The following is a 57,671-nucleotide window of genomic DNA, read 5'->3' as shown; positions in this document are numbered from 1 at the left end:
TTTTCGGCACCATTGTTTTTCAATATGATATAGGAATGTAATATCTGCTATTAAACGAGCAAACATAAAGTTTGTTCGTTCCGAATTAACTCTTACTTGTTCTTCAAATAAAAATAAATATTCATATACATTACGATCGTATAAATGATCATATGATAACAACTTTAATAATACAGCCGTCATTTTTCCAACTGGATGCTGAATTGATTCATTATAAAAATCTTGTTTCCCAAGCTTAAAGTCTGTATCACTCTTCATAACTTGAGGAAACACTGAAAAAGCAAATCGTTTTACAACACGTATACTATTCTCTTCTAACTCTTCTAGTCGATTACTAATTTCATATAGAAAACTACTAATTAACCAATGAAAAGCAGTATTTCTAACAAATTTCTGCAATAGCGGAATAATTTTTTGGATTTGCTCATTCGTCAATCCTCGATTATTTCGCCATTCTCTAATACAAACAAACCATACTTCATTACTTATTTCTTGCACTCCTACTAATTGGTATGCAAATGAAATACTCCACTCTGTGTTTAATTTACATGCTTTTGATAACATCTCTAAAAAATGGCGTTGTTCAAAAACACCATCTTGCGAAAATTGCTGAACTTGCTTCATAATTTCAACATCTTTCAGCTGCAATAATCCGTCAGCAGTTACATTACAAGTAATGCTTTCTGCTGTATCCTCTTTCTTTTGTACACTGTATCGTTCAGAATGAAAATGAGGATGCTTTTGCTTCATTAACTCATACCCATTTGCCGTAGATGGGCTATTCGAATCACACTTGAATAATAAGTCTAATACGAGACATGCATCAAATACCCTCTCTTCTGTAAGATGCTTTATTACAGTTCGAGTGACTTCTTCTTTTGTTTTTTCTAAACAATGTGCATAATGCCTTTTTAAAAGTTGAAAAACTTCGTGTTTATAAGTGAAATCTAAAAGAAGTCCTTCATGTAACAACCATTTCATTTTGTCATCTACACGAACAAAAATATTTTTATTCATCGCATCAATTGCAATTCGCTTTTGAAGTACACTATTTGCTTCTATCATTTCTGTAATATAATAATCCGCTTTTTTCTCATTGTTTTCGCATAAATAAGTTAGACACTCTTTTACAATTCGTATTAAAAATGCAAGGTCATTTTGATGAAACTCTTTCTCTACATTTTCCTTATTTCTTTTTTTCAGTGCCGTTTGTCTTAACGACAACATTCTCAATTTTTCTAATCCAATCATCATAATTGGAACAGCATAATAAGCGATATATGGCCTCATCTTTTCGTTCCAAATTTGCTCCACATGAGAAAATGTAGATACTGGTAAGCGACTCGATTCCTCGAGTTCTATTGATTCTTGCGTATCATTTCCCCATTTTCTTACACGTTTCAACTTCAGTTTTCCGTCTAAAATAAAAGTTAGTAACAATAAGGCAATTTCTTTATGCTCAGGAAAAGAACATTTTTGCAGTAACTTAGAAATCTTTTCTATAGAGCTACTATCTTTTTCAGCTGTTTCTAATAAAAGGAGTGTCCACCTTGCAAACAACAACGGGTCCATCTTACTCTTCGTTTCGTTTAAGTAGTTACAAATTGTTCTCCATAATAACGGTGATATTTTAGAATAGTTTTTATAAATTAATTGAAATAATTCTTTCTGATGACTAAAAAGAAATTGTTCCACTAACCATTCTGCAAGTAATTCATCTACTTCATTATAGTTTGGCGTAAGCATAAACAAATTTTGTAATTTACCTTCTGCTTCTAACCATTCGACCCATTCATAATCATGAGCAAATTCCACAAAGTAACGTACTGTTTCAATTTTTTTAATCGATTGCTTTATGTATGATAATTGTTCCTGTTCTACTGACGGGGGAACCGTTACAATATCCCGAATACGCATTCTTTTCGTAATATAATTATCACCCATTAATTCAGCCCAGCGTTTTACCGCTTTTACAAGGGATTGATGATTATTCACCTTATTCGGATACACAATTGGTCTTATCCCTAAATGTTCCCAGTGGTATGTATTTTCTCCTTGTGCGACAAAAGCAAATCGTCTTGTACTTGGTGGTAAACCAGTTGCTAAATATTTCATTACTGGGTCATTATGACTATATCCAACGAATAAAACGGTGTAATTTGAGAATAGATCAACTAAAAACCTTCTCGCCCACCCTTCCGTTAAGTAAGCCCTTCCAAAATCACCATCTGTTAAAATTAAAGCCTCTTTCTCCTGTTCTACATTACCATGTATGTAAGCAAGACCTTTAAAAGCTCTCCCAGTCGGTAAAGCTGGAGCGTAATAAACATTGATATCTCTATTTATTTCTTTAATTGCAGTTGTAAAATGTTGATCAAAATTTGTTGTTACAATGCGGATATCTGTATCTAAAGGAAATAACCTTGGAATTGCATAATGCAATGGATTCGGTTTTGATTTCTCTATATGAACGAGATCTCTTGCGACTTGATGTACATCTTTTGTTTTCGCAATTTTGCCAAGATAATAATCATGTGGCTCTGTTATTTCACGTTTTTCGACATATAACGTTTTTGCAATTTCATCAACTAAATCATCAAAATTCGGTAAGTTTGATTTCCCTTTCATAGAAACTCCCGCTCCAACAAATAACACTAACTTTCCTTGCTCAAGGTGATCAATTAACTCATCTGGAATTTCTACTTCTGAAGTAATCCACATCTTGGATTCCCCCTTACCTAAAAATGTCATACACTCTCATTTTACTATAACATTTTTTCATTGTTTTTATAATATTTAGACTAAATTCCGAACATGAAAAAGTTTTATGTAAATAAATCCGTTACAATGTATGAACTCCAGAATTTATTGAAAAACTATGTATAAATCGGAGGTGTAAATTTTGAATGATTTCACAGTAGTGCTTATCAAGTTTATATCGTGCATTATCGCATTTAGCATTGGGCTTGCTTTATTTTTCCCTGCAACGTTTGTTCAAATTATTTCATTCAGTCTCTTTGTTACAATCGTATCCTACATGTTCGTTGATAAAATTATTTTAAATCGAATTGGCAATACTGGTGCCATTATGTCGGATTTCTTATTAACATATTTAAGCGTATGGATTTTCGGTAATATTTTATTAGACAACTATATGCAAATTGCATGGGGCAGTATCCTTTCTGCCATCGTCTTCACTTTATCTGAAGTAATCGTTCATCGCTTCTCTAACTCTCATACAAGGCACAACAATGATAACATTCGTATTAATCGCCGCTTTGCATATGGTACAGAGTTTGCTGAAGAACAAAATATATTGGATAAAGATAAGAAAAAGTAACGTTTTAATGCAGGAGCGCCCTTTTTAATTATGTGGTGCTCCTTTTTTGTATTTTTTCATTATGGTACGTGAAATTATATAAGTGATTATTTCAAAATACCGAATTACTAACAATATTTGACGCTATTTTTTCTAATAAAAAACTGCCTCTTATTTAGAGGCAGCCACTTTTAAGTCTTTTACTGCAACAACATCCGCAAACGCTCCCAATACTGCGTTATGATGTTTCACAATATCTTCAGCACGTAACACTTCTGTATTAAATGTACTATGCGCATCACTCACTAACGTTACTTTATACCCTTCACTACATGCTCTGCGCGTTGTCGTATCTACACAATACTCTGTTTGCATTCCCGAAAGAATAACGTGTTCAATTCCTTTCTCTTGTAACACTTCGCTTAAGTTTGTATTATGGAATGAATCTGGAGTCGTCTTTTCAACTATATTATCTCCTTCTTGCGGAGCGATGGCCGCATGGATTCGCCATCCATCCGTACCTTTTTCTAACGGATGGTCTTTAGGACCGTTATGTTGGATATAAATAACTGGAATATCATTTGAACGACATTCCCTAATAAGCTCTTGCAATGTTTGTAAAAACTTTCCCCCATTATGTACTGGCATTCCAGCTGTATACATACCCGCTTGCACATCAATTACGATTAATGCTTTTTTCATTTCACACATCCCCCTTTATTTGTATAAGCCATTATTATTGTTTATATTCCATCATCCAACAATCTTCTAATTTCCCCTCATGCAACTCATGTTCCTTTAAAATCTTTACTTTTTTAAATCCACTTTTTTCATAACACTTTATTGCTCGTTCATTATTTACTTTCGGATCCATTGCAATTGCTTCTGCTCCCATTTCACCCATAATATATGTAATTGCTGCCTGAACGAGTTTTGTTCCAATTCCCTTTCCCCAATAGGCTGGTTCACCGATAAATTGGTCCATACCCCATACATTTTGTGATTCTTTATAACCATATAACGCTTTCCACTCTGAATCCACTGGGTACATTTGTATGTAACCAATCGGAATGGTATCAAATTCTATTAAACATCTTTTTTCATTACTGTTTGGACTATGTATAAAATGATCAAGCACCTTTTCTACAGATTGCGGATTATCTCGTCCTTCGTAATACCGCAGGACTGATGGGTCCGTTAACCATTTAGAAATGATAGATGCATCATCTTCCATTACGTATCTAATCAATAAACCTTCTTTTTGAAAAAGCATATTATACCTCTATTATTTCTTTATATTTTTTCTTGCTGTTACATCTTTCATTGCACCTACTAATGCATATGGTAGTAATGTAATCGCAAAAAATGCTGTAAATACGTTAAGTTGCGGGATTGTATAGAGTGTGAACCATTCAGTGAAAAATTGAGAATTTAATATTCTATTAAAAAACTCTCCGCCTGGCCTAAAGTTTGGCGCCCACGCAGTGATTTCACACAAAATAAACAGTAACTGAACAATAAAAAATGCCCCTAGATAACGAAACCAAGTCCGTTTCCATATAGGTTGTGCATTTTTTAATATATCTCCCATCTTACCCCCTCCTTAAATATCCATCATATTAATTATACACTTTCCTCACTTTATTTGTTAAAATTTTCTATATAATTAATGCTGTTGGGGGGAAATACATTATGTCTAATCCTATACTTACATCCACTTTAATCATTCTTAGAGGAAACTCCTCAAGTGGTAAAACAACGATTGCAAAACAACTACAAGAACATTTCGGACAAGGAACACTTTTAGTATCACAGGATGTTGTACGTAGAGATATGCTTAGAGTACACGACACAATGGGTAATTTATCACATGATTTACTATTTGAAATTACGAAGTACGGAAAAGGAAAATGTGAATTTGTTATTTTAGAAGGTATATTGAACAGTCATAGGTATGGTGAGATGTTAAAAGAATTAATTCGTTATTTTGATGAAAATGCATTTGCATATTACTTTGATTTATCATTAGAGGAAACTATTAGACGACATAACACAAGAGACAAACGACATGAATTTGGTGAGGATTCCCTACAAAAATGGTATAATCCGCACGATACTATTAAGGTTGCCACAGAAACTATTTTTACAGATAACTTTACGCAAAAAGATATATTTGATGCAATTCTTAATGATGTTGCGATCGAAAAACAAGCCTAACATAATATGTTAGACTTGTTATATATTTTGTATTTCAGTTTTTATAATTAAACAATCTATACATAAATAATAGTATATATTCATTTCCCCAAACTGGAAATCAACTACTGAAATAAGTCCACGTTCCTCAATATCTTGAGTAATTGTAGCAACATATTTCATCTCTTTCGCACAAGTTGGACACGCCAAATCCTTTGGAAGATCATCATATAATGGTACGCCTAATAATCTACATACATATTCAGAACCGAACAAGTCAAAAGCTTCCCAGTAACTATCTTCATCTGTAGGTATATCTTCATTTTTCATATTTATAAGCTTTACCGTTGTTTTTGGTAATGAAGCTGGTAACTTAATTACAGATTTAGTAATAAGCCCTTTAAAAATCCTATTATCCTTCTACTAACAAAATAAAAGCCAGCCTCAATAAAGAGAACTGACTTCTATTTGGATAATTATTGTTATTATAAAATTTTCACTTTAACAGTTTGTCTTCCCCAATTCATAGCTTTACTTTTTGAACCCATTAAAACATCAATACGATTACCTTTAATTGCACTTCCAGTATCACCAGCGATCGCTTCTCCATAGCCTTCTACCCATACTTTAGATCCTAATGGGATTACTTTCGGGTCAACTGCGATAATTCTCATATTCGGATTTGCCGTTAAATCATGCCCCATCGCAGTTAAAACGCGTCCACCATATGTACCATTTTCACTTGGATCAGCAGTATACGCTGTCGCTACTACCGTTAATTCACGTTTAGCAGACTGTATGTTGTTTTTAGATGCTTCTTTCGCTCTCTCTTCTTCTTTAGCCTTTGCTATTTCTCTTGCTTTCTCTTCTTCTTTAGCTTTTGCTATTTCTCTTGCTTTCTCTTCTTCTTTAGCTTTTGCTATTTCTCTTGCTTTCTCTTCTTCTTTAGCTTTTGCTATTTCTCTTGCTTTCTCTTCTTCTTTAGCTTTTGCTATTTCTCTTGCTTTCTCTTCTCTTCTTCTTTAGCTTTTGCTATTTCTCTTGCTTTCTCTTCTTCTTTAGCTTTTGCTATTTCTCTTGCTTTCTCTTCTTCTTTAGCTTTTGCTATTTCTCTTGCTTTCTCTTCTTCTTTAGCTTTTACTATTTCTCTTGCTTTCTCTTCTTCTTTAGCTTTTGCTATTTCTTGCGCTTTTTCTTCTTCTTTAGCCTTTGCTATTTCTTGCACTTTCTCTTCTTCTTTAACTTTTACTTCTTCTTTGATTTTTGCCTCTTCTTTAGGCTTTACTATTTCTTGCGCTTTTTCTTCTTCTTTAACTTTTACTTCTTCTTTGACTTTTGCCTCTTCTTTAGGTTTTACTATTTCTTGCGCTTTCCCTTCTTCTTTAGGTTTTACTATTTCTTGCGCTTTCCCTTCTTCTTTAACTTTTACTACTTTTGCCTCTTCTTTAGGCTTTACTATTTCTTGTGCTTTCGTTGTTTCTTTCGCTTTTGCTACTTTCTGCGTCTTTACTTCTTTCTTTTCTTTAACTGATTTTTGTACTTTCGCTACTTGCTTCGTTTTCTCTTCAGTTTTCTTTTCAGTTGGTGCTGTACTTGATAGGAAAGAAACGTTTGCATAAGCAGTTTTTCCTTTATACTCAAATTGCAACCATCCGTCTTTTACTTGATGCGTTGATTCAATTACATCATCTTTTTTTAGTCTGCCAAGAATTTCTGAATCTGTGTTTGCTTCAGTACGTACATTTAACAAATTCGCCGTTACATGATATACATCTTTTGTAAACTCCGAACTTACAAACACTTCTTTACCATTCAACTCAATTTTTGACCAGCCATCTTCGGTATTTATGACTTTTAATTCTTGCCCATTCTTTACTTTTTCGACCACTTTTGATTCTGTAGTCGGTTTTTCACGTACGTTAAGTACATCTGCTGTTACGATTGTTTCTGCGGTAGCAGTTGTGGTAAACGCTCCCAATCCAAAAACAGTTGCTGTTGCTGCGCCAATTACTTTTTTCATATTAGCCTCCATTAAATTTTTTTGAATTTTATCAAATGCCTCCGTAAAATTGTATAATTTTACATAATATCAAAACATTTGCAACAGTATATTAATATTGTTTAATATACTGTTATTAAAACTCCTTACTCCAATACTATCAAATTCTCATTTCTAATTCTATATATTAGAAATCTCCTTATCTTTTATAAAAGCTCCATGCCCTTCTTCACACTAAATAGTTGTGGCAATTCCCGCCAAAAATAAACTTACGATTGCTAAAATTTGAGTAGCGACAATAGCCCCTCTTAAATGAAACTTATAATCTTTATATCCTTTCATACCTTCCGTACTAGGAATCACAACAAACCTTGGAGTAATCCAGCAAAAAATTAGCCAATCAATTATAAGTAAATCTACTAAATTGAAAATCATTAAAATACCAAAAGTGTGTAAATAGGCATCCATATACATTAACTTTTCATGCTTATGTAGTATATATGTAGAAAGGAAAGGAGTACCGAAAAGAATAGTATTATATACAATATTAAAATAAATGGTTTGCTTTTTTTCATGAATCGATTTTGGAAAAACTACTTTTTGAATATCTTTCGGATAATCAGTTAACGAAAGTCGAGGATTATAATATAAGGACCCTAAAATCATTACGGATAGTACAATAGACATGATGACACCAACGTACATCATTTGCTCAAATTGATTCATATGCTTCATTCACCCTTTTCTGTAATTACTATGATGGTCATTCACTTAATTACATATTGTATGTACGTACATAATCAAAAATTAACAACTAGCTTTAATAGCGAAGCAAAATTGTTGCAATGCAAATGCAAATTTAATACAGTGGAAGCCTAATTGATACAGATAGGATTGGTGAAACCTATGAAAATTGAACATATTGCAATTTGGGTAAATGACTTAGAATGTATGCGTGATTTTTATATGAAATACTTTAATGGTAAAGCAAACTCTTTATATCATAATAAAACGAAACAATTTGAATCTTATTTTATTACGTTCGAATCTGGAGCAAGACTTGAACTTATGCGTAAAAAAGGGATTGAAAATAAGCCTAATTTAAACATAACTGGCTATGCTCATATGGCTTTTTCTGTCGGTAGTGAAGAACGTGTGAATGAACTGACAAAGGTGATAAAAGATGCTGGTTATCCTTTATTGAATGGACCACGTTTTACTGGAGATGGCTATTATGAAAGTGTAATAGGCGATCCGGAAGGTAATCAAATAGAAATTACGATTTAACTTACCCTTTTCCACCACCTCCGTATTTTTCCACCGATTAGGCGGTGCTGTTGCCGAGGTGCCAAATGAGGCGACTGCTTATTTTTACCGAAAAGCACTATCAAACATGTCAATATTTGCTACTTGGGGGCAATCAGAAGGTGCTGGTGGAAGTATTCGATGGGTTGAAGATTTCCGCTTGGCAATGCTCCCCTTTACAAAGGGTGTCTACGTTAATACACCTGACCTTTCCATTAAAAATTGGCCAGATGCATACTTCAGTTGCAGCTTTGACCGATTAATGAAAGTAAAAGCGAAATACGATCCGAAAAATGTTTTTAACTTTCCGCAAAGTATTCCGCTTTTTTAAACTATATATTCCACCTAATATATCAAAATATAAAACATCCATTTTTTTATGGGTGTTTTACAAAAAGAGTTTACATAATATAATTATTAGTTGCTTCTTTTACTAAATATCTATTCAACAATCGAAAGTAACACTTTCTCAAGGTCTTTTTTAGATAACATACTTTCGTTTATATAGCCATTCTTTTAATTGTACTTCATCCAAAGCTCCGTTCCCCTCTCATAATCCTTCACACTATATTCGCTCGTTTTTCACAAAAGGTTCATTTTACATGAAAATTTATTTATTACAATAAAAATATAAGGTATATTTTTATGAAAAGGAGGAATTCAATAATGAATACAGAGGATAAAATTCACGCTGAAAAAGTGTTAAAAAATCTATTCATCGGATCACAAGTTGATGGATTACAATTTGGTATTTCTCCAGGCGCTATAAAGATTCATTTCACAAACTTTCACGACTCAGTTGATTATGACGGACAATTATATATCAATATCGAATCCAAATGGTGTTTATTTAATAAACCTCAAAAAAGCTACCCATTAAATGAAGATGAATTTGAAGTTTATTCTGAGAAAGAAGAATATGAAAAAATATGTAAGATAAGAAGACAAAAAGTTACCGATATACAACTTGGCTTAGAAAGCCCTCATTTAATTATTACATTAGAGAGTGGACAAATTATTTTTTTAAATGGTTTTCATGATTATTATGAATGTTGGCAAGCTGGTGTCCTATGTGAGCAATGGCTTGTAGTCGCTGCACCTGGGAATGAAATCGCCACTTGGGCTCCCGATGAGTTTACCGATAAGTAAACTGTCTTCACGAAGAAGAAACGAAGATATTTTATGAAGTACTATACTAATGAACTACATAATCATTTCTATTACACGTAAACAAAATGACGATTTTACTTTAATAGAACTCACTTTATTAAAGTTGAAAGGATGATAATGATGGCATGTGTCCATGATTTTGGAATAATTGACGATTTTACTTCTCAAAAAAATTACGAAGATTATACACCAGAGAAATATCATTGTATATCTGTTGATGATGATATTATCAGTAGTTTAAATCAAAATTTATCAATTATGAAAACCTACTTCCATACAGTCAAAAATCAGAAATACGGTTTAGCTTATTGTGGTATTACAATTATCCCGCCTGAATCATTAGCAATTTTCTATGAAACAGTTACATCCTCAAAGTTCTTCAGAAAATCTGATGAGCTGAATGAGTTAGCTTCAAAAATTGTACAAGCTGCAGCAGAACAGAAGTACATGATCCATTATGGGGTTTAAATGTAATTCAAAAAATGCTTAGGATTTCTCCGAAGCATTTTTTGTATGTTACTAATACATTTATTCCTTAACCATTTAGTCAATGCTTGATCCTATGGCCCCATCTTTTACAAGTGAGGGCGCCCCTATTAATCTAAATAAGCGTCTCATTTCCAATCTTCCAGCTAAACCATCTCCCATGCCCTTCTGTTTCTCCAACTGTTTCACGATATTCGTTTCCGTTAATATAATAATCAATATGAAGGTCACGATCCCACATGTTGTTATACAGGTGGAATACATCACGTTTTGCTCCAATTTCTTGTATTTGTTTTTCTAACTTATGTTTTACTTGTTCTGGTATTTGATTTGCAACATGTGTATGGAAAATACAAATAACAGCTTCTTCACTTATTTGTTCAATAATAGATGATAATAGCTCTACACCGTCTCCTTCTATTAATTGGACAGATTCATTTTTCACTAAAGATGCAGCTTGATCAAACATCTCAAGCCTTTCTTTATGTTCTGGCCAAATTAAAGCACGTAACCATAAATAATCTTCCTCATTATGTAAATCATTCACATGTAAGTCCAGTCCGATTCTTTCTACGACAGATGGGCTTTCTTTTAGAAAATGCGGCACATTTTCCCCTCTTATTTCAGAAGTTACATGCACATTTGAATTTATATTCCCGTACATTTCATCCGTTCCGTACGAATAACGATATTGGTCCCAGAACAATTGCAACCCAGAACTTGTCCCAATTTCAATTAACGCTAACGGCTTCTTCACTTTCTTAAATATGTAGCAGAAACTTGGGTATAAGTATGCGCACCGTCTTACTTCATTCGTTTGAACAAATTTTGTTTGTAACAAAGTAATGATTTCTTCTCGGTACTCTTTACAGAAATCTTTAAAATGATTAAAAGCTTTATCTAAATTTGTATCAGCATCTTCAACTAAACTACTATAATACGTTTTTAAATGATGTTCTTTCCCTGCTAGCAATAAATAATGTACTGCACCTAATAGTAAGTTTGGGACTGGTTGACCTACCTGAGCATAGGACGATAGTGTAAGTACTTCCTCATCTTCAGCAATTTTCATTGATAAATATTCATATAAATCACTTGACCCTTTACATTCCTTTATTGAAAAGTTTCGAAATAAGTTTGAAATTTGTTCTTTTGTACACATTAGAGTCCCTCCTTTTTATTTTTCAGAATAATCTTACCATTACAGAAAGAATAATCCCATAAAAAGGTACTCGATTTAGTCACTTAAGGATACGTAAGCTTTTTCGAGATAATTTCAAACTGTAATTTTTTTCTATTTATCACCTTAAAAGAGCTTGTTAAATAAGATTTTTAGCGAATAAAACGTTAAATAGTTTAAAATTATCAGATAACACTAGATATTTTAGTCTATTAATTATTATAATAGAGTATGAGATGGTTATATAATTGAGACAAAAAAGGTATACACCTAGGTGGGGCCTAGGCGGTGTTTCTCTTTTACGGCTTAGACATAGAAAACACCTACACTTTTTTGCCAATATAGGGGATGGAGAGATTATCATGAGCAACATGCAGCAAAAAACAGACGTTATCTTAATTGGTGCAGGAATTATGAGTGCAACGTTAGGCTCATTACTAAAAGAATTAGCACCAGAATGGGAAATTAAAGTTTTTGAAAAACTCGCAAGTGCCGGGGAAGAAAGCTCTAACGAATGGAATAATGCAGGTACTGGGCATTCTGCGCTATGCGAACTGAACTATACTTCCGAAAAAGCTGACGGATCTATAGATATTAGTAAGGCTGTAAAAGTGAATGAGCAATTCCAGCTTTCAAGACAATTTTGGGCATATCTTGTAAAGAGCAAATTAATTCGTAATCCACAAGATTTTATTATGCCACTACCTCATATGAGTTTAGTACAAGGGGAAAAAAATGTTGAGTTTCTAAAAAACCGTTTTGAAGCGCTTTCAAAAAATCCACTGTTTCAAGGAATGGAATTTTCCGATGCTCCTGAAACATTAAAAAAATGGCTTCCACTCATTATGGAAGGTCGCACATCTAATGAACCGATGGCGGCAACGAAGATTGACTCTGGAACAGATGTTAACTTCGGTGCATTAACACGTATGTTGTTTGATTACTTAAAAACAAAAAATGTCGAACTAAACTACAAGCATAGTGTCGAAAATATTAAGCGCACGAAAAATGGTTTGTGGGAAGTAAAAGTACACGATATGAATAGTGGTAAAATTGAGCATCATACTGCTAAATTCGTCTTTATTGGCGGCGGTGGCGGTAGCCTACCTCTACTTCAAAAGACTGGTATCCCTGAATCAAAACATATCGGTGGCTTCCCAGTAAGTGGACTATTTATGGTATGTAAAAACCAAAAAGTTGTAGAGCAGCATCATGCGAAAGTGTACGGTAAAGCTAAAGTTGGCGCTCCGCCAATGTCTGTACCTCATCTAGATACGAGATATATAGACAATAAAAAAGCTTTACTGTTTGGACCATTCGCAGGCTTCTCACCTAAATTCTTAAAAACAGGTTCAAATCTTGACTTAATCGGTTCTGTAAAACCGAATAACGTCTTAACGATGTTAGCCGCTGGTGTAAAAGAAATGGGACTTACAAAATACTTAATTCAGCAAGTTATGTTATCACATGAAAAACGTATGGAAGAATTACGCGAATTCATTCCGAACGCGAAAAGTGAAGATTGGGATATTGTAGTTGCTGGACAACGTGTACAAGTAATTAAAGATACTGATGCTGGCGGTAAAGGGACACTTCAATTTGGTACAGAAGTAGTAAGTGCAGCTGACGGCTCAATCGCCGCATTACTAGGCGCATCACCAGGTGCTTCTACTGCTGTTCACGTCATGCTTGAAGTATTAGAAAAATGTTTCCCAAGCCGCATGGTAGAATGGGAAGAAAAAATAAAAGAAATGATTCCTTCATATGGCATTTCACTAACTGAAAATCCAAGATTGTTCCAAGATCTTCACACTTCTACTGGTCGTACACTTGGATTAAACGAAAAAGAAACTGTTCATAATTAATGAAGAAATAAAAAAACGTCCGATATATTCGGACGTTTTTTTGTCTACTAAAAATTATACTTATCAATATTATCTTTCGTAAATACAACTCGTTCTGGTAATACGATAATTCCATTCCCTTCTGCCTCATAATCATATCCTTGAATGGAGTTTGGCTCTACCTTCACTTTTCCAATTCCTTTTACTTCGAAGCTATCCCCTACTTTTAACTTCTTCCCTTTTACAACAATTTCATTTGCTACATACGTTGCGAGAGCACCTTGTTGTTTTACATCCCATAAACCAAATTGTGCTACTGTTCCTCGTTTTACGTAATCACGCATAACGTTTGGTGTAGAGAAGCCAGTTACGACAACCTTTTTATCCATTTTTAAATTTTCAGCTGCTTGTGCCATTGCCGGAAGTGCCGTTGCATCTGGACAAATGACTGCGTTAATATCAGGATACGTTTTTAAAATATTCTCTCCTACTGACAAAGACTTTTGCGCATTATTTTCACCGTACTGCGTCGTTACAATTTCCCAGTTCGGATATTTCTTTTTAATAATTGCTTTCGCTTTCGTTACCCATTGGTTTTGATCCGTTACTGTCGGGCTAGAATAAAAGAAGGCTACTTTTCCTTTATCTCCAATTTGCTTTGAAGTCATTTCTATTAATAAATTAGCAAGTTGGTCTGGTGTTCCTTGGCTTATATAAAAAGAACGATCTTTCGGATTCACATCAGAATCCCATGTTAACACCGTCATCCCTTTTTTCTTAGCACGTTGCAGTGATTGCGATAACCCATCCACTGACGTAGATGAAACCATAATCGCATCATAGTTTTGATTAATGAAATTGTTTATATATTTAACTTGCCCTGAAACACTCGCTTCAGACGGTCCATCATACTTCACTTGCACGCCTAACTTATCTCCCATCTCTTTTGCCCCTTCACCACCCGATGTGAAGAAACCAACCCCTGTTAATTTCGGAATAAATGCAAATTTCACATCATCAACCTTTTTCTTATCTGCCGTTTGACTAGAACACGCAATTAAACCGATTAAACAAATACATACAATCAATACAATCCCCAGTTTTCTCTTCATGACATTTCCCCCTTATGCAAATTCTTTCTTTTCTCCGCTAAGAATTGATGTAATTTGAAATGTCTCATAATAACTGAAAGAATAAGGATAATACCTATTACTACATTGGATTGTTCATTTGTTAAACCCGTCATTTGCAAGCCATACTGCATGAGCCCAATGAAAATACTCGCCAGTACAGTACCAATAATGCTTCCTTTTCCGCCTGTAATAAGTGTACCGCCTAAGACGACTGCTGTAATGATTGGTAAAATTGTTTCACTTCCCATATCAGCACGTGCGGAACCGAAGTAGGCAGTTAAGAAAGCGCCTCCTAATCCACCTCCTAACCCTGAAAGTATGTAAGCAATAATGACTACTTTTTTCGTTTTAATCCCAGTGTATTTTGCTGCATTTTCGTTCGCACCTGTTAATTTTACATGGCGCCCGTATATAGTTCGATGAAATAACACAGTACATAAAACTGTTAATACGATCAGTAGCCATAATAAATTCGGTATTCCTATAAAACTACCATTTGCCAGTTGTACAAATACGTCTGGTAAACCGCTTATTCCTTCATACCCAGAAGCACCTGCCCCTCCTGAAATGACGAGGGCAATTCCCCCGTATAAAAACATCGTTCCGAGTGTAACGACGAGTGGTTCTACATCCGTCATTTTTATAATAAGTCCGTTTAAAGCGCCTGCTAAACAACTAATTATTAGGGCGATTATAACAGCAAACAAAATAGGTATTCCGTTCATCCAAAGTACACCGATTAAGATCGAAGTGAGCCCCATTATTGAGCCGATCGATACATCAATTCCTCCTGTTACTATAACAAAAGTCATTGGTATCGCCGCAATTGCGATAAATAAGAAATCATTTGTACTAAAAAGGAGATTACTAATATTTAAGAAATCACTATTTATTAAACTAAAAAGGATGAATTCTACAAGAAGTAATACAATTAGAACCCCTTCCCATCTATATACATACTTCATAGATTCATCCTCCTTTCTGCCTTCCACTTTTTCATAACACTATCTAATATGATGATAAGTAATAATAAAAAACCTGAAATAGCATTATTCCAAAATGCTGGTATTTTTAAAAAGACGAGTGAGCTACTTATTGTTTCTAAAAATAACGCTCCTAATGCAGCTCCAAATAAAGATCCTGTTCCTCCTTTTAAATGAATTCCTCCTAGTACAGCGGCTGCGATTACTTGTAATTCTAATCCTGTACCTGTTTGATTTGGCACGAAACCGATATTCATAACAAATATGCAACCAGCGATCGCAGCGCTTATGCCTGAAATCATAAACGCATATATCTTCACTTTATTAACAGGTATACCAATAAGCCTCGCGCCATCTTCATTATCACCTACCGCATAAAAGTATCTTCCCAATGGCACTTTTCTTAAAAAGAAGTATAGTAGTAGTAAAATAATAAGAACGAACCATACAGTTATAGGTAAACCAAGAATGATGATAGATGGCAGCTGCTTAAAATCGTTTGGAATATCTTCAATCCACTTCCCGCCTGTGAAAATTAACATTGTACCTCTAATAATTCCTAACATGCCTAATGTCATAATAATGGCTGGTACCCGAAACTTCGCAACTCCAATACCATTTACGAAACCGATAATGGCCCCAAGTATAATAGCTACAAATATCGACAAGAATGCACTATACCCATTCGTTAACATCATTCCGCAAACTGCTGCACTTAACCCCATGCTTGAACCAACTGATACATCTATATTTTTCGTAAATAAGACGAACGATTGACCGATTGCTAGCACGACTAAAATAACGCTTGATTTCATCAGTAAAGATAACGAGTTAAATTGAATAAAACTAGGGTTTATCATTCCTACAATAGCTATATAAATTAGTAGTAACAGTATGATAGACGTTTCATGCATTTTTAACATACGTTTCATTCCGCTACACCTCCGTATGCAAGGCGTGTAACTTCATTCACACTCAGTTGTTCTTTTTCCATATGAGAAACAAATCGCCCATTTCTCATTACATATACACGGTTTACTAATTGGACAATTTCTTCAACATCTGAAGAGATTAATAAAATTGCGAGTCCTTCCCTTTTCATTTTTTTTATCGTCTCATACACTTCAAGCCTTGCTTTCGCATCAATTCCGCGAGTCGGCTCATCAAGAATAATAATTTTAGGATTACATGCAAGATACTTCGCAAGCACGACCTTCTGCTGATTACCTCCTGATAAAGATGCCAGTTCTTTATTCATATTCTGTACAACAATTCGGAACTGTTCTATAAACGAATTAACTAAAGCGCTTTCTTTTTCTTGATTTATAAAAAAGCGATTATTTTGATATAAACTTGCTGCTGCAATATTTTCTTTAACAGAAGCAATTGAGAAAATTCCATTCCTCGCTCTATCCTCTGGCACATAAACTAGTCCTTCGTCTAGCCTTTTATGCAAAGAACACGTATCAATTGATTTTCCACCCAATAAGATAGACCCTGATTTTATAGTTTTCAATCCAAATATCGCTTCTGCTAATTCCGTTCTGCCAGATCCTATAATGCCAGCAACACCTACAACCTCACCGGCATGTACAGTGAATGATATATTTTCGAATGCGTGACCATTTATATCAACCACTTCTAATATTTTTTTCGTCTTTACTGTCTCTTGAACTACTTCTATTTTCTCTTTCTGTTTATATCCTTTTGGCAATAGTCCCTCCATCAGCATGTCATATGTATAGTCACATACATCACCTTGGCTTACAACCATTCCATCACGTAGTATTGCTACTTTGTTGGCAATTTCAAAGATTTCTGGAAAACGATGCGTAATATAAATCATCCCAATTCCTTTTTCTTGTAAACTTTTCATCAACACAAAAAGACTCTTAATTTCGTGTGTTGTTAATGTCGATGTTGGCTCATCTAGAATAAGAATCTCAGCTTCTCTTATTAATCCTCTAACGATTTCTACTAACTGTTGTTGCGCAATCGATAATGTTCCTCCTAGTTTATTAAGGTCAATATCCCATCCTAAGCTGCTAATCAATTGCTGAATCTGTACTTTTAGTTTCTTTTTCTTTTTCTTTTCTTTTAACCCGATACATATATTTTCTTCAATAGTCATATGCGGAAAAATGAGTGGTTCTTGCGGTATTAAATAAATACCTTTTCGGTGTGCTTCTGATGGATTTGAAAACTGTTGCTTCATTCCTTTTACATACATCTCTCCATCATCATACGAATATAACCCCGTTAATATTTTCATTAATGTTGATTTCCCGGCGCCATTTCCCCCCACTAAAGCGTATATATCTCCGCGCTCTACTTGTAAGTTCACTTCTTTTAATACAAGTTGATTTAAAAACGCCTTACTCATTTTCTTTACTTGTAATAAAGGTACGTTCTCCACATGATGTCACCTGCCTTTATCCAGAACATTTTTTGAGAAAATGATTATTTGTTCTACTTGTTTTGTAGCATTGTATATTCCTTTTTTTATATCTAGAACACTTTTTTCTACGTACTATTAATCGTTTCAACTGGAATAAACAAAATATATGGTACATATGTTTAAGCTGTGGTCAATTGTTGAAAGGGATGAAGAGTATGACTCAGCTAAACTTTGAAGAAAATTTATTAACTAAAGTAGCTTGGTACTATTATAAAGACCAATTAACACAACAGGAGATCGCGTCACTTCTTCATATTTCAAGAAATAAAGTCGTCCGGTTATTAGATAAAGCGCGGAGTGAAGGTATCGTTACATTTCACGTAAAAGGGACTGGTTTGCACTGTTTAAGTATTGAGCGTGACCTAATGAAAAAATTCCACTTAAAAGATGCTTTTATTATCCCTACCCCAGTAAACAATTATCACGCTTCTCTCGGAAAAGCTGCTGCACAATATTTAGAAACTCATCTCCAGCAAGGCGATTTACTCGGTATTGGCTGGGGAGAAACAATTAGCAAAATGCTAGAAAACATTCATTTTGAAAGTTCTATCAACCTTTCAATCGTAACGCTCACAGGCGGGGTAAATCACTATCTCCCGAGAAAACAAAACTATTTACACTACATGCAAGGCGAGCTTCACATTATCCCTACGCCGTTTCTAGCGTCTACAACCGAAATGGCACAAAGTATTCTATCAGAACCGAGTGTAAAAGATATGCTTCAAGTCGCTTCACTTGCTCATACGGCTGTTGTCGGTATTGGGGGATTATCTCAAGACGCTACGATTGTAAAAGAAGAAAAATTAACACTACGTGAGATGACATATATTCGTAGTCAAAACGGTGCTGGCGATATTTTAGGACAGTTTTATAATACAAATGGCGATTTATTAGAGCTCTCGCATCACAATCGTCTAATTGGCACGCCCCTCTCTATTTTGCGCAATATGAAGCATGTCGTCGGTGTTGCTGGAGGTACTGAAAAGATAGATGCAATTTATGGTGCCTTAAAAGGAAAGTTTATTCATTCATTAATTACCGATGAGGAAACTGCCCTCTCCTTATTACGAAAGGATGGTGATTGTTAATGTCCCATTTATTAGCTTTCGATGCTGGTACAGGGAGCATTCGAGCAGTTCTTTTTGATTTACATGGTAATCAAATTGCAGTAAGTCAAAAAGAATGGATTCACAAATCTGACCTTCGTTATCCAGGCTCTATGAACTTTGATGTAGTAGAAAATTGGAAGCTAGTACAAGAATGTACGAAAGAGGTGCTTCAAAAAAGCAACACTCCTGCCTCTTCTATTCTTGCTATTAGCGCTACAAGTATGCGAGAAGGATTTGTTTTATATGATCAAGATGGGCAAGAAATATGGGCGTGTGCAAATGTTGATGGGCGCGCATCCGTCGAAGTTAGTGAATTAAAAGAAATTCGGTCACATCTTGAAAAAGATTTATATACAAAGTCTGGTCAAACTTTTTCATTAGGTGCTTTACCACGCCTACTCTGGATAAAAAAACATGAACCCGACGTCTATAATAATATTCACTCTTTTACAATGTTAAACGATTGGATTTTATATAAACTAAGCGGCGTGCTACAAATCGATCCCTCAAACGGATGCACGTCAGGTATTTTTGACTTACAAAATAGAGTGTGGGATAACGATGTCGCTAAGGAGTGCGGCCTATCTTTGCCATTTTCACCAACAGTAAATGAAGCTGGTACAGTAATTGGCAACGTTACAAAAGAGTGTGCAGCATTAACTGGATTACGTGAAGGGATTCCTGTCGTCGCCGGGGGTGGAGATGCTCAAATGGCATCGCTCGGAACAGGAATCGTGAAACCGAATCAAACGTTAATATGCGGGGGTAGCTTTTGGCAACAAGAAGTGAATGTTACTGAGCCAATAACAGATCCACATGCTGCGATTCGAGTAAATTGTCACGTTGTTCCGAACCTATGGCAATATGAAACAATCGCCTTTTTCCCAGGTCTCGTTATGCGCTGGTTTCGAGACGCTTTTTGCCAAGAAGAAAAGAAACTTGCTGATAAACTCGGTGTAGACGCTTATGAATTACTAGAAGAACAAGCGAAAGACGTACCTGTCGGTTCACATGGCATTATCCCTACTTTTTCAAACGTTATGAACTACATTTCTTGGCGTCATGCCGCACCTTCTTTTTTAAATTTAAGTTTAGACGCTGACAAATGCGGAAAAAAAGAACTGTTTCGTGCTATTGAAGAAAATGCAGCCTTCATTACACTTGGAAACTTAAAATTAATAAAAAATCTAACTGGCACATTCCCTTCTGAAGTTATTTTTGCTGGCGGTGCCGCTAAAGGAAAACTATGGCCACAAATTCTATCAGACGTACTCGGTATTCCTGTAAAAGTACCTGTTGTGAAAGAAGCAGCTGCTTTAGGAACTGCGATTGCTGCTGGAGTTGGTGCTGGCATATATTCATCTATGGAAGAAACTGCCGAAGAGTTTGTACAGTGGGAGCAAACATTCGAACCAGTTACTGAAAATCACGAACTATATAAAGAGTTCTATGAAACATGGAAAACTGTATATGACAGTCAGCTCGCTTTAGCTGATAAAGGGCTCACCTCACATATGTGGATTGCGCCTGGTGCACTGTAACACATTACATAAAGGAGTGAACTGTATGTTAAAAGCGAATGAAAATGACTTCTCCTATCGCTTCGGTGATAACGGGCCGAAATATTTAATACAAGGTCCAAATATTGATCTTGGCCTTGTTGTCATTCAACCGGGCCAGGAGTTTCAAAACCATTATCATACGACGTGCGAAGAGGTCTTTTATGCATTAGAAGGTGAAATAGATTTCTATGTGAATAATGAAAGAGTTCCAATTAAACAAGGTGATGTCCTGCAAGTTCGTCCTCATGAATCTCACTATCTTATTAACCATTCTGACAAACCTTTTAAAGCTGTTTTTATTAAGTCACCACATTTACCAAATAAAGATACTGTACAAACGGAAAATCCAACATTAACGAAGGAGTGATTTGGAATGACTTGGGGATTTAAAAATCGATTAAATACAATTTTACCTGATGGTAGAGCGGTTATGTTAGCAATAGATCACGGTTATTTCTTAGGACCAATTCACGGACTAGAACAACCACTTGAAACAGTAAAAAACTTACTTCCTTATACAGACTCCCTCTTTTTAACGCGCGGTGTACTTAGCTCCTGTATTCCTGAAAACTGCAGCACACCGATGGTTATGCGTGTATCTGGCGGCGCTACTGTCGTCGGTAAAGATTTAGCGAATGAAACAATTGTTACACCTGTAAAAGAAGCAGTGAAGCAAAACGCAATTGGCGTTGGCGTTTCTGTTTTTGTCGGATCAGACTATGAAACACAAACTGTTTCGAATCTCGCAAATGTAGTCTCTGAAGCTCACGATTACGGCCTACCCGTACTCGGCATTACCGCAGTCGCAAAAGAATTACAAAAACGTGAAGCTCGCTTTCTAGCACTTGCTTCCCGCGTATGTGTTGAAATGGGTGCTGATATTATTAAAACGTATTACTGCGAAGGATTCGAAAAAATAACGAGCACATGCCCTGCCCCAGTCGTCATCGCAGGTGGCCCAAAACTAGATTCAATTGAAGACGCATTAAACATTACGTACAATGCGCTGCAAGAAGGCGCAATTGGAGTAGACATGGGCCGAAACATATGGCAATCCGAGCACCCAGCTGCGATGATTCAAGCGATACATGGCATTGTGAAGAATGGATTGAATGTGAAAGAGGCGCTTGAACTTTATGATGATGTGAAGAATTAATGTGAAAAGACAGACTATTTATTAGTCTGTCTTTTTTACTTTACAGTGAAACTTTCTTAATCCGTCTTCTAATATGATACATACTTAAATTCTATACACCTTCAAATGATTACTCTTGATGATTACTATTAAGCTTTGAAACTTTCTTACCTTCTCTATAATCAAGACAAGACACTTCAATTAATAAGCCATTAAATACTGTAAAATAAAAACCATAACTACTACCTCGCATCGAATAAGGTTCCTTATCTATTTCAATGCCGCCTGCTACTAAACGATTATACGCTTGATCAACTTCATTTGAAGTATCCACTAAAAAACCAATATGAAAAGCTTCAGGATACATAACTTCCTTATTTCCCTTAAATGCTTTTGGATCGCTCAGCACAAGTATAAATCCACTTTCATCACTCATCACTACTAGTGCCTTTCCCTTTTGCTCCAAAAATTGAAAATCAAAAAATGTTTCAAAGAAATGTCTCGCTTCTGATAAATCATCAACACATAAATTCAAATGATTTAACTTCATTCACTCATCTCCTTTTAAGCAGAGGGTATGTAGACTCATTTTCATAACACTTAAATATGCAAGGTAAGATATTCAAGCGTTCCGTCTAAGACTATGCTTTATAAGTCTAATACTTTTCTCCATAGCCTAGAACGTTTTTTATGACTGCAATTATATAAACCGTTCGACGTGAAATATTAATGTACCTATATAAAATAGTCTCATTATTTATTTTCCAGATTGTGTAGAACCCACTCAACCAGGAAAATTGCTGAAGGGATGCGCTCTGTTGTATCACCTAAAAATAGCTTATTAAGTAACTCATCTAAATGAATTGGCTTATTCGGCAACGTTTGAATATACCTTAAAGCAGATCCCGCTGGCGGTACTGGCTTATTATTAATAGCCCATATCCCTTCTAACAATGTCCAAGTTGACGTATGAACTAAGTATGAAGCTTTTAACTCATCATTTGCTTTTAAAGCAGATTGAATTTTAATAAGCGAACTATGCAACCAATGAGAAATGCCCTTCATTTTGTCACTTGAAACACGATAGTTTTCAAATTCATATGTAGCTATTTCCTTTAACTTTTTTAACTCACCGCTTTTATCAAACAAAATTTTCCCTTCTAGAAATGAGTATAGTTCCATCGGATTGTTTTTAAAGTTTACTTGAATTTGATTAAAATCTGCACCCTTATATTCAACTAAAATATCTTCTCTCATTTCAGAATGAAATTTCTTCTTTTGTCCGTCTTCTAAAAGAATATAGAAGTCTAAATCAGATTCAGGATATGCATCGCCTCTTGCAACAGATCCAATTAGCATGAATCCATTTACCTTTTCCATAGATAAGACTTCCGCTACTATTGTTTGCACTAATTTTTTATGTTGTTCATATGTAATGAATGCAAGTTTTTCTATCATTCCCATCCCCCCAGTAATAAAAAAGAGGATACATGATTGCTTCTACAACATGTATCCTCTGCTTGTATATTACGACTGCTGATAAGCCGCTTTTGATGATTTCACATAATAAACTGCGTGATCCACATTAATGATATGATCTGGTTTTGGTTTACCACGGCCCGCTCTATGTCCAGCTAAGTGTTCTTCACTTGTTTCCCAGTTTTTCCATGCTTCTTCAGATTCCCAGCGAATCATAACGACTACTTCTTCGTCGCCGCGTCTTACTTTTTTCACAAGAACACTTAAGTCAATAAAGCCTTCAAATTTTTCAATAATACCTTCTCCAGTAAAACGTTCTACAACTATATTTGATGTACCTTCTTTTACTGTAAATGTTTTCGTTTCGATAAACATATATCCCACTCCTTCATTGTAATACGAATACTACTATTATAGTTGATTATGATAATTATTTTCAATTATAAAGTTTAAATTTTTCGAATTATGCTGTTTTCTCTTCTATCGCCTCATCTAAAAATTTGAAATATGGGAGTAAGATTCCGATTAAAGAAGTGACACATATAATTGAACCGATAATAAAGTATAGTGCTCTTACTCCCCACATTTCACTCAATATGCCCCCTACTAACACACCTAACGGCATAGCGGATCGTATGAAAAATAATCGCACCGAAAATATTTGTCCTATCATATTGTTCGGAACTGATTGTTGGCATATCGTTGTGTTATAAACATTGAAAAATGCAATACAAACACCTGCAACTATTTCAATTATTACCGCCATTACAATACTGTGGTTAAAACCTAGCGAAATGTATGTGAGTCCCCCGATAAACAATCCTCCAAGCATAAGTATACGCCTGCTTTTATATGTTACTTTTCCGACTAGTATAGATCCAACTACATAGCCAAGTGGGAATCCGGCCATAAAATAACCAAATTCCGCATATCCCGCTGACAGCTCGTCTTTTATATAAGGAAGATTTGTAACCATCGTTACCCCAACTCCAAATTGCACGAAAGTAAGAAATATACCGAGCCAAACGATGATTGGTTTTGTAAAAAAATATGTAAAACCGTGAAGAAACTGTCCAAGCCACGTTTTCCGAATAGGTTGCGACGTTCTATTTTCTTTTATATAAAGTAAGAAAGCACCACTAACAAATAAACAAATGCATACGAAAGATAATGTAAGTTCTGTTCCAATGAAATGAATGACTACTCCGCCTAATACTGGCGCAAGAAACATCATAAGGCGAGTCATTCCATCAATGTACGCATTTGCATCTTGAAGTTGTTCTTTCCCTACAATGCTCGGTGTAATTGCTTGACTTGCAGGTGTATAAAGTGGTGTAATAAGTCCCACTACAATTTGAACAACATAAATGTGCCAAACTTCTATACTACCCGAAACTAGCATCACCAAAGGTAATAAAAATACGGACGCTCGTATCCATTGTGAAAAAATCATAATCCACTTCCGGCTCCATTTATCAATAAATGGGCCGCTGATTAATTGCAGTATGAGTGATGGGATGAAATATAATAACCACATACTACTTAAAGCCATTTCTGATCCTGTTAACTCATATACTAGAATTGAATTACATAACGTTCCGAAAGCCCCTCCTAATTCAGAGATTGCACTACCAATCCACATAAAAAAGAACGAACGATTTTTCAATATATTTTTCAATTTCACACACCAACTTTTCTTTTATATTCCTCCCTTTATGTACATTCTCGTTGTTAATTATCTATTCAAAAACATATCTAATTCTTTCGCTAAAGACTGTACTGCTTTCTTTCTTAATACATATTTTCCGTCATGTATATCAACTAACTTCGCTGCACGTAACAATTTCAAATGATGGTGTACAGTCGATTTACCGAGTTGCAATCTTTCCGTTATTTCCTGTAATGTACGTTCTTTTTCAAACAACATTTTTACAATTCGCAATCTCGCTTCATCTCCAAGAGCCTTATGTTTTTGAACTAAAAAATAATTCGGTTCATACGGATCTTCAGGATGAATACTTTCATTCGCAACTGGATAATGAAATACTTTCGTATCATCAATATCTGCTTCAATATTCCACGGTCTGTACGTCATTTGCGGAATAAGAAGTACGTGATGAACACTTGGCTCTGGCATATAGTTCACTCCGCCAGTCGCCCACTCGACAAACTCTTCCGGCTTCATCTTTTTATTCATTTCATTTTTTGCTTCATAATCTCGTTTTAATATAGAAAGTATTTCTTCTTCCTCACTCTTAATTACACTCTCATACCACCCTGTCATTACAGCGATTAAATGAGATTTCAGCACTTGTACATCTACATCACATATAAAGCGAATGTACGTAGAGAAAAAATGATGATCATGTGTTAATTCCTTTAGCTCATGTATTGCAGTTCCATCTCTACTTGCGGCTAAACGTCTTTTTTTCTCATATTTCTCCCCTAAAAACGGTAAGCATGTATACTTCAAATCTTCTTCTGAAAGTGAATCGATTTTAGCATGAAACTGCGATACACCCTGTATGTCTTCTTCATACAACAACTGAAGCAATGCTTTCCACGTATTATTTTCTTCGACAAATTGTAAGTGCTCTCTCATTTCTTCTGTTAATGATTTCTTAATTTCTTCCCATTCATTTTGACTCTTTTCAAGTGTATCAATTAACCTCTTATGAGTAATTGCTGCAATGCCAAGCGCACATTCGAAAAGTATCGAATATTTCACTTGAACGTTATAAGTTTCCCTCTTTCTACTCGTTATGTGATAGACCTCCATTTTTATCCCCTCCTTGTTTGCTATATATTAAATTCTATTTTTATCGAATTTAACCTTCTATATTTTTAGAATTATTTTGCGACTTCAAAAAAACTCTAATCAATGAGCAAATAGAGAAAGGTTTATACTCTTTTTCATTCTGACTTAATTAAAGCCTTGATTATTAAGTATCATATTAAAAAGAAGTTTTTTAATGGCTCTGTTATAAGTTGTCTTTCACCCTCTTGTGCAACTATAGAAAAGGTTTATTGAAGAGAAAAGAGAATTGGTTTTATGAAGAAAAATGAACAGGAGGCTATACGAATGGGAAGAAAAGAAATGTTGCAAAATGGAGTCCAACAAGTTTTTTACGAAGAAGAATGGTACCCACCAATATCAGAAGCGTTAAAGAATCTTACGGTTGAACAAGCATGTTGGCAACCAGAAGGTGCTGCCAGTAATACGATTTGGGAAAATGTGAACCATTTATTAATCTTTAAAGAACGCCTACTTTCCCGCTTACATGAAGACGACACATTTGTTGCTCCACAAAATAATGATGAGACGTTTATCCAAGGTGGACCTAATGATGATGCCGCTTGGCAGCAAACCGTAAAGCGAACGCTTCAAGTACATGATGCCTTACAATCTTCATTAACCGCCCTTCAAGAAGCAGAACTAGATCAACTAAGTCCTTCTCTACCAGTTTGGCAACAATATATGAATATCCTTTTGCATGATGCTTATCATACAGGACAAATTATACAGCTTCGGAAACTTCAAGGTTCATGGCCAACTCACCGTTCTTATTTATAAAGTGAAATTTTAATCAGCTCTTACCAATCGGGATTTTGCGGGCAGCCCATCCCCACCTCACTTCTTTGCTTTCCTTGAATTTTGAGGTAAAAATCTTACTGCTCGTTAATCCGGAATAAACGATGTTTAAAATCGCATACGTTTAATATCCAACAAAACAATTGAAAACAGCTAATTGTTCGATAATTACTACGATTGCTCAAAATAAAGCAAATTAAAATACATTGATTCCTAACATAACTTACATGCTTCATAACTTCTAATCATAATCCAAATTTGGAAGAATAGATGCTTTTTTATATACAAATAATAACTCTCAAGGAGTTGTTGACATGTATTTCATATTGAATATGTTAGGGATTTTCGTTGTCATATTAATCATTTTCTTATGTTCGCCTAATAAAAAACATATAAAATGGAGACCAATTGTAATTCTCATCCTATTGGAGCTTTTTATTACGTGGTTTATGTTAGGCACAAAGCTCGGCAGTATTATCATTAATAAAATTGCGTCATTTTTCAGTTGGCTACTAGCATGTGCGAATGAAGGTATTCGATTTGCATTTCCTTCAGCTATGGAAAGTCAGCACATTGATTTCTTCTTTAGTGCGTTACTTCCTATCATTTTTGTTATTACTTTTTTCGATATTCTTTCTTATTTCGGAATCTTAACTTGGATTATTGATAAAGTAGGTGCAGTTATTTCAAAGATTTCTCGTTTACCAAAGTTAGAAAGTTTCTTTTCGATTCAAATGATGTTTTTAGGAAACACCGAAGCACTTGCGGTTGTTCGGGATCAATTATCTGTTTTAAAAGAAAATCGATTATTAACTTTTGGAATTATGAGTATGAGTAGCGTTAGCGGATCCATTCTTGGTGCTTATTTATCAATGGTTCCAGCAACATATATTTTCAGCGCAATCCCATTAAACTGTATTAACGCATTAATTTTAGCCAATGTATTAAATCCTGTGGAAGTTTCGAAAGAAGAAGACGTTGTTTACACACCTTCAAAACATGAAAAAAAGGATTTCTTTTCTACTATTTCAAACAGTATGTTAGTTGGGATGAATATGGTTATCGTTATTTTAGCTATGGTAATTGGTTATGTAGCTTTAACAGCATGTTTAAATGGGATTTTAGGATTTTTTGTAACGGGGTTAACAATCCAAAAAATCTTCTCCATTATCTTTAGTCCTTTTGCATTTTTACTCGGTTTATCAGGCAGTGATGCTATGTATGTAGCTGAATTAATGGGGATCAAAATAACGACGAATGAATTTGTTGCAATGATGGATTTAAAATCAAACTTAAAGTCGCTACAACCGCATACGGTTGCGGTTGCAACGACATTTCTAGCTTCTTTTGCTAACTTTAGTACAGTAGGTATGATTTACGGAACTTACAATTCATTATTTGGCGGAGAAAAATCATCAGTCATCGGTAAAAATGTTTGGAAGCTTCTTGTTAGCGGGATGGCTGTTTCTTTATTAAGTGCTATGCTCGTTGGGCTATTTGTATGGTAATTAATTTTTATAATAAAAGACACCCAAGCCAATTGAGTGTCTTTTATTATTATTTTCGAATTTGCCCATTTCCACGAATCACATATTTTGTAGAAGTTAATGCTGGAAGCCCCATTGGTCCTCTTACGTGTAACTTTTGTGTACTGATACCAATTTCCGCTCCGAATCCAAATTCGGATCCATCTGTAAAACGAGTCGATGCATTATGATAAAGTGCCGCGGCATCTACAGAAGTAAAAAACTTGCTGACGTTTTCCTCGTTTTCAGTAATAATTGCTTCAGAATGCATAGATCCATACGTATTTATATGATGAATCGCTTCTTCAACAGTGGAAACCACTTTCACTGCTAGTGTGAGAGATAAAAACTCAGTTTCCCAGTCTTCTTCTGTCGCAAGTAAGATAGAAGAATCAATCGCCACTGCTTTATTATCACCACGTAGCTCCACTCCTCTTTCCTTCAAGGAAGAAAACAACTCGCTACCATATTGCTCTGCCCAATTCTCATGAAGTACAATCGTCTCAATTGCATTACATACAGATGGACGCTGTGTTTTTGCATTTATAATAATATTAAACGCCATTTGTTTATCTGTTGTTTCATCAATGAATATATGACAATTTCCCGCACCTGTTTCAAGTACTGGAACAGACGCTTCTCTCACAACAGTATCGATTAATTGTTTGCCACCTCTTGGAATAAGAACGTCTAGATAATCCTTCATTGTAAACAACTGCTTCGCGCTATTTCGCGTTGTATCTTCTATAAGCTGTACGCTTTCTTGAGGTAAGCTTGTTAGTTTGAGCGCTCTGTGAATAACGGCAACGATGGCCTTATTAGAATGAATAGCAGAAGAACTACCACGTAATATGACTGCGTTTCCTGTCTTCAAACAAATTGTAGCTGCATCCACTGTTACATTCGGTCTTGCCTCATAAATCATGCCTATAACACCAAGTGGTACGCGCATCTCCTGAATAGATAGTCCATTTGGCCTTTCCCATGCACTTACACATTCTCCTACAGGATCACGTAATTCAATTAGCTGCTTAATCCCCTCTGTCATATCAATAATACGATTTTCAGTTAGCAGAAGACGATCAAGGAGTGAATCAGAAAATCCTTTTGCCTTACCTTCTTCAATATCCCTCTTGTTTTCTTCTAAAATATAAGCTGTTTCTAATATTAACTGATCAGCTATTGCGGAAAGTGCTTCATTTTTTTGCTCTGTAGATTTAAGCACAAGCTCTCTAGCAACCTCTTTTGCTTTTATCCCCTTTGCCAACACTTCATTCATTTTTATTTCCTCCTTTTTAAAGTGAAACCCAATGATCCCTATGGATGACTTCATAACTATGTCTCTCGCCTCTTACTTGAATATCTTGGCTTTGCATACCTTTTACATCTCTTAGTTCCTCTGCACTATATGTGCATTGTCCTTTTCCTATTACGCGCCCTTGTTGCGTTACAACCTCTACAACTTCACCCACTTGGAAAAATCCTGATACATTCGTAACACCAGCTGGAAGTAAACTCTTACCATGCTGAATGATGGCAGTAGCTGCCCCAGCATCTACTTCAATTTGTCCGCTAACAAGCGAATGTAAGGCAATCCATTGCTTGTTCATCTTCATTTCTTTTTGAGGAGCATTACCAACATACGTTCCATCACCCTTACCCTTCAAAACATCTACAAACTTTTCCTGTCCACGTCCTGTTCCGATAAATACACTCACACCAAGAGAGAGCGCTGTCTTTGCAGCATCGATTTTTGATTTCATACCGCCAGTCCCAAGTTTTGAGCCAGCATCTCCTGCAAGAGAAGAAATTTCTTCCGTAACTTCAGGAAGAAAATAATATTTTTTTGCATCCGCATTTTTCTGAGGATTTTTGTCATATAACCCGTTCACATCCGTAAAGATCATGAGCATATCCGCCGAAACAAGCCCGCTTACTAAAGCTGACAGCATATCATTATCACCGAACGTCAGCTCCTCTAAGGAGATGGAATCATTTTCATTAATAATTGGAAGAGCGGAGCGGTTTAATAATTCTCCTAACGTAGCGTAAGCATTACTATATTGTTCTTTTCTAGAAAAATCACTTCTCGTCAGCAAAAGTTGCGCAGTAACGATGCCATATTTACGGAATTCCTCGGTGTACGCCTGCATTAACAAACTTTGTCCGACAGCTGCTGCAGCCTGTTTCCCTTTAATCGTTACAGGTCTGCTAGGATATCCTAGCGCTGAAAAACCTGCAGCGACGGCTCCAGATGTAATTAACACAACCTCGTGCCCATCTTCTTTCAACCGAGCCAATGCGGCAACGTGATCTGAAAGCTGTTCTGTAGAGATGCCTCCGTGACTATCTGCCAAGGAACTACTCCCAATCTTTACAACAACTCGTTGTTTTTTCACTTTTTTATCCCCCAAGTCTAAAATCAAAGTTTTTTATAAATTACACTTCATTCACTTTGTAACTATATCTATTCTCATCAATGCTGCAATGAAGTATTTAAGAGCAAAATAAAAATGACCGCTTCGCCCTTAATAAAATAAAAAGGACGAAACGGTCATTGTTCCGCGGTACCACCTTAATTGATATACATAGATATCCACTTGGTGCCTATAACGCAGGCGAACGCCTAAACTTTCATTTAAGACTCAGGGATAGGTTCGATATATTCTATACGAGGAATCTTTCAGCCGGTGAATTCCACTCTCTTTCGCAAGAAGACATATGTACTAGTTCCCTTCAACGATTTTCAATCTAATTTTTTTATATTATGCGATATAGTTCGATTCGGTGTCAAGAGGTATTTTTAAAAATAAATAGAGCCGCAAGTTATTTGTATGAAATTATCTCCCTACTGAATGAAAATACAAAATGATATAAGTTTAACTCATATTCATAAACATAAAACCTTACATTATAGTGTATATATTTACATAATGTCGAATATAATTAATTTTTATCTTTTAGTGTTGCAAAAAGGAATATATTCTCTTAGAATGTTTCTTTATATTGCACAGGGATGTTATTCTTATTCTAAGAAAATAATATCAAACCGATATAATTGATTATAAAAGGAGCAAAATTGAGTTATTATGGATAAACAAATTGGATTCATCGGTTGCGGAAATATGGGAATGGCTATGATTGGCGGAATGATAAACAAAAATATAGTGTCTTCAAATCAAATTATTTGTTCAGATTTAAACACTGCTAATTTAAAAAATGCTAGTGAAAAATATGGGCTAACTACAACTACCGACAACAATGAAGTAGCTAAAAATGCTGATATTTTAATTTTATCAATCAAACCAGACCTATACGCGTCAATAATTAATGAAATAAAAGAAGTAATCAAAAACGATGCTATCATCGTTACGATCGCTGCTGGGAAAAGTATTGAAAGTACTGAAAATGCCTTTAATAAAAAAGTAAAGGTTGTAAGGGTAATGCCTAATACTCCTGCTCTTGTTGGAGAAGGAATGTCTGCATTATGCCCGAATGAAATGGTGACAGAAAAAGATTTAGAAGATGTACTAAACATTTTCAATAGTTTTGGTCAAACAGAGATCGTAAGTGAAAAATTAATGGATGTTGTCACATCCGTAAGTGGTTCTTCACCAGCTTATGTATATATGATTATAGAAGCGATGGCAGATGCTGCTGTACTAGATGGTATGCCAAGAAATCAAGCATATAAATTCGCTGCTCAAGCTGTGTTAGGCTCTGCAAAAATGGTACTAGAAACAGGAATACATCCAGGTGAATTGAAAGATATGGTTTGTTCTCCTGGCGGAACGACAATAGAAGCTGTAGCAACATTAGAGGAAAAAGGACTGAGAACAGCGATTATTTCAGCTATGCAGCGTTGTACGCAAAAGTCTGTTGAACTATCTGGTCAAACTAAAAAGTAAAACTGTAAAAGAGATCGCGTTAGCTATGAATTCATATGAATTTAATTAGAAATTCACTACATGATAAACGGCCAAACTCATATATACTTGAGTTTGGCCGTTTCAGTTTTAATTATATTAAAATAATTTCATTCGAATCTTCTTTACAGGTTCTGTTTTATCCCTTACCTATTCCCTACTATGATTGTGTAATTTTATTAGAAACTAATAATTTTTCAATGCATTTCGGTAACATATCTAATAGCGTTTCAAATGCGTAGTTTACATCTAGACGTTCTGTCCATTGATGTGCATCTTTTCCTACCGGCCCCATATTTAATACTGGAACATCAAACTCTTCTAATTCCTGAAGCGGAATTGAATAACCTTTATCCCATAATGGCATATTGTCTACAAGCGAACTCATTGAATCCAGTGGATACTGCAAGCCTACATAACTTAAATCTGAAATCCCTCCAAAATAATTTTGGTTTTCAAATGTAATTTTATGATTGTAGTGTGCATACTTTTCCATTTCTACAACTACCTCTTTTATTAAAGGATTGTTGCGTGAACTCACAGCTGGATAGTACGGCGGAGCGAAGAAAAGTACAATCATCGGTGCCTTTTCTTTACATAAAATCGCTAATTTATCTACTAAATCAATGGTTACCGCACGATCATCTTTATCTCCTCTATTTTTTATAATATTAGATTGAATATGATTTATTTTTTCTCGTCCATGTTGCTCAATTGCATATGTGATAAGCTCTTCATAAGTTAATACATTTACTTTGAGATTAGGTGGTATAAATGGATTATATTTAGAAAAACGATATGCATGTTTTTCATACGACTCTTCTATTTTCTCTGCTACTTTCGTTACTTTTTGACGTAACAATGAAACTACATCTGTCATTGATTTTTCTAATAAAAACAAATTAAATAATGTAACTGCACGATGCGGAATTTGTACAGAATAATCCTCTTTTAAGTCCCTTTGAAGTAAGTTAGTTGGCGGAGGACTCGCTTCCCCTTCTACAATATCACAAAGGTCTGTGTTTAACTCTAATTCTGCTGTTATTAATGAAGCCATATAACTCCCATTTACCCCTGCAAAAGGTTCACCTACATGTGTCTCTTTTCCGTAGCAAAGAAAACCAGGTAACACTTTACCAATAGAGCCAGTGTAAATATACTTATTTTGGTCACCAGGATGTCTTGAAAACATAGGCTCTGAGTTTAAGACCGTTTTATAATCTAAGTTATGCTCTCTTGCTAAATCTAACAGTCTCGGAACAGCGGCCCTCATCCCTACAGAATTTACTTCTTCATCTGGTACAGCCAATAAAAGAACATTCCCATCAAATCTTTCTTCGCAAGCTTGCTCAATCATTGCCATTTGTAATGCGAGGCCGCATTTCATATCCATTGTTCCTCTACCAAACAGCCATTCTCCATGTTCTATATCTTCACGTACATGGTCTGGAAGTTCATCTTTATGAGAATAAAACATAGATGTTAACTTTTTAGGATTAAATGCATCTTCTTTCCACATTCCGTAATCTTGTACATCTACAACATCAAAGTGACTTACTAGAATTACAGTATTTTTTGTACTATCGCTTTTCTTTACTAGTGCTGTAACAAAATATCGTCCGTCCCCTGTCGGATTTTTTTGCAAATGGTGCGGTTTTTGTTTGAAATACTGTAAGTCAGATAATTGTTCCACAACAAAGTCCGGCAATATTACTTCAGCTTCGGAACCGGTAATACTAGGAATTTCAACAAGACTGCTTAATAATTGAACCAATTGTTCTTTTGATTGCCACTTTGACATATAAATCCCCCTATTTTCCGCATTATGAAAACTAATTCCATTATATGAATAAAAAATGACGACAGCTATCAAAATTATAGTTCTGATGTACTGCCGATTTTTATTGATATTTCATGAGCCGCTTGTTTTACCTTGCTAATAAGGAAAGATAGTCGATCATCATTAATACGATGACTAATTAACCCAACACTTAATGCTCCTACTACTTTATGATTAAATCCGATAATAGGTGCAGCTACTGAAGCTGTCCCTTCTGTTTTTTCACCATAACTGACAGCATATCCTTCATTTTTTATTTGCTTTATTTGATTAAGAAGAATTTGCTTTTGTTCTGGTAATGAAGGAAGTAAATACTCTACAATATGTTCCATTTCATTCGTTTTCATATTGGCAAGCATCGTTTTATTTGCAGCACCAATTGAAAGTGGAATTTGTTCTCCTAGATTATCGATAACTCGAATTTTTAAAGGACTATCAATTCTTTCAATGATAATAGAATGTGTTCCGTTTGGAATATTCAAATAGACACTTTCTTCCACTTCAGAAGCCAAACGTTTCATCACTTCTCTTGCAACAGATCTATAGTCTACCTTCTCCAATTGACGCAACCCTATTTCCATCCACATTGGTCCAATTTTGTACTGTTTTGTCTCTGTAATTTGTGTAACTAACCCATGCTCCATTAGAGAGTTAAGTAATCTGTGTACTGTACTAACCGGGAGATGTGTTCCATCAGCTATATCAGAAATAGCCCAATACTCTTTTTCATTTGTAGAATTCAATAATTTAATAATACTTATCGCTCGATCAATGGACTGTACCATAACTCGCCTCAACTTTACTCGTAATATGTTAGTACGCTTAATTAACTATCAATTTAGCAAACATTCGAAATGAAATCAATCTATTTATTTAATTTTCTAACAATAAAAACATATCACTAACAACGAATTGAAAACGCAAACAAAAAAATATTGACTTTTCCTTTTAATTATCTGAAAATTATAACAAGATTTCACATCACGGAATACATTCCATAATACGGAAAAACATCAAACATTCTTCTATCAACTACGAAAGTGAGGAAAACAATGGCGCAAGTAAGCAATACAAACAATGAATTAAAACGTACGATGAAAAGTAGACACTTATTCATGATTGCACTCGGTGGTGTGATTGGAACCGGGTTATTTAACGGATCTGGCTTTATTATAAGTCAGGCTGGACCTGGTGGATCCGTACTTGCCTTTATTGCTGGTGGATTATTAATGTATTTCGTTATGCTATGTCTTGGTGAACTTGCTGTAGCCATGCCTGTTTCAGGTTCTTTTCAGGAATATGCTACTAAATTCATCAATCCTGCAACTGGCTTTACAATCGGATGGTTGTATTGGTTAAGCTGGGCGAATACGACCGGTCTTGAATTTACAACTGCCGGTATTACAATGCAGCGCTGGTTTCCTGATATTCCTGTTTGGGTTTGGTGTTTAATATTTGGCGTTACCATCTTCACTATTAACGCATTATCTGCTCGTAGTTATGCAGAAACAGAATTTTGGTTTTCAAGTATAAAAGTATCTGCCATTATAGCTTTTATAATTCTTGGTGGCGCCGCTATGTTCGGTTTTATTGATTTAAAAGGCGATGAACCAGCTCCACTTCTTTCAAATTTCGTAAATCATGGTGGTTTATTTCCGAATGGACTTGCAGCTATTCTATTAACAATGGTTACAGTCAATTATTCCTTCCAAGGTACAGAGCTTGTCGGAATCGCAGCAGGTGAAAGTGAAGATCCAGCAAAAACTTTACCTCGTTCTATTAGAAATATTATATGGCGCACAATGTTTTTCTTCGTCTTAGCAATCTTTGTTCTTGTTGCTTTAATTCCTTGGGAAGAAGCTGGATTAACAAAGAGTCCATTCGTTGCTGTTTTTGATAATATCGGTATTCCATATGCAGCTGATATTATGAACTTTGTTATTCTTACTGCTGTTCTTTCTGTTGCAAACTCAGGACTATACGCTGCTACTCGAATGCTTTGGTCTTTATCAAAAAACGAAATGGCTCCAGCATTTTTAAAGAAATTATCATCACGTGGGATTCCTCTCAACGCTTTAATCATGACAATAGCTATTTCTGCTTTTTCTCTTTTGACAAGTGTAGTAGCTGCTGAAACTGTTTACTTGTGGCTCATTTCAATTTCCGGAGTCATTACCATTATTGTTTGGATGTCAATTTGTGTTTCTCAATTCTTTTTCCGCAAACATTATTTAGCAGACGGCGGAAAATTAGAAGACTTAAAATTTAAAACGCCACTTTATCCACTCGTACCAATTCTTGGTTTTGGATTGTATGGCATTATATTAATCAGTCTTATTTTTATCCCAGAACAACGACTTGGAATCTATTGCACTGTCCCATTTATCATCTTTTGCTACACTTACTATCACTTTAAAGTTAAGAAAAGAAATTCTACTAACACTCATAGTGAAACTAAAATTAGCGAGACTTCGTAATATTTGACTATACATAAAAGACCACACATGGCGTTTCACTTCATGTGTGGTCTTTTTTCATTATTTTAATATGATTTCATCTGAATTTAATGAATATATCCCCTTTCCTACAAAAGTAGTAGAGTGTTCATTTAAACACTTACTACCTCAGTGGGATTTATCACATTCCAATTTCAATATAATAGTAAATAGGTATATCGGATATAGATGTACATTACTAGGCTTATACATATTTCAACTTTAGAATTATATTCACTATTCAATTGGTAGTTACCAATAAAGAAAGGAATGATCATAATAATACAGAACATATACGAGACTCATTTACATGTAAGAAATTTAGAAAAAGCGATAAATTTCTATCAAAACAAGCTAGGATTAACGTTAGCAAGAAAACTCTCCAAAAGAAGAGTGGCTTTCTTTTGGGTCGGAGAAAATAAACAACAAATGCTTGGACTATGGGAAGTACATAACATTGAAGACTTTGAGCCGAGACATTTTGCTTTTGGTGTAAATTTAGAGTTTTTAATGACTTCTAAAGCGTGGTTAGAGGAACGTGGAATAGCAGTGATAGGAAGTCAAGGAAAAGGAAATCAAGAGCCAATTGTCCAAAGGTGGATGCCTGCTGCAAGTGTATACTTTCTAGATTGTGATGGAAACAAATTAGAATTCATTTCTATGTTACATGAGAATCCAGATGAATTAGAATATGCGTCCTATTTAAGTGTATGGAATGCGGAACACCAAGAAAAATGAATGGAATTTTCGTTCAAGTCTTTTCTTATTTTTGGATATAATGTTGTACGATCCCCCCTTTTACTATGAATTTGTTAACATAATGCATTTACTGTCATCTTATATTTGTACTTACGTACGAGCAATTCCTAATCTGCTTCAATTACAATTTGAATTATGTAAATTTTCCTCTTATCTGGCATCTACTCTTTAAACACAAACTCCCCTTAAATCGAAAATGATTAAGGGGAGTTTTATATACGATGCAATTATAGTTCAGATTTCACTCGAACAGAAACATTATTTTTAATTATATTTTTGACATCTTTAAAGCTAACAAAATTGTTACTTTTCTCATCCCAAAGACGGAAACGTAGTGATTGTAAGCTTGTAGCAAGCGTAATCGTTGGTACATTTTTTAACGGAATCGTATTATTGTGTGCCTCTTCTAGTTTATAGTTAGGTACCCTTGGGCTTAAATGGTGAACATGATGGAATCCAATATTACCAGTTAAGAATTGCAAAATTTTAGGAAGCTTATAAAAAGAACTTCCTTCCACTGCCGCTTTCACATATTCCCAATCTTTATCCTCTTCAAAATAAGAATCCTCAAATGTGTGCTGTACGTAAAACAGCCAAATCCCTACTGAACCTGCTATTAAGAATATAGTACCATGTACTAACAGAAACGATTGCCACCCAATTGCCCAGCAAAGTATAGCTACTACAGCAACAATTATAATATTCGTCAAATAAGTATTCATACGTTCTTTCTGCCTTGCACCTTTTCGGTTAAATCTATTTTTAAGCAAGAAAACATAAATCGGACCTAATCCAAACATAACGAATGGATTGCGATATAAGCGATATGCTAAACGAAGTCTAAATGGTGCAGCTACATATTCATCAACTGTAAGCGTCCAAATATCCCCTGTACCCCTCTTATCCAAATTACCACTTGTAGCGTGGTGAATAGAATGTTCATGCCCCCACTGATCAAATGGGAATAATGTTAAAACACCCATACACGTTCCAACTATTCTATTTGCACGTCGACTTTTAAAGAACGAATAATGGGTGCAATCATGAAAAATAATGAAAATTCTTGTCATAAATCCAGCGGCTAACAGTGCTGGAACTAATGTTAACCAATAAGAAACTGACAAACTTTTATAAGCAAGGTACCATAAAATAATAAATGGCACGATTGTGTTGATCAGTTGCCAAACACTTTTTTTAATCGTTGATTTTTCAAAAGGAGCAACTTGTTTTTTTAAATTTTTAGTATTTTCTAAGGTCATTGTTCTAATTCCTTTCCTTTTTGTTGCTAATTCATATTATAGCACACTATTAGTATCAGGTGTTAAAAGTAGCTATAATAAATATTATATACTATGAAAATCTCTTTTTTCTTACTCATTACTTACAAATTACTTACGCCCAAAATAGCTTCTATAATTGGACAGGCGGAGTATTTTATTTATAAAAGAAACTTCGAATTTTCCCAATAAGTACATAAAAAAAACAGCAAGTTTTTTCACAAGAAGAAAAAAGCTGCGATAAGTCAGTTTCACCGACTTATCGCAGCTCCTCTTCGTTTTACCTTATTTTATCGATGAAGCCACACTGCACCTGCAGACTTGTCTTCAGCTTGGCCTACCACTTCAAACTTCAGTCCTAGTTTCGGTAACTTACGTCCTGCATCAGGAATAATACTGTTGATGTATTGCTTAGAATCATCAAATTTTGCCACTCCTGGTAATCCTTTATAATCGAAGATACCGCGAGTTGGTGAATTTACTTTCCATGCTGGTGTTTGATCAAATGAGAATGCCGCATCGGCAATTTGGTAACGCGTACTGCTCTTCACAGTAGGTTGTCCGTTTAATGTCCCTACAATTGCCTCTGGATGAGAATCTACTACTCCTAAGAACCCTTCACCTGGATGAACGCCTACCCAGTTATCTGTAAAGCTTTGATCCGCATACCATACAACCATTCCTGTATTAAATACTGGGCCACGTGCATGTTGTAACGCAGTGTCAGAACCAGCGTAATTTCTCCACTCTACATAGTAATTATGTTTTTTCTGTTCAAATCCGTTAGACACAGTAAAGCCTTTTAACGTCATTGCTGGCTGACCTTCTGCATCATCAGAGAAAACAACTTTTCCATCTACAGTTAATGCTGCATTATCTAACGCAAACCCTTTATAAGCTACTGCAATATCTGTTAAGTACTCAAATTGCAGTTTTACTTTTTTTCCTTTGAATTGGCTTAAATCGTATGATTTATCAACCCACTTACCATCAGTTGTATCCGCGCCGCCTTTTACATCTTTTTCGCCCATTCTATCAATGCGTGTCTTCGTTCCATCTTCTGCAATCGCATATACGTCAAGGAAATCATACTTCGCTTCAAGTTCGTAAAATGCCTTATAATCGAACTTAGCATCCTTTGCATTTGTTAAGTCAAATACTGGTGTCTCAAGTGTTGTATGAATGTCATTTCCTTTTGTACTGTAATAGAACTTCTTACCAAACGCTGATTCGATATTTTTTATATCTTTGTCTGGCAAGTTAACACGAACGATTCCAGGTCGTTTAGATTTTGTAGTACTTTGATCTACATATGTCGCAACACCGATTCCTTTGCTAAGTTTGTCATAATCTACTTCAAGGATATTCGCCCAGTTCCCCTTCATATTCTTTTGGAAAAACTCTTTATTTTGTGGTGAGAAACTCGTTGGCTCTGTTCCTGCAATTTTTCCAGCCCAGCTACCACCACTCATAATAGACCATGACTCAACAGGTTCACCTTGTCCTGAGTACTTTGTATCATATTCATCTGGTAAGCCTAAATCATGGCCATACTCATGTGCAAACACACCAACTGCCCCGTCTTCAGGCTCGATTGTATAATCATATGCAGCCATCTTTCCGCCCCAGTTCGAAACAGAAGATTTCGTGCCATCAATTGCATATGGTTTTGAACCTAGTTTTGAACGATGTGACCAAATCGCATCATCTTTCAATTTACCGCCGCCAGCTTCTTGACCAACGCCAGCATGTACAACCATTAAATGATCAATAATGCCATCTGGCTCATTTTTATTTCCATCACCATCTTGATCGTATTGATCAAATTGGTCATAGTCTGCTAAATTGATTCCTTTTGCTACCGCTGCTTTTAATGCTTCTTTCACAAAATCTTTTGGTCCTAAAGGCCCCTTGTTATCATGCCCAGTACCTGCATCAGCACCATAATCTGATGCTTTTCCTGGAACAGTAAGCCATTCTGTTACAGTCCCATCAACTGTGTAGCTACCACCAGATTGTTCTTCATAATATTGCTTAAATGTGTTAATCTTCGATCCATCAAATAAAGTAAATGGTTCATCACCAAATAACATTTTTTGATAATGTTCACGATTAAAGTCTTTAGAATACATGTATCCTGGCTCTTGATCAATATTGTTATGCTTAAAATCGCTAAATTCTACAAGTAAAACAAGTACTTTATCTTTTCGAACAGCTCCATTGTATTCTTCTTGCTTCGCTGATGTAGTAGGTACTTTTCCATTTAATTTCCCAGGGTTCAATGCTGCACCTTGTCCAGCTACCGGGCCTACTTCAGGCTGCTGCGCCTGTTCATTTTCCTTCATTTTTGCATCTTTTACTTTTTTCATAAAATCAGAAGCTTCTTGCGTAAGACTATCTCCTGTTAAGATTTCTTTCCCAGGGTTTTCCCCTTTCTTTTTCTCAACATATTTTTCGACAGCCTTTGACGTCTCAGCTTGCGATGCAGATTGATCAATTACCCCCCGTTGTTTTAGCGCTTCAGCCAAACGCTCCTCCGGTATTAAGTGCTCATCTATTGGTAGAGATGATGTTGGTGTCTCAGCATACGCTGCGTGACCTCCAAAAGCAAACGTACTACTTAGTACTGCTGCTGTTGTTAATACCGCTAATGGTTTTAATTTCTTTTTCTTTTTCAATGTATTTCCTCCCCAGTGTCTGCAAATTATCGTTTTTTGCCGATAACAACATAATATTCGTTATAATACGAATATTCAATCTTTTTCAACAAATAAAATGTTGAGAAATATTTTTTATGCAGGGTGAAATACATAAGATAGAAAAACAAACTCACCTATAAATAACAGTGAACTTTTTTAGTAAAAATAAGAATTAAATATTTTCTATACTACTTAATCTATGGGTTACCATATTACTCACTAATCTCATTATTACAAGCTAATAGTGGTTCGTACATCATTATAGCGTGATTCTCTGTTACATATTGATCTTCTATTAACTGTTTCTGTAGATTATATACTTTACGTTGAATCACATTATGTCGTATATAACCGCCCCAGTATGCAGGTTGAATTGAGTGTTCTTTCTCATACACTTCATATTGATAAAGTTGCGGATAGACTGTTCTCCATTCACCAACTAAATGTTCATCTGTCATATAAAGGTGAAGTTGATACGGTTGATCCGTTTCATTTTTAATTTGTAAATCCAAATAGTTATAGGAACAAGTTGCCCCACTCCCAAACGGTTGAGTTCGCCTAGAATCAGGAAAGACATCAAAGCTATGACGATATCGTTCGGTTACTGTCAGTGTTGTATGTAGAGTCATCCAATATATTAAATTTGAAAGCTGACAAAGACCTCCTCCAATACCTGATTGAAAAGATCCGTAGTGTAATACCATACCTTCTACATACCCTTTTTTCCTCATTGGCTTACCTATTAAACGCCAGTAAGAAAATGTTTCTCCCGGTCTAATGACGATACCATTTAGTTTTTTAACAGCAATTTTCAAATTAACAACCTTATTCTGTTGATACCACATATCTACATCTTTGAGCTTACGAAGTAATATTGTTTGGTGCTGAATTGCTGTACAAGGTAGCTTTTCTTGTTGGAACCTTTTTGCATATGTTTTTCCGTCTGCTAACCACTGAATGTGCCTCTTTGTAGAGTAATACCACTTACCTAGCATAATGCGATACTTAGACCGCTGTTTAGGACGTAAGTGCACTATATTCATTTTATTCCCTCTCTCTTTCTTCAACTAAATTCTAATATATTTCTAATTCAATAAATTACAGTTTTCTTAACTGCATAATAATTTTCGCAAAAAAATAATAAATTTACTCTAGTGGAGATTTTATTTTGATGATTGCTTTATAATTATATAAAACTGAGCTTCAATACAATAAATTGAAATAAACACATTATAAATATAACGGATAACCTTAAATAAAAAATAATGAACATTAAAGAAATTCTAAAGTATTAATATATTTTTCGTAAATATTAATTGATAACCCATTAGACTTTACTATATGTATAACTTCTTATTCTACAAAACGAAATTTTTTAATGTAAGAAAAAACTATACTTTCCCTTTAACATTGATACCAGTCTCATATGGAAAACTTTACAAAACAATTCGAACACTTACATTTAGAATAAACACAAAAAATTGCCACCAGTTAGCTTAACTGGTTGGCAATTTTTTAACGAGAATGCTTTACAAATAGTTGAATTGCTTCTTCTGGTACATAGCACTTTCCATTACTCTCTACAATAATACTTCTTAATTCATACCCTTTACCATTGATACGAATTATATTTTTGTTACCAAATAATTGTGCTTCTACTTTATTATGTTTTACTACCAGTAACGGGTTTGCTCCTTCGGTTTTGTTGGCTGTTACAGTTGCACCAATCTTCTTAAAGGCTTGTTCACTCTCTAAAAATATTTTATTCGTTACTTCTTCTAAGTTAAAGCCCATCGCTTTCGCCATCGTCTTCGCAATGTCTGTATTTTGGATTAAGCCTTCTGGTTTTTGAGGTCCATAAGAATGTAAGAATACATCCTCACCTGTATGTCCTCCTGTCGTAAAGCCGATATTTGCACGATTAGCCAATAATGTAGTAAGAATTCGTCCTACATCCATTTTCTTTTTTGCCGCTTTTAATTTTTCTTTTTCATCATGAGTTAGATTATCCAAACCGTATAGTTTAGCTACATCTTCTACATTTGATAAATCAGATTTCAGTTTATTTATAGTTCCTTCAAGTGTCATTTTCGCCTTTTTCAATGGATCAATGTATGCAGAAACCGGTGTAGTATTGTATCCTTTTGTCGTATTCCTATTCCCTATAGAGATGCCGCTGTTACCATGATCAGTTAAAGCGATGAGCATCGTATCCCCATCTTTCTTCGCAAATTGTAACGCCTTTGCTACCGCTTCATCAAATGCCAATATATCACTAATCATCCCAATTGGATCATTCGCATGGGCTGCCCAATCAGGCTTACTACCTTCTATGAATAAAAAGAAGCCATCTTTATCTTTTGATAATGTTTGAATTGCTTTTTCTGTCATTTGAGAAAGTGTTGGTTGTTCTGGGTTTGTTGCTATACGATCCGTATCAAACGCAAGAGCATGATGTGAGAAAGAGCCCCAAATTTTATTAGATTTGGAGTTCAATAACGCATCTTTCGTTTCAACAAAATCGTATCCTTTGTTTTGAATCACCTTTACTAAATTTTCACCATCTTTTCGGATTCCATTACTTTGCATAGGTAACAGCGCCGCTTTTCCCCCGCCTAATACGACATCTATATTTTGATATACTTGCTGCTTCGCAATTACGTCAAATTGCTTGCGATTGACATGGTGAGCCGAGAATCCCGCCGGAGTAGCATGCTGAATTTCAGATGTAGCAACAATTCCAGTTGCACGACCAGTACGTTTTGCACCTTCTAATACGTTTGCGACCGGCCGTAACTTGTCCTCTTCTTTTATTGGCTCTAAGCTAGGCGAACTTACAATAGAAGGTAATACACCTACATATCCTGAATTTGATTTATTTCCAGTTGCTAATGCTGTTGCTGCTGGCGCTGAGTCTGTAATAGCTGATTCCGCCGAAAACGTACGAACTCCTCCTGTTACAATTTGATCTAACGTAAGCGGTGCCCCTTTATACCAGCGAGCCAATGTTGTCGCCGTTGAACTCGTTCCGTCCATAACCATCATAATTATATTTTTAGGCTGATGTTCTACTTTTTTCACCTTAGCTTTGGCTGCATGATAATTCATCATACTTTCCGTACTTAATACGCTTACTATTATAGCTGCCACTAATAGCAACTTTTTCATCTTCACACCATAATTCAACATGATTGTTCCTCCATAAACTTTGCATTCATTTAAATACACACTATTTCCTTTTCCATACCAAAACCTACATATGTTTTATTAGTTCCCAATTCTCATAAAGCTAACAATAGTTACTTTCCCTTTCTTTCCTTTATTAAATATCGGTATGTATCATCTATCTTATAAAAAAGATTTAACATCCTTTTCATTAATTACTTGTTTAACAATAAATCCTCGATCAAAAGAAATAAAAATTTATTGTTAAACAATAAATTCCGTGTTAAATTAATAAGATATTAAATAAATGAGGTGCTTTTTATGAAACAAGGATCCACACTCTTTTTAAAGACCGTTGTGATTCTGATCGGAATCCCCGTTCTTGCTATGTGCATTTTTTTAGTCCCTAAAATAGGAGCTTTCGTTGCAGAATTATATCCAGATATTGCATATATTAAATATCTTGTATTTATCAATTTATATGCAACAGCAATACCTTATTACTTCGCACTGTACCAAGCATTTAAGCTTTTAAACTATATTGATAAAAATAACGCATTCTCAGAGTTATCTGTTCAAGCTTTAAAAAATATTAAGTACAGCGCATTGGCAATTAGTGTATTATATGTATTAGGTATGCCACTTTTCTATCTCGTGGCAGAGAGAGATGACGCCCCTGGCATTATTATTATCGGAATGATTATGATTTTTGCTTCAATGGTAATCGCGGTCTTTGCTGCCGTTCTCCAAAGACTATTAAAAGATGCTATAGATATAAAATCAGAAAATGATTTAACGGTCTGAGGTGAATAATATGGCAATTATTATTAATATTGATGTAATGTTAGCAAAAAGAAAAATGAGTGTAACAGAACTTTCGGAGAAGGTTGGAATTACAATGGCTAACCTTTCTATCTTGAAAAATGGAAAAGCAAAAGCAGTCCGTTTTTCAACTTTAGAAGCAATATGTAAAGCATTAGAATGCCAACCGGGGGATATTTTAGAATATCAACCTAAAGATACCGAATAAAAAGAGTCCTTCATACGAGTAATGGGTTCAGTTTAGGAAGAGAAAAATGCTAATAAACATTAGAAATAACAAACTAAAACGCTCAGAAAATATTCTGAGCGTTTTTTATTTCCTTCTTCAACTAAAGCACCAGTTAGTGTAAAAAGCTATTTCACCATTTGTATGGCTAACTTATCTTTTAACATTGACCTATATGAGTCAATTTCATATTTTGTATTATTGATTGTTTCTTTTTTCATTTTTAACATATCGAATATTTCTAATTCTAAATTCCTTCTAGCTTCAAGAACTTTTATCGCTCCTTCTACACCTGAATGGTGATGTTCTTTCCCATAGCCTTGGTTAGTGTAATAGTCGATAATTCCTGTGGACCATTCTGGAGTTCTTTCTTTTAACGCCTTCCTAAATGAAAATTCAAGATTATCTTGTTCTACATACAATAACATTGGGTTTAAATTTTCTATGATTTTTGCAACTTTCATTACATAATTTATTATTTTTTCTTTTTGTTCACCATATTTAATCATCCCAATAGTTAATGGATTTTGTATGAAACAACATTCAAAGATATAAACCTTATTGTCTTCTAGAGCGATTTCAGTAAAGTCATTCCATTTGTCAGCAATTAATTCAACATTTTTATCGAATGGTAATTCGTATATATCATTTTTTAAAATAATGTTAAATAATTCGTCCGAAAACTGGTCACCAAACTCATTTTTCATCTTTCTGTATGGTAATAAATAATTGCTTCCTTTTTTTAGAACTTTCTTAAGGAGCACTTCTTTAAAATCTCCACTGTTAGATAATAATCTATTGAACTCAAATTTATTAAAACAAGATACACCATCATAGTCGGCTGGGTGGTTCAAATTTCCCTCTAAAAATAGTTCAACTTCAATTTTATTTTGGCTTAGAATTTCATTTATTAGCTTTGCAGTGGTTGATTTTCCAAATCCAGGTAACCCTTCTACTATTATTAGTTTTGTATTCATAGTTATAAACCCCTATCTTCAAAGTATTTAACCAAGATTAAAAAAATCACTTAATCCACTACAATCACCCCTTCAAAATATGATATTTACCATTTCCTTTGAAAAAACCTTCTTAAAGTAATCTGAACGCTAGTTTAAGAACATTTTTTCACAATCTCTATAATTATTTTAACATAAATTTTCCATTTATCTTATTATTTAGAACGCTATTTAACTATATAAAAGCGCTTAAACACTGAAATAACAATAAAAAAAGGGATGCTAAATCATAAGTGATTTACATCCCTAATTTGTATGTTATTTTATATTTTCACTCCCGTAACTATACCCGTTATCATACGAAAAGGACTCTTTTTATTTCACATTACGGCGCAAAACTAATTTGACCAGTAAACAATAGGATAATCGCTATGATCCAAAATATAAAAAATGATGAGGACAGTATTAATGAAAGAATAGCAATTCCCTTCTTCTCTGTTCTTTTCGTCATTGTGATTATTGAAAGTGTGATACCTACACCTGTCAGGGCAATTGTAATATAATCTCCAACTATATTACCTGCATTGGCTATCCTTGTTGGCGTTATAAAAACGAATAGAAAACACAAAATGCCGATGAGTAAAGATACATAGCTTATTATACTGTACTTCTTTTTAGGAACTATTTCAGTTTTCATACTAACCCCACCCCTTCTATATAGCTATGAGTTTATATTAGCATGAATAACCATAATTTGGTTACAACAAAAAAACAGATACAGTGGAAACTTCCACTGTATCTGTTTTTTTATTTAATAAATAAGCCTGCTATTTCTTCTTTATCATTATAAGTTATAATAAATGTCCGTTGTTCTTTACTATATTTCGCTACAAGAATAACAGTATATAAACCATCTTTTTCTTCAATCGATTTTTTCTCTATTTTTTCGAACGTACCAGCTTTCTCAATTACAGGTGTAAGGTCTTTCATCTTTTCTTCTGGTAACCCCGCTTTCATTTTACTATCAAATTTTTCATGCACTTCTTTATACTTTTCCTCATTTAATAATGATACAATTTCTTCCGCCTTCGGAATAAATTTTTTTGACGTACTTTCTTCTACTTTATTACCAGTACATGCTGCGAGCGCGAACGCCGCGATAGCACTTATAATAATAAGTAACATTCTTCTCATTTTAATATACCCCCTTTCTTTTTAATATGAAACTATGGCTAAAAACGAGTACAGCAGAAATTGCGATTGAAACTTCTACAGCAATGATTCCATTTGTTCCTGATACATATTGCGGTATAATACCTGCTAATGTATTTACAGCTCCATGAATGAGTATAGCAAAAACAACATAACGAAATTTCTTTTGGACGACAGCTTGCAATACAATGAAGGAAAGCCCAATATGCAATACCATCGCAAAGACGCGCTCAATACCGCCGAAATAATAACTATCACCATTTGGGATGACTGTTTGTGACAATAATAAGGATATTACCGGGATACCAACTATCAACACTGCCTCAATACCACCATGCCCTGCTCCAAATAAAAAACCAGACTGCCAATCTCGTTGTTTCATAAAATAGCGCATTGCGATAAAACGAGCTATCTCTTCAAAAATACCTGCTGATAAACTAAGCAAAAGTACAAATAGTACAGGCTGCGTAACAGAAAACATTTGAAAATCTGTGCTAGTTCCATTTAAATAATTCAGTATTGGTATGCGAATTAATATTTGTGATACAACAAAAGCCAATACACCTAACATATATGGAAAATAGCGTTTCTTCCAAAAAGCATATAAAAGTGCTACAAGCGGTAAACCAAAGCTAATCATTGTTGTAAAAATAAGACCATTCATCTCGCTTCACCTCTTACTTGAAGTGTATAAAATTAAGTGAAGGAAGTATGTAGTTATTTCTTATTCGGTTTTATTTTCATCATAGATGGTCATTTTTTATCTCTTTTAATATGAATGTTTGCGTGAAATAAGGGCTTATATAAGTTGTTTCTAATGTCGCGTTATTTGTTTTGTTAATGATTCTTTTTAACGAGAATAACCCGTATCCTCTCGCACCTTCTTTACTTGAATGGTTTTTCTCATAAATTTTTTGCAAATCAATCCCTTCACTCTTTGAACTATTACGTACAATAAAATACTGTCCTGAATCCATTTCAAAGAATGCAATTTGCAATATCTTTTCCTCACTATGTACTGCTTCTTCAATTGCATTGTCTATTAAAACCGAGATAATGCGAATAAATGATATGATCGTCATCGAAATACTTTCAATTTTCTCCGGTATATCAAGCATTACTTTTAGGTTTTGTTGCTGGGCAGTGCCAACTTTCGCTCTTAATACACTTCTCACTTCAGGAATATGTATGCGAGATAATTTTGCAATATCAAGTTCATAATCATTTATTGTTTTTAATGTAGGAGCTATAACATCATAATACACTTGCTCAATTTCTTTCACATTATTTGTACGTATTCCCTCTTCTAACGATAGTAATACATTCATATAATCATGACGGAAACTAGCAAGCTCATCATGCATATCCTCTAATTTCTCCACATAATCTAATAACTCTTTATCTAAACGTTTTTCATGCTCTTCTCGTAATTTTTCTTTCGATAGGTGTGAGCTTATTAGTACAATGATTATTAATAATAAAAATACAATAATCGCTGAAATATAACTTACTTCACTGTATTGTTGATTTAGTTGTTCTAAAAACTCAGTAGATGGCCTAGTTAAAATTAGTTCAATAACGAATCCGATAATTAATAATATATAAGTTACATAGTATAGCGGACTACCTACTATATATTGAGCAATTTTTCGAATTCTTTTACGAGCTACTAAAATACCGATAAAAGTAAGGATTGATACAATAAGATGAATAATGCTACCTGTCCATAAATATAAATTGAATGGCGTTAACATAAAGATTTTCATTCCTAAATCGAAAAGCAACATTTTCACTAACGTTATAATCACCATACTCACTAGTGCAAAATATAAATTATGCTTAAATTTCAATTCATTTTGCATTAATCCTAAACTTATTAGAAATAACACAATGGTACTATTCAACTCTGGATATCTTGTTACTGTTACGACAACAGCAAGTAAAATAATGAATACTGTACTCAAAGCTATTAACATTCTAACTGACAATCTGTTGTACCGGATTAATTGAATGTATAAAAACGTATGGCTCATACTAGTAAGCAATATTGCAAATAAATCATAAATATACATTACATCTCACCTTTTAACATCTTACGTACTTTACTCACTAAACGACGTGATACTGGAATACGTTTCCCACTTTTTAAAACTATCATTTTTTGCTTCGCATCATAAGAAGACATTCGCTTCGTATTCACGATATATGATTGATGACAACGAAATAAACGTTCATCTATTAATTCAATTTCTTTTAAAGTGCCGTAAAAATAAACCATTCGATCTAACGTCACTAATGCTAAACGATGTGGTTCATCAGTCATAACATATTCAACTTCTTGAAATGGAACTCGTACAGTCGCATTACTGTTTTCAACGATAAAATCATCGGATGGAATGATATGCTTATTACGCACTTCATATTGGAGTAAACATTGTTCAAAAACTTTATATCGCTCTTCGTATGGCAACCCTTTATCAATGAAAGTTAAAGCCGATACCATGTATTGATATGAAATAGGTGCAAATTCAGAATGTGTCGTTACAAACACAATGATCCCTTGCTTATCATACTTTCGTATTTCTTTCGCCACTTGTAACCCTTTACGCTCTTCTCTTTTTATCTCTATATCTAAAAAATAGATTGGAATATACTTCGCCTTTGGAATATTATTAATGATGTTGTCACTTTTACTAGTTACCTCAATAAAGTCAAAAGGTAACATATATTTTTCACAAACCTCCTCAACTAACCGCTTCATTTGCTGCGCTTGTATGACATCATCTTCTAAAATGAAAATACTCATGTGATCACTCTCTTTTTTGAAATCTTTTCATCTATAGATTTATCTATAACTATATAATTCAAATTGTTATACTAATCTCCTTCCCAATACTTACTAAATAATTTGCTATAACATAGAATAACCTCAACTTTTCAAGCAAAAAGCTGAGGTTTTCTTCAAATCATTCAATGACTAAATCCGCCTTATCCCTCGGCAATTCCGTTTCTAAGTAATAATCCTCTGCTTTCCAATACCTATTTTCAAATTTTGAAAGGTTTTTCTGTGTCTCCTCACTCTCACGTAGAAACCTTGTCTCTCTTGGACAGTCCAAATAGACCATATAATGAAAGAAATCTCTCCATTCTTTTCGCTGCAGAAAAACTCCTTCAATAACAATTACCCCTACAATAGGAATCTGTACTTTTTCCATTTCACATATATCTGTTTCTTCATGAAAGAAAGGTAATTTCAATTTTGTTTCATGTTGTAGCTTTTGAAAAAATTTCTGCCTTAGCCATTCAATGTCCCATTGTAAATAATAATACTCGTACCATTCTTCATATCCAGTATGATATCGTTTATTACGCTCCACTATGTGATCATCAATATGGAAAATATGAAACGGAATGCCTTCTTGTTTCATATTTTCTTTTAAATTGGCTACGAATGTTGTTTTTCCAGATCGACTTAAACCATCTATCCCTAAAATAAAGCGGTTTTCTTTATGCTTCTTCATAACATTTATAAGCTCATTTGTACTCATTACTTCTTCCACTCTTCTTTTAATAACGAGTATAGAATGGTATCATGAGCGACACCATTTTGAATCATATGTTTTCGAAGTAATCCTTCTTCTTGAAATCCTGCTTTTATTAACAATTTTTGAGAACCTTTATTTTCTACATATACAACCGCTGCGATTCTTATTAGTTGCAGCATTTCAAATCCGTAAGCTAAAATCGCTTGTAATGCTTCCGATGCATATCCTTGTCCCCAATATGTATCATCTAATTCATAACCAATTTCAGCTCGTTTATGATGATTATTAATTAAATGAAATCCGCACGTTCCGATTAATTGGCCCGTCCCTTTTTTCTCGATTCCCCAGCGAAATACACTGCCCTCTTCATAACGATTTTTAAACGTTTGAATCGTGGTTTTCGCTTGCTCAATATTTTCGAAAGAATCCATTCCGAAATAACGTATAACTGATTCTTTCGAAAAATATTGGAACATCGTTTCTGCATCTAATAGTGTAAGTTCTCTTAAGAGTAAACGTTCTGTTTCTAGTTTTGGAAATCCCATCTCTCTTTCTCCCTCTATTCTAATGAACTGCAAATTTCAATATAATTTCCATCTGGATCAGCAATGTAGGCAATTGTTTGTCCCCACGGTTTTACAATCGGTTCAACTAAAATCTTGATTCCTTGTTCTCTAAATTGCTCAATCGTTTCTTGTACATTCTCAACAACGAATCCTAACTCGAAATGAGAAGACTGTAATTCACCTTCTGTAAGCGGTAGTCCTGTTAATTCTTTCACATCTTGCCGCGTATTCATCGCTAAAATGGTAGTTCCAGTATTAAATTCAATATATGTGCCGTGCTCTGCTTTTATAGGTAACTGTAAAATATCTTTATAGAACTTTAAACATTCCTCAAACTTTTCTACATATAAAATGATGTACTTCATTTTCAAATTCATTTTACATCCCCCTTTGTATCTATCCCTAAAATTTCGACAAAAGTCTCACAAAAACCTTGTTCCTTGTAGTAATGAGCAAAAAAAATGAGGCCGATTTCTCGGCCCCCCAGCTTATTGGCATAAAACAGGAGATTTGGTTTGGACATAACCAGTTCGTACTTTTATTATATTTTATTTTTTCTGAATTTTAAATACATTAAACACCTATTTATATTGAGAAAGTTTTTTGCTTGCATAAAATTAAAGATTTTAAGAAATGATACAAATGGAGGTGTATACATATGGAACCAATGCTATGTCCAAGTTGTAAAACGAACCGTACCCGCTTTAATATTCTTGAGCAACAAGTAAAACCAGTCAAAATAAATCCACAAACTGGTCAAGTGGAAGAAGAATACACAAATGAAACGATGAATGCTTTTCATATGGCTTATCAAGGACCTACATACCGTGTCCAATGTGCTGTATGCGGACTTGTTGAAAACCCTGAACAATTTATTAAACCTGCGCAAAATCAGTCTTTCTAATAAAAATATGATTATCCCTTGTAGAAATAGATTTTTCTATAAGGGATTTTTTCGTTTAATACGTTAATTAAAAATGTATTTCTTCCTTATTATATGTTAAAATCCACACCATTTTAGTAATATTTACATAAGGGAGGTGAAACAAATGATTTTAAATAAAAAGATAATGCTTCCATCAACATTTCTACTATTAACTTGTCACATAATAAGCTTTTACTTTTGGATTTCCGATTGGAAGAAAATCTCGACTTCTTACGGTTTAGCTATATGGATACTTTCTACTGTTTGTAGTCTTTTACTTTATTTCCTTTACAAAAAACAAAAATCTAATAAAGTGATATTCATTGCTAGTTCGTTATTATTAATTACTTCTTCATTTATGATTTTTTTAGGTATTGTTACTGGTATTATCTTTGTAACTGTTAGTTCTATGCCTTAAATATATAATGTTTTATTATATAAAAAATAGTTAACAAAATAGAATTACATAAAAATTAAAGAAGATAATATGTCATTGTTCATTGTCATCATTATCTTCTTCTAGGGTCTAATCTTTATTATAATATTTCACTTTTCAATTTCTTGATTTTCCAAAAAATCCTCATGAAGAAATAAGCATACATACAACCTACAAACCCTGTCATAACTTTCGCCCAAATTGGCACCCTTGATTCTGTTGAACTTAAAAATACGCTATACATTGAGGGTAATATAGTTATTGAAATCAATGCGAAAAATTGTAATAATTCCTTCATTTTTTGTACCTTCGTGTCCTTCTCTGAATATATGTCAGGTAACTCAATTCCCTTCTCTACTTCCTTACAAAAATAATTCCATCTTGTAAAACTTGTGACACGTTTCCAACCAGACATTTCATATATTTCAAAGTACTCCTGTTGTTTTTCTTTTGAATCCCTATAAACCAATCTAAAATCCGCTTTATATATTACATCTTTCGGTTCTGTTTTCTTAAACGTATACAACAAATTATATCTTTGTAACGCCCAACCTTTTTGATGCATTTTCCGTAAAAAAGCTTCTTCTTTTTCTAAACTCCATGCCATGAAAAATTTAAATATCTTCTTTGTCTCCATCTCTCATTCACTCCCCTAATATACTATTTCCATTCCTTACAGATCTCTGCAATCTGTTATACTCGAGCTCTAACACTTCTCTCCCAAACGGCGTTAACTCATAGCACTTCTTTCTGTCTGTAGAGGCAACTTCAACAATTAACTTCTCTTTTAGTAATTTCGTCGTATTTCCATATAAAGTACCAGGGCCGAGCTTTACTTCCCCATTTGTCATCTCTTCTACCATTTGCATAATTCCGTAGCCATGCAACGGCTTCACGAGTGACAATAATATGTAATATGTCGCCTCAGTTAACGGAATATATTTTTGCGCCTTCGCATTCATTATAACTACCTCCGATACATCGATATATGATATATCGACTCACGATACATCGTATATCGATATTGTATAATTATATTCCAAAATATGCAAGAGTAATTTAATAATTAAATATCCATTTCTTTGAATTAAAAAATCATACCAATTTTCTGAATAATTTGTTAAAATATAGAAATATTAGCTCTTTTATAATGAAAGGAATGGTACATATGATAAATAAATTGAAAGAAAACATCGGATCTGTGTTTGTTGGTAAAGAAAATGTTATTGATCTACTGCTCGTTTCACTTCTTGCTGATGGACATGTACTACTCGAAGACGTGCCTGGTACTGGGAAAACGTTACTGGCGAAAACCATTTCAAAAAGTATTGGTGGTAGTTTTTCTCGCGTTCAATTTACCCCTGATGTACTTCCAAGTGATGTAACAGGTATTGAATACTTCAACCCAAAAACAAGCGAATTCGAATTAAGAATTGGACCAGTTATGACAAACATTTTGCTAGCAGATGAAATTAACCGTGCAATGCCGAGAACGCAGTCGAGTTTGTTAGAAGCGATGGAAGAACGACAAGTGACGCTGGAGAAGCAGTCAACTCCTCTTCCGAAACCGTTCTTTGTTATTGCGACGCAAAACCCAATTGAATCACAAGGGACTTTCCCTCTTCCAGATGCACAGCTTGATCGCTTTTTAATGACGATTTCAATCGGTCATCCAACTCCTAAAGATGAGTTACAAATGATGCGACGTTTTCGGAACGATTTACCATTAGAAAGTGTCACATCTGTCATCTCATTAGAAGATATTTTAGAAGCTCAAAAACGAGTAAAAGAAATATTTGTTTCGGAACCGTTAGAACATTACATTATTAAACTTGCTCATGCTACAAGAAATCATGATTATATCGCTAACGGTGTAAGCCCACGTGCCACATTAGCTTTAGTACGTGCTGTTCAAGCTTTAACCTTTTTACACGGGAGAGAATATTGCACACCAGAAGATATACAATTGTTAGTTCCTTCTGTTTGGAATCACCGTATCGTCTTATCAATGGAAGGTGCCCTGCGTACGACAAAGAATGATATTATGCAAAGTATTTTAAAAGAAGTTGACGTACCTGTGGAGATTGAACAAGCATGAATGGACAGCGTGTTGTAACTGTGCCTTTATTTTTTCAACTCCATATTATTCAACTAACCGTTCCAATCGCATTACTTTTCACATTCTTTTTCCCGCAACGAATGCTTATGTTTCTCTTTTTCTTCTATTATTTATTTGCGATTTTTATTTATAAATATGTCGCTTTCATAGAGAAGAAGTTTCAAATCATAAATGAGAAACAAACTACACGGATTTTTCCTGAGGAATCTGGACAGTTTTTTATTCATTTAAAAAATGGAGCCAGCATACCAATCGTTAATGGTGTTTGTTACTTTCATTTAAATTCGTCCCTTATACCGCATAAAGAGCAAGGCATTGAACAAATATCAAAAACGTTATTCTCTTTCCCATTTTCACAACCTGCACATTCGGCACAAAAATGGGGGTTAACATTAACCGCCACGAAGCGTGGTGTGTTTCAAATTGAACAATTTGAATGTGTATTAAAAGATCCATTTCATCTATTAACTGTACATTTACCTGTTTTTGATAAATTAAGGACTGAAATTATTGTGTATCCTTCTCCTAAAGAAGTAGCAGGTTTGCAAGAACTTCAGCAACTTTTGAATGGATCTTATCGAACGAATTTTTCTTTTTACAATGATGAAACATCTATTATCGGTGTAAAGCGATATGAGCGTGAGTCTTTCCGCTCTATTCATTGGAAGGCATCTGCTAAAATGCAACAATTACAGGCGAAGCAATATGAACCTGTAAAAAATTATAGTTGGACGATTTGTCTTTCTTTAGCTGCCGATCGTGGATTTGGTTGGAAAGATAATGTAGAAGAACTTATTTCATATGCAACATACATTTTCCAGTATGCAACGAAGCACCACATTCCGTTTGAATTGTTTATTAGTGTATTAGCAGAAGGCGGTGCATTACATGTACCGTTAAATGAAGGACAAACACAATATGCAAAAGCTTTAGAAGAATTAGCCCGTATTTCAGATGATAGTACGTTACTTCCGAAACAAGGATTCCTTCATTATGTAAAGAGAAAAAGAGAACGATCGTCTACAATGATATACATTGGTTTACAAAGAAATGAACTCCCTCTTCTCTCGCAGCCAACGTTTCTCATTACTAGTGAAGGGATGGTGGAACCAGTTGAAAACTTGGCTATATCACATTCATGATTTCATTCTGCTCCTTCTGCTTTCATTATTAACAGAAAGAGATGAACTAATTAGTATTGCAATATTTTTAACAACAGGCTATATTGGAGTATTTCTTATTCATAAATTTATGCAGAAAAAAACAACAGGATTTGTAATACTTTTAGTTCTTCAAATCGTTCTTTTCTCTTTATTTTTACCTTTTTCTCTATTTGGCACAATCATATTACCACTATTTTTCTTTATCGTACATGTGGTCGGACCTGGATATCCAGTTCAAAAATCTTTAGGTGGTATTGTATGGTTTGTCGTTTCAGCTATATTTTATGCACCCTTTCCACCGTTGTGGAAACTATTAATGTTAGCCTTGCATCTTATGATTACATTTTGGTTAACCGGGGCAAATCGCAAACAACAACTATTACGTTTTTCTTCTATCATTACGATTGGCTTAATGAGTATATTAATTGTTCAAGTATTTCCTTTCATTCGACTTATTTTTAGTTTTATAACGGAAGTAGTCGCATTAGGCTTCGGCTATGCTTTAATGCCATTAATTAAAGCAGCGGAATTAAAAGATACTGAAGATGTTTGGGCAAATAAAGGACATCTCTTAAAACCAAAAATTGAAGACGGAAAAAAAATTCCTGATTTTGATCCAATACTCATAAATAGCACTACAATAATAGTCTGTACAGCTATCGCTATTTACGTCGTTTGGAAAATAGTAAAAAAACGAAAACATTTAAGTTTACCAAATATGCCCGCCTTCGAATCTACTATCATTACTGATAAAGAAGGAATGAGCCAAAATCGTTTTAAACGAAATAAACCGCCACATAACGAAATTCGGAAGGAAATTTTTAAGCTAGAGAGTAAGTTAACCCCTCCTTTAAATAGAAAACGGGGAGAAACTGTTGAGGCTTGGCTAGAAAGAATAAACGATGAAGAAGATGTAAATATTCAAAGTGATATTATTATAGATACTTATAATACGGTGCGTTATTCAAATAGTGCAAACACTGTACTTCTACATGAATTTAAGGAAGAGATTCATAAGCTTTATGCATATCAAAAAAGTTTGAAGAAATGAAAGAAATAACGTA

The 57,671-nt window shown here is 34.5% G+C and carries 57 protein-coding genes, 2 pseudogenes and 1 other annotated feature (1 of these 60 only partly in view); of the genes and pseudogenes, 23 read left to right on the top strand and 36 right to left on the bottom strand.

The annotated features are described in order from the left end of the window. Window positions 1-2,721 carry the 5' portion of a DUF4020 domain-containing protein gene (locus GBN91_RS17165; RefSeq protein WP_016122709.1) on the bottom strand. The gene continues 762 nt to the left of window position 1, outside the view, so only the first 2,721 of its 3,483 coding nucleotides appear in the window; it begins with the start codon at window positions 2,719-2,721; its stop codon lies off the left edge, out of view. Between the two features lie 181 nt (window positions 2,722-2,902). On the opposite strand from GBN91_RS17165, the gene GBN91_RS17160 reads away from it, so the two are divergent. Further along, a complete protein-coding gene (locus GBN91_RS17160; RefSeq protein WP_000997702.1) occupies window positions 2,903-3,340 on the top strand; it encodes a YndM family protein in 438 nt (145 codons plus the stop codon). A 150-nt stretch (window positions 3,341-3,490) separates the two neighbouring features. On the opposite strand, the gene GBN91_RS17150 is transcribed toward GBN91_RS17160, so the two are convergent. Genes GBN91_RS17150 through GBN91_RS17140 form a run of 3 tightly spaced genes read right to left on the bottom strand, consistent with a single transcriptional unit; the run spans window position 3,491 to window position 4,910 of the window. Then, entirely contained in the window at window positions 3,491-4,021 is a 531-nt protein-coding gene (locus GBN91_RS17150; RefSeq protein ID WP_000709539.1) for a cysteine hydrolase family protein, read from the bottom strand. A gap of 34 nt (window positions 4,022-4,055) precedes the next feature. Then, a complete protein-coding gene (locus GBN91_RS17145) occupies window positions 4,056-4,592 on the bottom strand; it encodes a GNAT family N-acetyltransferase (RefSeq protein WP_152121848.1) in 537 nt (178 codons plus the stop codon). A gap of 12 nt (window positions 4,593-4,604) precedes the next feature. Continuing rightward, complete coding sequence (locus GBN91_RS17140) at window positions 4,605-4,910, bottom strand: YfzA family protein (protein ID WP_000502340.1); 306 nt, start codon at window positions 4,908-4,910, stop codon at window positions 4,605-4,607. 101 nt (window positions 4,911-5,011) lie between these two features. Between GBN91_RS17140 and GBN91_RS17135 the strand changes: the two genes are divergently transcribed. Beyond that, window positions 5,012-5,536 (top strand): kinase, encoded by a 525-nt coding sequence (locus GBN91_RS17135; RefSeq protein WP_000070150.1) that lies wholly within the window; start codon window positions 5,012-5,014, stop codon window positions 5,534-5,536. A gap of 18 nt (window positions 5,537-5,554) precedes the next feature. On the opposite strand, the pseudogene GBN91_RS17130 reads toward GBN91_RS17135, so the two are convergent. The 3 genes and pseudogenes from GBN91_RS17130 to GBN91_RS17120 all read right to left on the bottom strand — a co-directional run. After that, window positions 5,555-5,890, bottom strand: a pseudogene (locus GBN91_RS17130) (hypothetical protein); the annotation flags it as partial. Window positions 5,891-6,000: 110 nt separating this feature from the next. Continuing rightward, window positions 6,001-7,535 (bottom strand): annotated as a pseudogene (entB, locus tag GBN91_RS17125) (cell wall-binding protein EntB). A gap of 213 nt (window positions 7,536-7,748) precedes the next feature. Then, window positions 7,749-8,240, bottom strand: a complete 492-nt coding sequence (locus tag GBN91_RS17120; protein WP_001071243.1) for a hypothetical protein — start codon at window positions 8,238-8,240, stop codon at window positions 7,749-7,751. A gap of 180 nt (window positions 8,241-8,420) precedes the next feature. Between GBN91_RS17120 and GBN91_RS17115 the strand changes: the two genes are divergently transcribed. From GBN91_RS17115 to GBN91_RS17100, 4 genes are all read left to right on the top strand, one after another. Beyond that, window positions 8,421-8,801, top strand: a complete 381-nt coding sequence (locus GBN91_RS17115; RefSeq protein WP_000687534.1) for a VOC family protein — start codon at window positions 8,421-8,423, stop codon at window positions 8,799-8,801. A 58-nt stretch (window positions 8,802-8,859) separates the two neighbouring features. Further along, window positions 8,860-9,150: a BBE domain-containing protein gene (locus GBN91_RS17110; RefSeq protein WP_001132392.1), complete on the top strand. Its 291-nt coding sequence runs from the start codon at window positions 8,860-8,862 to the stop codon at window positions 9,148-9,150. A gap of 335 nt (window positions 9,151-9,485) precedes the next feature. Then, window positions 9,486-9,968: a hypothetical protein gene (locus GBN91_RS17105; RefSeq protein ID WP_016122714.1), complete on the top strand. Its 483-nt coding sequence runs from the start codon at window positions 9,486-9,488 to the stop codon at window positions 9,966-9,968. 138 nt (window positions 9,969-10,106) lie between these two features. After that, the gene (locus GBN91_RS17100) at window positions 10,107-10,457 is read left to right on the top strand and encodes a hypothetical protein (RefSeq protein ID WP_001999997.1); all 351 of its coding nucleotides are present in this window, start codon (window positions 10,107-10,109) and stop codon (window positions 10,455-10,457) included. Between the two features lie 133 nt (window positions 10,458-10,590). Here GBN91_RS17100 and GBN91_RS17095 read toward each other — a convergent pair whose 3' ends face one another. After that, window positions 10,591-11,637, bottom strand: a complete 1,047-nt coding sequence (locus tag GBN91_RS17095; RefSeq protein WP_049108100.1) for a DUF2332 domain-containing protein — start codon at window positions 11,635-11,637, stop codon at window positions 10,591-10,593. A 380-nt stretch (window positions 11,638-12,017) separates the two neighbouring features. Here GBN91_RS17095 and GBN91_RS17090 point away from each other — a divergent pair, with 380 nt between their 5' ends. Continuing rightward, complete coding sequence (locus tag GBN91_RS17090; RefSeq protein WP_000069138.1) at window positions 12,018-13,520, top strand: malate:quinone oxidoreductase; 1,503 nt, start codon at window positions 12,018-12,020, stop codon at window positions 13,518-13,520. Between the two features lie 47 nt (window positions 13,521-13,567). On the opposite strand, the gene lsrB is transcribed toward GBN91_RS17090, so the two are convergent. From lsrB to GBN91_RS17070, 4 genes are read right to left on the bottom strand one after another with little or no spacing between them, the layout of a single operon-like run. Next, window positions 13,568-14,611, bottom strand: coding sequence for an autoinducer 2 ABC transporter substrate-binding protein LsrB (gene lsrB / locus GBN91_RS17085; RefSeq protein WP_149215714.1), 1,044 nt, complete (start codon window positions 14,609-14,611; stop codon window positions 13,568-13,570). Further along, entirely contained in the window at window positions 14,608-15,597 is a 990-nt protein-coding gene (locus tag GBN91_RS17080; protein WP_000878526.1) for an ABC transporter permease, read from the bottom strand. Before GBN91_RS17080 ends, lsrB begins: the two co-directional genes overlap by 4 nt. After that, a complete protein-coding gene (locus GBN91_RS17075; protein ID WP_000827494.1) occupies window positions 15,594-16,547 on the bottom strand; it encodes an ABC transporter permease subunit in 954 nt (317 codons plus the stop codon). The genes GBN91_RS17080 and GBN91_RS17075 overlap by 4 nt, the downstream gene beginning before the upstream one ends. After that, on the bottom strand, window positions 16,544-18,031 hold the full coding sequence (locus GBN91_RS17070) for a sugar ABC transporter ATP-binding protein (protein ID WP_152121846.1): 1,488 nt from the start codon (window positions 18,029-18,031) through the stop codon (window positions 16,544-16,546). The genes GBN91_RS17075 and GBN91_RS17070 overlap by 4 nt, the downstream gene beginning before the upstream one ends. Before the next feature lie 197 nt (window positions 18,032-18,228). Here GBN91_RS17070 and GBN91_RS17065 point away from each other — a divergent pair, with 197 nt between their 5' ends. Genes GBN91_RS17065 through lsrF form a run of 4 tightly spaced genes read left to right on the top strand, consistent with a single transcriptional unit; the run spans window position 18,229 to window position 21,900 of the window. After that, window positions 18,229-19,161 (top strand): sugar-binding transcriptional regulator, encoded by a 933-nt coding sequence (locus GBN91_RS17065; RefSeq protein WP_000192709.1) that lies wholly within the window; start codon window positions 18,229-18,231, stop codon window positions 19,159-19,161. After that, window positions 19,161-20,723 (top strand): autoinducer-2 kinase, encoded by a 1,563-nt coding sequence (gene lsrK / locus GBN91_RS17060; protein ID WP_000018810.1) that lies wholly within the window; start codon window positions 19,161-19,163, stop codon window positions 20,721-20,723. Before GBN91_RS17065 ends, lsrK begins: the two co-directional genes overlap by 1 nt. 25 nt (window positions 20,724-20,748) lie before the next feature. After that, window positions 20,749-21,111 (top strand): cupin domain-containing protein, encoded by a 363-nt coding sequence (locus tag GBN91_RS17055; RefSeq protein ID WP_000909986.1) that lies wholly within the window; start codon window positions 20,749-20,751, stop codon window positions 21,109-21,111. 6 nt (window positions 21,112-21,117) lie between these two features. Next, window positions 21,118-21,900: a 3-hydroxy-5-phosphonooxypentane-2,4-dione thiolase gene (gene lsrF / locus GBN91_RS17050; protein ID WP_000219772.1), complete on the top strand. Its 783-nt coding sequence runs from the start codon at window positions 21,118-21,120 to the stop codon at window positions 21,898-21,900. 109 nt (window positions 21,901-22,009) lie between these two features. On the opposite strand, the gene GBN91_RS17045 is transcribed toward lsrF, so the two are convergent. The 5 genes from GBN91_RS17045 to GBN91_RS17025 form a co-directional block, all read right to left on the bottom strand. Next, window positions 22,010-22,429 (bottom strand): VOC family protein, encoded by a 420-nt coding sequence (locus GBN91_RS17045; RefSeq protein ID WP_000773081.1) that lies wholly within the window; start codon window positions 22,427-22,429, stop codon window positions 22,010-22,012. Window positions 22,430-22,632: 203 nt separating this feature from the next. After that, the gene (locus GBN91_RS17040) at window positions 22,633-23,337 is read right to left on the bottom strand and encodes a nucleotidyltransferase family protein (RefSeq protein WP_000570640.1); all 705 of its coding nucleotides are present in this window, start codon (window positions 23,335-23,337) and stop codon (window positions 22,633-22,635) included. A 69-nt stretch (window positions 23,338-23,406) separates the two neighbouring features. Next, a complete protein-coding gene (gene hmoA / locus GBN91_RS17035) occupies window positions 23,407-23,733 on the bottom strand; it encodes a heme-degrading monooxygenase HmoA (protein ID WP_000469496.1) in 327 nt (108 codons plus the stop codon). Window positions 23,734-23,821: 88 nt separating this feature from the next. Then, window positions 23,822-25,042, bottom strand: a complete 1,221-nt coding sequence (locus GBN91_RS17030) for an MFS transporter (protein WP_098955660.1) — start codon at window positions 25,040-25,042, stop codon at window positions 23,822-23,824. A gap of 51 nt (window positions 25,043-25,093) precedes the next feature. Then, entirely contained in the window at window positions 25,094-26,137 is a 1,044-nt protein-coding gene (locus GBN91_RS17025) for an ArsR/SmtB family transcription factor (RefSeq protein WP_016077529.1), read from the bottom strand. A gap of 303 nt (window positions 26,138-26,440) precedes the next feature. On the opposite strand from GBN91_RS17025, the gene GBN91_RS17020 reads away from it, so the two are divergent. Beyond that, entirely contained in the window at window positions 26,441-26,932 is a 492-nt protein-coding gene (locus tag GBN91_RS17020) for a DinB family protein (RefSeq protein WP_000532733.1), read from the top strand. 332 nt (window positions 26,933-27,264) lie between these two features. Further along, entirely contained in the window at window positions 27,265-28,458 is a 1,194-nt protein-coding gene (locus GBN91_RS17015) for a NupC/NupG family nucleoside CNT transporter (RefSeq protein WP_000273596.1), read from the top strand. A 49-nt stretch (window positions 28,459-28,507) separates the two neighbouring features. On the opposite strand, the gene GBN91_RS17010 is transcribed toward GBN91_RS17015, so the two are convergent. Both GBN91_RS17010 and proB read right to left on the bottom strand, forming a co-directional pair. Then, entirely contained in the window at window positions 28,508-29,755 is a 1,248-nt protein-coding gene (locus GBN91_RS17010) for a glutamate-5-semialdehyde dehydrogenase (RefSeq protein ID WP_152121844.1), read from the bottom strand. A gap of 16 nt (window positions 29,756-29,771) precedes the next feature. Then, on the bottom strand, window positions 29,772-30,875 hold the full coding sequence (gene proB, locus GBN91_RS17005; RefSeq protein WP_006924529.1) for a glutamate 5-kinase: 1,104 nt from the start codon (window positions 30,873-30,875) through the stop codon (window positions 29,772-29,774). Between the two features lie 139 nt (window positions 30,876-31,014). Further along, window positions 31,015-31,225: a binding site (T-box leader), on the bottom strand. A gap of 340 nt (window positions 31,226-31,565) precedes the next feature. Between proB and proC the strand changes: the two genes are divergently transcribed. Beyond that, window positions 31,566-32,384 (top strand): pyrroline-5-carboxylate reductase, encoded by an 819-nt coding sequence (proC, locus tag GBN91_RS17000; RefSeq protein WP_000360725.1) that lies wholly within the window; start codon window positions 31,566-31,568, stop codon window positions 32,382-32,384. 178 nt (window positions 32,385-32,562) lie between these two features. Here the strand turns inward: proC and GBN91_RS16995 are convergent, their stop codons facing one another. Together GBN91_RS16995 and GBN91_RS16990 are read right to left on the bottom strand one after the other, a co-directional pair. Further along, window positions 32,563-34,203, bottom strand: a complete 1,641-nt coding sequence (locus tag GBN91_RS16995; RefSeq protein ID WP_152121842.1) for a M20/M25/M40 family metallo-hydrolase — start codon at window positions 34,201-34,203, stop codon at window positions 32,563-32,565. A 74-nt stretch (window positions 34,204-34,277) separates the two neighbouring features. Continuing rightward, the gene (locus GBN91_RS16990; RefSeq protein ID WP_000250758.1) at window positions 34,278-35,027 is read right to left on the bottom strand and encodes an IclR family transcriptional regulator; all 750 of its coding nucleotides are present in this window, start codon (window positions 35,025-35,027) and stop codon (window positions 34,278-34,280) included. A 267-nt stretch (window positions 35,028-35,294) separates the two neighbouring features. Here GBN91_RS16990 and GBN91_RS16980 point away from each other — a divergent pair, with 267 nt between their 5' ends. After that, complete coding sequence (locus tag GBN91_RS16980) at window positions 35,295-36,719, top strand: amino acid permease (protein WP_000079991.1); 1,425 nt, start codon at window positions 35,295-35,297, stop codon at window positions 36,717-36,719. 297 nt (window positions 36,720-37,016) lie between these two features. Then, on the top strand, window positions 37,017-37,475 hold the full coding sequence (locus GBN91_RS16975) for a VOC family protein (protein WP_025687456.1): 459 nt from the start codon (window positions 37,017-37,019) through the stop codon (window positions 37,473-37,475). A 248-nt stretch (window positions 37,476-37,723) separates the two neighbouring features. Here the strand turns inward: GBN91_RS16975 and desA are convergent, their stop codons facing one another. From desA to GBN91_RS16955, 4 genes are all read right to left on the bottom strand, one after another. After that, window positions 37,724-38,755: a Delta(5) desaturase DesA gene (gene desA, locus GBN91_RS16970; protein WP_061113204.1), complete on the bottom strand. Its 1,032-nt coding sequence runs from the start codon at window positions 38,753-38,755 to the stop codon at window positions 37,724-37,726. Between the two features lie 308 nt (window positions 38,756-39,063). Further along, window positions 39,064-41,451 carry an immune inhibitor A domain-containing protein gene (locus tag GBN91_RS16965; RefSeq protein WP_000727446.1) on the bottom strand — a complete coding sequence of 796 codons (2,388 nt, stop codon included), beginning with the start codon at window positions 41,449-41,451 and terminating at the stop codon, window positions 39,064-39,066. 233 nt (window positions 41,452-41,684) lie between these two features. Next, on the bottom strand, window positions 41,685-42,515 hold the full coding sequence (locus tag GBN91_RS16960; RefSeq protein WP_152121840.1) for a VanW family protein: 831 nt from the start codon (window positions 42,513-42,515) through the stop codon (window positions 41,685-41,687). 472 nt (window positions 42,516-42,987) lie between these two features. Then, window positions 42,988-44,661 carry an alkaline phosphatase gene (locus GBN91_RS16955; RefSeq protein ID WP_000935918.1) on the bottom strand — a complete coding sequence of 558 codons (1,674 nt, stop codon included), beginning with the start codon at window positions 44,659-44,661 and terminating at the stop codon, window positions 42,988-42,990. Window positions 44,662-44,958: 297 nt separating this feature from the next. Between GBN91_RS16955 and GBN91_RS16950 the strand changes: the two genes are divergently transcribed. After that, complete coding sequence (locus GBN91_RS16950) at window positions 44,959-45,441, top strand: DUF2975 domain-containing protein (protein ID WP_049108109.1); 483 nt, start codon at window positions 44,959-44,961, stop codon at window positions 45,439-45,441. A 10-nt stretch (window positions 45,442-45,451) separates the two neighbouring features. Then, window positions 45,452-45,667, top strand: a complete 216-nt coding sequence (locus GBN91_RS16945; protein ID WP_000974623.1) for a helix-turn-helix domain-containing protein — start codon at window positions 45,452-45,454, stop codon at window positions 45,665-45,667. Window positions 45,668-45,813: 146 nt separating this feature from the next. Here the strand turns inward: GBN91_RS16945 and GBN91_RS16940 are convergent, their stop codons facing one another. The 9 genes from GBN91_RS16940 to GBN91_RS16900 all read right to left on the bottom strand — a co-directional run bounded on the left by GBN91_RS16940 (window position 45,814) and on the right by GBN91_RS16900 (window position 52,341). After that, window positions 45,814-46,662 carry a P-loop NTPase family protein gene (locus GBN91_RS16940; RefSeq protein ID WP_001093199.1) on the bottom strand — a complete coding sequence of 283 codons (849 nt, stop codon included), beginning with the start codon at window positions 46,660-46,662 and terminating at the stop codon, window positions 45,814-45,816. 364 nt (window positions 46,663-47,026) lie between these two features. Beyond that, window positions 47,027-47,338 carry a hypothetical protein gene (locus tag GBN91_RS16935; RefSeq protein WP_000845561.1) on the bottom strand — a complete coding sequence of 104 codons (312 nt, stop codon included), beginning with the start codon at window positions 47,336-47,338 and terminating at the stop codon, window positions 47,027-47,029. Window positions 47,339-47,448: 110 nt separating this feature from the next. After that, window positions 47,449-47,835, bottom strand: a complete 387-nt coding sequence (locus tag GBN91_RS16930) for a DUF3887 domain-containing protein (protein ID WP_152121838.1) — start codon at window positions 47,833-47,835, stop codon at window positions 47,449-47,451. Window position 47,836: 1 nt separating this feature from the next. Then, entirely contained in the window at window positions 47,837-48,517 is a 681-nt protein-coding gene (locus GBN91_RS16925) for a YhfC family glutamic-type intramembrane protease (protein ID WP_152121836.1), read from the bottom strand. A 79-nt stretch (window positions 48,518-48,596) separates the two neighbouring features. Further along, the gene (locus GBN91_RS16920) at window positions 48,597-49,925 is read right to left on the bottom strand and encodes a GHKL domain-containing protein (RefSeq protein WP_149215658.1); all 1,329 of its coding nucleotides are present in this window, start codon (window positions 49,923-49,925) and stop codon (window positions 48,597-48,599) included. Beyond that, complete coding sequence (locus GBN91_RS16915) at window positions 49,925-50,659, bottom strand: LytR/AlgR family response regulator transcription factor (protein ID WP_152121834.1); 735 nt, start codon at window positions 50,657-50,659, stop codon at window positions 49,925-49,927. Before GBN91_RS16915 ends, GBN91_RS16920 begins: the two co-directional genes overlap by 1 nt. A 160-nt stretch (window positions 50,660-50,819) precedes the next feature. Further along, a complete protein-coding gene (locus tag GBN91_RS16910) occupies window positions 50,820-51,401 on the bottom strand; it encodes a kinase (RefSeq protein ID WP_152121832.1) in 582 nt (193 codons plus the stop codon). Beyond that, the gene (locus GBN91_RS16905; protein WP_152121830.1) at window positions 51,401-51,943 is read right to left on the bottom strand and encodes a GNAT family N-acetyltransferase; all 543 of its coding nucleotides are present in this window, start codon (window positions 51,941-51,943) and stop codon (window positions 51,401-51,403) included. Before GBN91_RS16905 ends, GBN91_RS16910 begins: the two co-directional genes overlap by 1 nt. A gap of 14 nt (window positions 51,944-51,957) precedes the next feature. Further along, entirely contained in the window at window positions 51,958-52,341 is a 384-nt protein-coding gene (locus tag GBN91_RS16900; RefSeq protein WP_001049849.1) for a glyoxalase/bleomycin resistance/dioxygenase family protein, read from the bottom strand. A gap of 281 nt (window positions 52,342-52,622) precedes the next feature. Here GBN91_RS16900 and GBN91_RS16895 point away from each other — a divergent pair, with 281 nt between their 5' ends. Then, window positions 52,623-52,868, top strand: coding sequence for a hypothetical protein (locus GBN91_RS16895; protein WP_000433602.1), 246 nt, complete (start codon window positions 52,623-52,625; stop codon window positions 52,866-52,868). A 145-nt stretch (window positions 52,869-53,013) separates the two neighbouring features. Continuing rightward, window positions 53,014-53,307 (top strand): hypothetical protein, encoded by a 294-nt coding sequence (locus tag GBN91_RS16890; RefSeq protein WP_063220879.1) that lies wholly within the window; start codon window positions 53,014-53,016, stop codon window positions 53,305-53,307. Between the two features lie 118 nt (window positions 53,308-53,425). Here GBN91_RS16890 and GBN91_RS16885 read toward each other — a convergent pair whose 3' ends face one another. Continuing rightward, window positions 53,426-53,962, bottom strand: a complete 537-nt coding sequence (locus GBN91_RS16885) for a DUF2812 domain-containing protein (RefSeq protein WP_088363835.1) — start codon at window positions 53,960-53,962, stop codon at window positions 53,426-53,428. Between the two features lie 7 nt (window positions 53,963-53,969). Next, window positions 53,970-54,287, bottom strand: coding sequence for a PadR family transcriptional regulator (locus tag GBN91_RS16880; protein ID WP_000991882.1), 318 nt, complete (start codon window positions 54,285-54,287; stop codon window positions 53,970-53,972). A gap of 206 nt (window positions 54,288-54,493) precedes the next feature. On the opposite strand from GBN91_RS16880, the gene GBN91_RS16870 reads away from it, so the two are divergent. The 3 genes from GBN91_RS16870 to GBN91_RS16860 are packed head-to-tail and all read left to right on the top strand — an operon-like array spanning window position 54,494 to window position 57,658. Beyond that, a complete protein-coding gene (locus tag GBN91_RS16870) occupies window positions 54,494-55,423 on the top strand; it encodes an AAA family ATPase (protein WP_152121828.1) in 930 nt (309 codons plus the stop codon). Further along, complete coding sequence (locus tag GBN91_RS16865) at window positions 55,420-56,586, top strand: DUF58 domain-containing protein (RefSeq protein WP_001014398.1); 1,167 nt, start codon at window positions 55,420-55,422, stop codon at window positions 56,584-56,586. Before GBN91_RS16870 ends, GBN91_RS16865 begins: the two co-directional genes overlap by 4 nt. Then, window positions 56,558-57,658, top strand: coding sequence for a DUF4018 domain-containing protein (locus tag GBN91_RS16860; RefSeq protein WP_102956853.1), 1,101 nt, complete (start codon window positions 56,558-56,560; stop codon window positions 57,656-57,658). The genes GBN91_RS16865 and GBN91_RS16860 overlap by 29 nt, the downstream gene beginning before the upstream one ends. The last annotated feature ends 13 nt before the right edge of the window (window positions 57,659-57,671 follow it).

The organism is Bacillus sp. B1-WWTP-T-0.5-Post-4 (genome assembly GCF_009183795.1).
Classification (GTDB): Bacteria; Bacillota; Bacilli; order Bacillales; family Bacillaceae_G; genus Bacillus_A; species Bacillus_A cereus.
This window is presented reverse-complemented; position numbering and strand designations above follow the sequence as displayed.

Bases quoted from the DNA above. Each gene is read 5' to 3' on its own strand.
- GBN91_RS16955 (WP_000935918.1), bottom strand. From the start codon at position 44,661: ATGTTGAATTATGGTGTGAAGATGAAAAAGTTGCTATTAGTGGCAGCT.
- GBN91_RS17075 (WP_000827494.1), bottom strand. From the start codon at position 16,547: ATGAAACGTATGTTAAAAATGCATGAAACGTCTATCATACTGTTACTA.
- GBN91_RS16960 (WP_152121840.1), bottom strand. From the start codon at position 42,515: ATGAATATAGTGCACTTACGTCCTAAACAGCGGTCTAAGTATCGCATT.
- proC (WP_000360725.1), top strand. From the start codon at position 31,566: ATGGATAAACAAATTGGATTCATCGGTTGCGGAAATATGGGAATGGCT.
- GBN91_RS16915 (WP_152121834.1), bottom strand. From the start codon at position 50,659: ATGAGTATTTTCATTTTAGAAGATGATGTCATACAAGCGCAGCAAATG.
- desA (WP_061113204.1), bottom strand. From the start codon at position 38,755: ATGACCTTAGAAAATACTAAAAATTTAAAAAAACAAGTTGCTCCTTTT.
- lsrK (WP_000018810.1), top strand. From the start codon at position 19,161: ATGTCCCATTTATTAGCTTTCGATGCTGGTACAGGGAGCATTCGAGCA.
- GBN91_RS17040 (WP_000570640.1), bottom strand. From the start codon at position 23,337: ATGATAGAAAAACTTGCATTCATTACATATGAACAACATAAAAAATTA.
- GBN91_RS16925 (WP_152121836.1), bottom strand. From the start codon at position 48,517: ATGAATGGTCTTATTTTTACAACAATGATTAGCTTTGGTTTACCGCTT.
- GBN91_RS17135 (WP_000070150.1), top strand. From the start codon at position 5,012: ATGTCTAATCCTATACTTACATCCACTTTAATCATTCTTAGAGGAAAC.
- GBN91_RS16950 (WP_049108109.1), top strand. From the start codon at position 44,959: ATGAAACAAGGATCCACACTCTTTTTAAAGACCGTTGTGATTCTGATC.
- GBN91_RS16900 (WP_001049849.1), bottom strand. From the start codon at position 52,341: ATGAATTTGAAAATGAAGTACATCATTTTATATGTAGAAAAGTTTGAG.
- GBN91_RS16945 (WP_000974623.1), top strand. From the start codon at position 45,452: ATGGCAATTATTATTAATATTGATGTAATGTTAGCAAAAAGAAAAATG.
- GBN91_RS16870 (WP_152121828.1), top strand. From the start codon at position 54,494: ATGATAAATAAATTGAAAGAAAACATCGGATCTGTGTTTGTTGGTAAA.
- hmoA (WP_000469496.1), bottom strand. From the start codon at position 23,733: ATGTTTATCGAAACGAAAACATTTACAGTAAAAGAAGGTACATCAAAT.
- GBN91_RS17115 (WP_000687534.1), top strand. From the start codon at position 8,421: ATGAAAATTGAACATATTGCAATTTGGGTAAATGACTTAGAATGTATG.
- GBN91_RS16940 (WP_001093199.1), bottom strand. From the start codon at position 46,662: ATGAATACAAAACTAATAATAGTAGAAGGGTTACCTGGATTTGGAAAA.
- GBN91_RS17150 (WP_000709539.1), bottom strand. From the start codon at position 4,021: ATGAAAAAAGCATTAATCGTAATTGATGTGCAAGCGGGTATGTATACA.
- GBN91_RS16865 (WP_001014398.1), top strand. From the start codon at position 55,420: ATGAATGGACAGCGTGTTGTAACTGTGCCTTTATTTTTTCAACTCCAT.
- lsrB (WP_149215714.1), bottom strand. From the start codon at position 14,611: ATGAAGAGAAAACTGGGGATTGTATTGATTGTATGTATTTGTTTAATC.
- GBN91_RS17095 (WP_049108100.1), bottom strand. From the start codon at position 11,637: ATGTGTACAAAAGAACAAATTTCAAACTTATTTCGAAACTTTTCAATA.
- GBN91_RS17080 (WP_000878526.1), bottom strand. From the start codon at position 15,597: ATGAAGTATGTATATAGATGGGAAGGGGTTCTAATTGTATTACTTCTT.
- GBN91_RS16910 (WP_152121832.1), bottom strand. From the start codon at position 51,401: ATGAGTACAAATGAGCTTATAAATGTTATGAAGAAGCATAAAGAAAAC.
- GBN91_RS17015 (WP_000273596.1), top strand. From the start codon at position 27,265: ATGTATTTCATATTGAATATGTTAGGGATTTTCGTTGTCATATTAATC.
- GBN91_RS17025 (WP_016077529.1), bottom strand. From the start codon at position 26,137: ATGGAGGTCTATCACATAACGAGTAGAAAGAGGGAAACTTATAACGTT.
- GBN91_RS16930 (WP_152121838.1), bottom strand. From the start codon at position 47,835: ATGAGAAGAATGTTACTTATTATTATAAGTGCTATCGCGGCGTTCGCG.
- lsrF (WP_000219772.1), top strand. From the start codon at position 21,118: ATGACTTGGGGATTTAAAAATCGATTAAATACAATTTTACCTGATGGT.
- GBN91_RS17120 (WP_001071243.1), bottom strand. From the start codon at position 8,240: ATGAATCAATTTGAGCAAATGATGTACGTTGGTGTCATCATGTCTATT.
- GBN91_RS16885 (WP_088363835.1), bottom strand. From the start codon at position 53,962: ATGGAGACAAAGAAGATATTTAAATTTTTCATGGCATGGAGTTTAGAA.
- GBN91_RS16935 (WP_000845561.1), bottom strand. From the start codon at position 47,338: ATGAAAACTGAAATAGTTCCTAAAAAGAAGTACAGTATAATAAGCTAT.
- GBN91_RS16980 (WP_000079991.1), top strand. From the start codon at position 35,295: ATGGCGCAAGTAAGCAATACAAACAATGAATTAAAACGTACGATGAAA.
- GBN91_RS16880 (WP_000991882.1), bottom strand. From the start codon at position 54,287: ATGAATGCGAAGGCGCAAAAATATATTCCGTTAACTGAGGCGACATAT.
- GBN91_RS16990 (WP_000250758.1), bottom strand. From the start codon at position 35,027: ATGGTACAGTCCATTGATCGAGCGATAAGTATTATTAAATTATTGAAT.
- GBN91_RS16895 (WP_000433602.1), top strand. From the start codon at position 52,623: ATGGAACCAATGCTATGTCCAAGTTGTAAAACGAACCGTACCCGCTTT.
- GBN91_RS17020 (WP_000532733.1), top strand. From the start codon at position 26,441: ATGGGAAGAAAAGAAATGTTGCAAAATGGAGTCCAACAAGTTTTTTAC.
- GBN91_RS17065 (WP_000192709.1), top strand. From the start codon at position 18,229: ATGACTCAGCTAAACTTTGAAGAAAATTTATTAACTAAAGTAGCTTGG.
- GBN91_RS17045 (WP_000773081.1), bottom strand. From the start codon at position 22,429: ATGAAGTTAAATCATTTGAATTTATGTGTTGATGATTTATCAGAAGCG.
- GBN91_RS17090 (WP_000069138.1), top strand. From the start codon at position 12,018: ATGAGCAACATGCAGCAAAAAACAGACGTTATCTTAATTGGTGCAGGA.
- GBN91_RS17140 (WP_000502340.1), bottom strand. From the start codon at position 4,910: ATGGGAGATATATTAAAAAATGCACAACCTATATGGAAACGGACTTGG.
- GBN91_RS17105 (WP_016122714.1), top strand. From the start codon at position 9,486: ATGAATACAGAGGATAAAATTCACGCTGAAAAAGTGTTAAAAAATCTA.
- GBN91_RS17010 (WP_152121844.1), bottom strand. From the start codon at position 29,755: ATGAATGAAGTGTTGGCAAAGGGGATAAAAGCAAAAGAGGTTGCTAGA.
- GBN91_RS16905 (WP_152121830.1), bottom strand. From the start codon at position 51,943: ATGGGATTTCCAAAACTAGAAACAGAACGTTTACTCTTAAGAGAACTT.
- GBN91_RS16920 (WP_149215658.1), bottom strand. From the start codon at position 49,925: ATGTATATTTATGATTTATTTGCAATATTGCTTACTAGTATGAGCCAT.
- GBN91_RS17055 (WP_000909986.1), top strand. From the start codon at position 20,749: ATGTTAAAAGCGAATGAAAATGACTTCTCCTATCGCTTCGGTGATAAC.
- GBN91_RS17145 (WP_152121848.1), bottom strand. From the start codon at position 4,592: ATGCTTTTTCAAAAAGAAGGTTTATTGATTAGATACGTAATGGAAGAT.
- GBN91_RS16995 (WP_152121842.1), bottom strand. From the start codon at position 34,203: ATGTCAAAGTGGCAATCAAAAGAACAATTGGTTCAATTATTAAGCAGT.
- GBN91_RS16890 (WP_063220879.1), top strand. From the start codon at position 53,014: ATGATTTTAAATAAAAAGATAATGCTTCCATCAACATTTCTACTATTA.
- GBN91_RS17100 (WP_001999997.1), top strand. From the start codon at position 10,107: ATGATGGCATGTGTCCATGATTTTGGAATAATTGACGATTTTACTTCT.